Below are 52,696 nucleotides of genomic sequence, written 5' to 3'. Positions count from 1 at the left end.
ACCCACGACTCAGGCTTTTTCGGCGCCGCTGGTGAGGCCCTCGGTCAGGAACCGTTGCGCGGCGTAGAACAGGATCACGATCGGGACGGTCGGGACGACGGAGCCCGCCATGAGAATCGTCTTCGACACCTCGACCCCGTTGGACAGCTGCGCCAGCCCGAGTGACACCGTCCACTTGGAACGGTCCTCGACCAGGAACAGCAGTGCGAACAGGAATTCGTTCCAGGCGATCATGAACACGTACAGCGCGGTGGCCACGATCGCCGGCGCCGCCAGCGGGATCGTCACCCGTGTGATGATCTGCCGCCGGGAACAGCCGTCGATCATCGCCGCTTCTTCGATCGCCGCCGGAATCGTCACCAGGTAGTTGCGCAGCCTGTAGATCGACACCGGCAGCGTCTGCGCGATGTAGACGATCATCAGGCCGACCAGCGAGTCCCGCAGCCCGAGTTTCGTGAACAGCACGAACAGGGGCACGGCCAGCAGCACCGCCGGGAACAGGTACACCGCGAGGAACAGGAAGTGGATCTGCTTGTGCCCGAAGAACCGCAACCTGCTGATCGCGTACGCCCCGGGGATCGAGATCACCAGGGTCAGCAGCATCGTGCCGAGCGACACGATCGCCGAATTCCCCAGCAGGCTCAGCATGCCCTGGCCGTCGGAATCTGTGGACTTCAGGACGTCTTCGTAGGTCGACGTGGTCCATTCCGGGAAGCTCACCCAGAGCTTCCCGGGGTTCTGCAACAGGTCTTCGATCGGCCGGATGGACAGCAGGATCATGTAGTAGAAGGGGAACAGCGTCGCCAGCGCGAGCCCGGCGAGGACCACCCACCGCAGCACGCCGAAAAGCTTGGTCTCGAAGGTGTCCCGGTTCATCATGACCGCTTGTCCTCCGGTTCGGGAGCGAAGAATTTCAGGTACACGGCGAGAAAGAGCATCAGGACGGCGGCGAGCACCAGTGCCTGCGCCGCGGCGGCGCCGACGTCGAAGCGGGCGGTGATGAAGTTGTAGACCCGCACGCTCGCCACGTCGGTGCCCGAAGCGCCACCGGTGAGCAGGTAGACGTCGTCGAACTTGGTGAAGTTCATGACGAACCGCAGTATCGCCAGCAGCGCGATCACCGGCGCCAGCTGCGGCAGGATGATGTGCCGGAACCGCTGCGTCGGCGTGGCGCCGTCGACCAGCGCGGCCTCCTCGAACTCGGCGGGCACGGCCTGCAGTCTGGCCAGCAGGAACAGGAACGCGAACGGGAAGTACCGCCAGCCCTCGAACGCGATCACCGTCAGCAGCGCCACCGGGATCGGGATGTCCAGGCCCAGCAACGAAACCGTGGTCTCGCGCTGGGTGAGGAAGGCGATCGGGCGGTCCCAGCCGAGCAGGCCGGCCCCCCATTCGTTGATGATCCCGTACTGCGGGCTGAGCATGACCTCCCAGACGAACGCGACGGCCACCACCGGTGCCACATATGGCAACAGCATCGCGCTGCGCAGGAAACCCCGGCCGCGGAACGGTTTTCGCAAGGCCAGCGCGGCGGCGAGGCCGAGCGCGATGGACAGGACCGTGCCGCCGATGGCGTAGGTCAAGGTCGTCCCGATCGAGCTCCAGAACCCCGGTGAGCCGAACACGGTGACGAAGTTGCGCAGGGTGTAGCTCTCGAAGAGCCCGGTGCTGCGGACGTTGAGCAGCCGGATCCGCTGGAAGGCGAGGATCACCGTCCACAGCAGCGGCAGGACGACGACGGCCAGCACGATCAGCAACGTCGGCGAGATCAACGCCAGTCCGGCACGATTTTCCCGCTGTCGCAAGGTTTTCACGCGGCTCACCTCAGCGAGGTCTGGATCGAGCGGACGTCGTCCGCGGCGTTCTCGGCGGCCTCGTCCGGTTCGGTGCCACTGAGCATCGACGCGACGGCCTTGGGCACCGGCTGTTCTCCCAGCGTCGCGCCCATCAGCGTGCCTTGCCCCTGTGCGAAACCCCAGCGGTGGAAGCGATCCAGGCTTTGACTCAGTGCGCTGATCGTCTCCAGCGGGTAGATCTCGCCGAGCGGCCGGCGGTTGTCCACCCCGGCCGGGAGCTTTTCCCAGGCTCTGCTGAACAACTGTGGGTCGGCGGCCGTTCCCCGGCGCGCCGGGATCTTGCCTTCCGGCGCCATCCCGAGCCACTCGGGGTAGACCTGTTCGCCCATCATGTATTCGACGAACCGCTTGGCCTGCTCGCGTTTCGACCCGACCGGGACCGTCCACGACGTGAGTTCGCCGTACTGCGCGGGTTCGTGGCCGGGCCCGCTGATCGCGCTCACCACCCCGCTGTTCCTGGCCAGGAAGCCGGGATCGCTCGCACACTCGGGGCAGGACGGCGAAACGTCGTCGCGCAGGCCACCGAGCTCGTCCAGCAGATAGGAAGACCAGACGATCATCGCCGACTGCCCGGCGAAATACGTCGCCCGGGTGCTGTCGATGTCCTGGGTGCCCGGTGGGGAGTACTTGCCAACGAGGTCGCCGACGAACCGGAAGGTGTCCTTGCACCGGGGATCTGCCAGCGAGATGGCGCCGTCGTCGCCGACGAGTTCGCAGCCGCCCGCGACGGCGAGTCCCTCGAAGGCCTGGCCGGTGCCGGCGTCGGCGGCTGAAGTCGTCATCGAGATGCCGGACATGCTGCCGCGGTGCAGTGCCTGGGCGGCTTGGCGGATCTTGTCGTAGGTGTCCGGCACACCGAGGCCGGCGGCGGCGAAGAGATCCTTGCGGTAGACGAGGATCTGCGCCCAGCCGTCGGAGGGCACCGCCAGTTGCCGATCACCGTCGCGGGTGAGCGCGAGCGCGCCGGGTGAGAAGGTGGACGCCCCCAGCGTGTCGACGATTTCTTTTCCGGCCTGGGTGTCGAGCAGTTCGTTGCCCGCCATCTGCCAGGTCGCGGTGAGCGGCAGGGCACCGATGACGTCGGGCAGTTTGCCCGCCGCGGCCGAGGACATGATCAGCTGGCTGAACTGGTTCTCGTCGACGGCGACGAGCTTGACCGGGATCCCGGTCTCCTGGGTGAACCGGCCGGTGATCCGCTCGGTCGCGCGGACCCGGTCCGTCTGGTTCTCCAGGCTCCACACCACCAGGGTTCTGGCGTCTTCGGCGCTTTCGCCGGCACAACCGGCCAAGAGGCCCGAGCCGAGCAGGGCCACCAACGCGGCCGCCCACCTTCGTCTTCCGGAATCGGGGAATCGCATCATCAACAGCACCCACCCTTTCCTGTTGTGATGATGCGATTACTGCACGCGAGCGCCCCGGCGCAAGGGTGACCCGCGTTCTTAACTTCGACGCGACTTGGATTTGACACGGCGCGGATGTCGAGAACCCGGATGCGGCTCCGACCAGAGGTGTGATGAGGTTCCCGGACGGGACCCCTACTGCCTCGAGGAGTGACGAGATGAAGTACCTGCTGATCATGCACACCAACCCCGTGATCTGGGATTCCTTGAGCGAAGAGGAGAAGAACGGGGTCATGGAGGGCCACGGCCCGTTCATGGACGCGATCAAGGCTTCGGGGGAGATGATCAGCACCGCAGCCCTTCAGGCCCCCTCCGAAAGCGCGACGGTCCGCGTCCGCGGTGGTGTTCCCGTGGTCACCGACGGCCCGTACCTGGAGGCCAAGGAATACCTGGCCGGGTACTACCTGGTCGAGTGCGCGAGCAAGGAACGCGCGTACGAGCTCGCCGCGATGATCCCCGACGCGAGCATCGAGGGACTCGGTGTCGAGGTGCGCCCGATCATCTTCTCGGAAGGCGTGGGGGGCTGAGCTACTTCGACGGGAAAGGCGCTGGTCGCCGATGGCCTGCTGGAACGGCGGCCGTACCAGGTACTCGGGCTAGGTCGTGTCACTCCCAGACGAGACAGAAGGGATGGCCCGCGGGGTCGGCGTAAACCCGCCAGCTGCGGTCTTCGTCGCCGCGCTCGAGCGGCTTCGCGCCGAGCCCGAGGACGTCCGCATGAGCCTGCTCGAGGTCGGTCACGGCGAAGTCGAGATGGGACTGCTGCGGGTGCGCGGGATCCGGCCACCGCGGCGGGCGATGGTCGTGGGCGCGCTGGAACGCGAGGATGAAGCCCATGCCGGTGTGCAGCGTCGCGTGAAGCGTTTGCTGGGGCGCGAGCAGCTCACGGCAGCGTTGTCAGAGCTTTGACTTGGCGGCTTCGACAGCTTCCTGCAGCCCCCGGGCGGCCAGGCGGTCGGCGCGCTCGTTGTCGGGGTGCCCGGCGTGGCCCTTGACCCAGTGCCATTCCACCTCGTGCCTGCTGACCGCGGCTTCGAGCTGCTTCCAGAGGTCGACATTCTTGACCGGCTGCTTCGCCGACGTCATCCAGCCGTTCTTCGACCAGCCCGCGACCCACTTCGTGATGCCGTTGCGGACGTAGGTGCTGTCCGTGTACAGCATCACCGTGACCGGCCGCTTCAGGCTTTCGAGCGCCATGATCGGCGCGGTGAGTTCCATCCGGTTGTTGGTCGTCTCGCCCGCTTCACCGCCGCACATGTCCTTCTCGCGGTCGCCGTACTTCAGCACCGCGCCCCAGCCGCCCGGGCCGGGATTGCCCAAACACGCACCATCGGTGTAGATGACCACGGCCTGCTCAGCTTCGTTCACCCCCGCAACATACCGAGGCCTGGATCGCCATCTGTCGACAGATGGCGGTACTTCAGCGGCCCAGGGAATCGCGGTCGCGGGCGACGGCGTAGATGGCCGGGCTTTCCAGCACCCGTGCCTCGGAACCGTGTTCGGCCAGCTGCACCATGGACCGCCCGAGCTGTTCGGTGGTGATCAGGTACTTCGGCAGCACGCGCTTCAGCAGGTGGTAGAGCGGGGTCGCGACGGTGTAGATCACCGAGTACAGCCGGGTTTTCGACCGGACGCCGTGCACCGGATGGATGTATCCGGGCCGCAGCATGTACGCCCGCAGCGGCAGCGCGAGCAACGCGTTCTCGGTCTCGCCCTTGATCCGCGCCCACCGCACGCGCCCCTTTTCGCTGCTGTCGGTACCCGCGCCGGAGACGTAGACGAACACCATGCCCGGGTTGAGCCGAGCCAGCGTTTCGGCGACCGACAGCGTCAGGTCGTAGGTGATCTTCCGGTACGCCTCTTCGCTCATCCCGGCGGAACTGGTGCCGAGCGGAAAGAAACACGCGTCCTGCCCGCTCAGTTCCGCCTCGATCGAGGACAGCTCCGTAAGGTCCGGCAGCAGGATTTCCCGCAGTTTTCCGTGGTCCACCCCGGTCGACGACCGGCCGACGACGAGCACGCTCTCGACCACCGGATCGTGCAGGCATTCCAGTAGCACGCCTTGTCCGACCATGCCGGTGGCACCGAACAGGATCACCTTCATGTCGCGACTCCGTCGAGCTATGTAACTAACTAGAAAGATAGGCTCCGGCCAGGTTAGCGTACCAGTGGTCTCTTATCGGCGGGTCGTTTCGGAAAAGCACCTTCGGGTGGTCGGTTAGGGTCGGGTCATGGTCAGAGACGCTGAAGAAACCCGGCAACGCCTGCTGAAGGCCGCCATTGCCGAGTTCTCCGTCTACGGCATCGCGGGCGCGCGGATCGATCGGATCGCCGCGACGGCCCCCGCCAACAAGGCTCTGATCTACACGTACTTCGGCAACAAGGAGCAGCTGTTCGACGCCGCGTACGACCTGGTGACGAACCGCACGGTCGACGAGGTGCCGATCGACGTCGGTGACCTGCCCGCTTATGCCGGGCGGTTGTTCGACCGGTTCTGGCAGTCGCAGGAAATCGTCCGCATGTCCGCATGGCACCGGCTCGAACGCGGGGAGGAGCAGGCGATCCCGGCGCTGGTGCTGCAGGCGCATCGCGACAAGATCGCACTTCTCACCCAGGCACAGGAGGACGGAAAAATTCCCAGACATATCCCGGCGGGCGGACTGCTGTCGCTGATCATGGTGATCGCGACCGTGTGGACCGACGCCAATCCGGACTTCGCCTCGGTCAAGTTCGTCACCACCAAGAAGGCCCGCCGTCTCGTCGTCACCGAGGCAGTGCGTCAGCTGGTGCGACCGTGAAACTGTTCCGTCGCGTCCTGATCGGCGTACTGATCGTCGCCGTGCTCGTCCTGCTGTTCGCGCTGCCGTGGTGGGCGCTCGTGTTCTCGCCCATGGATTGGCCGTTCCCCATGGTGCTGGCGGGCACGATCGTGTTCGCGGCCGCGCTCGTCGCGTTGCCGGTGATGATGTATCTCGGACATCGGCGCCACGGGCGTGATTGGGCCGCGCGCACCGGCGACACCATCCTCGGCGTGATCTGGGTGCTGTTCGTCTGGACCCTGCTGGGTGACATCCTGCGGCTGGCGCTGGCCATCGCCGGCGTCGAAAACCCGAACCGCGCGCGGATCGTGGCCGTGTTCGTCGCGGTGGTGGCGGTGACCCTGGTGATCTGGGGCTACACCGAAGCCATGCGCCTGCCGCGCGCCAAAGCCCTCGACGTCGTCATCCCGCGCCTGGGCAAGGGGCTCGACGGGACGCGGGTCGTCATCGTGACCGACACCCATCTCGGCCCGATCAACCGGACCAAGTGGACGGAGAAGCTGGCCGCGGCCGTCAACGACCTGGACGCCGACATCGCGATCCACGCCGGGGACATCGCCGACGGCACGGTGGCTCAACGCCGTGGGCAGGCCGCGCCGCTCGGCACGGTACGGGCGCGACTGTCCAAAGTGTACGTAACCGGGAACCACGAGTACTTCGGTGAGGCGCAGGGCTGGCTCGACCACATGGGCGAGCTCGGCTGGGAGCCGTTGCACAACAAGCATGTCGTCGTGGAGCGCGGGGGAGACCGGCTGGTCGTCGCGGGCGTCGACGACGCCACCGCGGAGGCGTCGCACCTCCCCGGGCACGGCGCGAACCTGAGCAAGGCGCTGGCCGGGACCGATCCGGACGCGCCGGTGCTGCTCGTCGCGCATCAGCCCAAGCAGATCGCCGCCGCCGTGAGCGCGGGCGTCGACCTGCAGATCTCCGGGCACACCCACGGCGGCCAGATCTGGCCGTTCCACTATCTCGTGCGGCTCGACCAGCCGTCGGTGCACGGGCTGAGCCGCCACGGTGAGCGGACACAGCTGTACACGAGCCGGGGGAGCGGGTTCTGGGGTCCGCCGCTGCGGGTCTTCGCGCCGAGCGAGATCACCGTGCTGACGCTGCGTTCGGCGGCTCCGTAGCCAGAGTCGCGAGCCGGTCGAGGCCGACACCGCTGATGATCAGGCGTTCCTTGCGATTGGTGAGCAGCTTCTGCGTCCAGTCCACGAAACCGCCGTCCGCGACGTCGAACCACTCGTCCCCGTCCGCGCAGTACAGCTTGAAACAGAACCCCGAGTAGTAGCCACGGCCGGATTCCCTGCCCGGATCGTCGACGACGTCGACCCCGGGCAGGGCGTCCCGGATCGCTTCCACCACCGGCGAGAAGCGCGGGTCCAGAACGGTGAGCCGGAGTTCGAGCCGCCCCGCGCCGCACGCACGGACCGCGTCGGCCGTGGCCCGCACGTGTTCGACGGCGTGCTGCCGCTCGAACGCGAGGTTTCCGGTGTCGCGTCCTGCGGAGACCAGTCCGAGCAGCGCGAAATGCGCGAAGCTTGCCCGGCCGCCGAACCGCTGTGCGCGCACCACGCGCTGAAGTGCGGCGAGCCGGACCACTTCGGCCGACCGCGGATCGCTGAGCCCGCCGCGCCGGTGCGCCGCTTCGAGTGCCATGGCGTTGGTGGGATCGGCGGCCACTTCGCTGCCGCGGATCGTCGACACCACCTTGTTCTGGTCGACCGTGGCGAGTACTGAGTGCGTCCCGAGCGGCGCCACCGGCGCCAAGGTCAGCACCTCGAATTCGGGTGGCAACGCGGCCAGCGCGTTGTCTTCGGTCCGCCGCAACCGGCCGAACGGCACACTCGCCGGGGTCGCGAACCTGTCGTCGCGGTACCGGCGCAGCACGTCCGGCGCGGACAGCTTGCCGGCGCGCAGCCGCATCGCCTCCAGCAACAAGGTGGTCAGGTCGGCACCGGGCAGACCGGCGAGCAGATCCAGCACCTCGTCGTCGGCCTGCCTCAGCACCCTGGCCAGCGCGCCACGATCGTCCATGCCTCATTTTCGCCGTCTTGCCTGTTCAGCGGCCACCGGTTTTCTCCCGCCCGGGCAGGGGGACAAGTGACGCTGGCGCGGCGGCCGCCACAGCCGTCCTGGCAGAATCGGGTAATAAGGACATGGACCAACGAAAGAAGGAGACCCGGTGGCTGCTGGCAACCAGGTGAAGCGCGTAACCCTGGCGATAGTCGGCGGGCTGCTCGTGCTGATCGGCATCGCCCTGCTCGTCCTGCCCGGACCGGGGCTCCTGGTGGTGCTCGCGGGGTTACTCGTGCTCGCCTCGGAATTCCCCGCGCTGGAACGCTACGTCGACCCGGTACGCGACAAGGCGATGAAAGGGGCCGAGGACAGTGTCGCGACGCCCTTCCGCATCGTCATGTCCGGCCTCGCCGGACTGGGACTCGTGGCGATCGGAGTAGTGCTGGGCCTCAAGATCTTTCCGCAGCTGCCGTTCAAGGGCTGGAGCGTGGGCTCGAGTTTCATCCTTTCGGGGCTCATTGTCTGGGGGCTGCTGATCTGGAGCTACCGCCGGGTCAAGGCCCGGCGGCTGGCGGCGTGAGTGGCGGCAAGCGTTTTGAGCACTCGTAAACACTCACATTCCACGACACACGGTTCGTAACACGCTGGGTGCGTTCCCAGCCACCTGTGGTTTCGTGGCCTGACAGCGCGCTAGGGTGATCTCGGTTGAGTCCACAGCCATTGCAGATCGCGCGCCGTGCACCGTGCTGCAGCCCATCCTGTAACGCCGTCCCCGTCCCTGGGACAGGGCGCAGGAGTTGCTGGACCGCGCGGCGTTCCTTTTTTGGTCATGAACACGCGTGATGGAGTTGCGGTGGCGGGGACGACGGCAAAAGACGGTGGAGCGCCGGTGATGGCACCTGGAATGACCAGGATGGCCCCGGGGCACCAACTGCGGGTGCTGCTCATCGAGGACGATGACGGCGACGCCTTGCTCGTGGAGGAAATGCTCGCCGATAGTGACCATCCGGTGTCACTGGATCGGGTGGAAACCATGGCGGCCGCGGTGAGCGGGCAGATCCACGCCGACTGCGTCCTGCTCGACCTCCAGCTTTCCGACGTGATCGGTCTCGACGGGCTGGCCCGGCTACGGGAGCACGCGCCGAACACCGCGGTCGTGGTGCTGACGGGGCAGCGCGACGAGCTGACCGGGGTGGCCGCGGTCGCCTCCGGCGCCCAGGACTATCTGGTCAAGGACCAGGTGGACGGGCCGCTCCTGGTCAAAGCGGTGCGCTACGCGTGGGAACGTAAGCGTGCGGAGAAAGTCGAACAGCAGCTGCTGCAGCAGCAGCTCATGGCCAGTGAGAACAGCCGGCTGGAACGTGGCCTCCTGCCCACACCGCTGCTGGCCGATCCGAGCCTCGCCTTCGCGACGCGTTACCGGCCCGGCCGTGACGGAACACTGCTCGGCGGGGACTTCTACGACGCTGTGGAGCTGCCCGATGGCACCGTCCAGATGATGATCGGCGACGTTTGCGGGCACGGCCCGGACGAGGCCGCGCTCGGCGTGGCACTGCGGATCGCCTGGCGGGCGTGTGTCTTCGCGGGCCTGCCGAAAGCCGAGGTCCTCGCGACGGTCGACAGGGTGCTGGTGCACGAACGCATCGAACCCATCTTCGCCACCGCGTGCATGGTCAGCATCGCCGCGGACCGGCGCTCGCTGCGGATGTGCCTCGCCGGTCATCCGCCACCCGTGCTGATCACCGCCGACGGCGAAGCCCAGCTGCTGCCCAGCGACCGGCTCGGGGTCCCGCTCGGCCTGATCGCGGACGCCACCTGGCAACGGCGGGAGGTCCAGCTCGAACCGGGCTGGTCGCTGCTGCTGTACACCGACGGCGTGTTCGAGGGCCGGATCGACGGCGGACCCGAGCGCCTCGGCCACGAGGACATGGCGGCGCTCCTGCCCGCGCTGCTCCGCGGCGTTCCTGGCTGGCGGCGCGATCCTCGTCCCGCGCTCGACCAGCTGATCGCCGACGTCGAACAGCTCAACCAGGGCCCGCTCGACGACGATCTGGCCGTCGTCATGCTGGCCCACAACCCCACGGACCGGACCTGATGAACGAGATGGACACCGGCACCGATCGGCATTGGTCGGTGCGGCGATGGGCGGCCACGCTCGGGTGGGTGGTGGCCGCGCTGCTGATCGCCGCTGTTGCCGGCGGGGCCATCGCGCTGGACAACCTCGGTGACGCGCGCGGCAAGCTGGTCGACCGGACCGATCCCCAGCTGATCCAGGCGAGCACGCTGACCACCGCGTTGCTCAACCAGGAGACCGGCGTGCGGGGCTACCTGCTCACCGGGCAGCGCGACTTCCTCGCGCCCTACGAACAGGGCAAGCAACAGCAGACCCAGGCCGCCGCCGAGCTACGCGATCTGGGTGCCGAGCCCGGTACCCAGGAGGGCACCGACCTCGACGACGTGCTGGCCAAGGCGGGCGAGTGGCAGCGGCTGGCCGACGTGTGGACCTCGCCCGGCCGTCTTCCCGATGTCAGGGACGCCGACCAGGGCAAGGCGCAGTTCGACGCGGTGCGGGCGGCGCTCGGCACCCAGCGGACCGATCTCGCCCAGGCCCGTGCCGACGCGCGCAGCAGCTTGAACGGCGCGAGCCTGTTCCTGACCGTGATGCTGGCCATCATCGGCGGACTCGTGATGATCCTGTTCGTCATCCTTTACGTGGGCTTCCGCCGGGCCATCGCGCGGCCGATCTTCGCTCTCGCCGCCGAGGTCAGGGCCGTGTCCGAGCACGACATCCACCGGCGCGTCCACGCCACCGGGCCGCGGGAGCTCGTCGAGCTGGGGGCCGACATCGAGGCCATGCGCCAGCGCATCGTCGAGGAGGTCAGCCAGCTGCACCGGGCGCACACGCTGCTCGACACGCGCACCCAGGAGCTGCAACGGTCCAACTCCGACCTCGAGCAGTTCGCGTACGTCGCTTCGCACGACCTGCAGGAGCCGCTGCGCAAGGTGGCGAGCTTCTGTCAGCTGTTGCAACGCCGCTACCAGGGCCAGCTCGACGAGCGCGGGGATCAGTACATCCAGTTCGCCGTCGACGGCGCCAAGCGGATGCAGGCATTGATCAACGACCTGCTGTCGTTCTCGCGCGTCGGAAGGCGGTCCGGGGAACACGTCGTCGTCGACACGGGCGACCTGTTCGACACCGCGATCGGCAACCTGGAACCGGTCATCGAAGAGACCGGCGCCCGCGTCACGCACGGCGAACTTCCCCAGGTCCGGGGGGAGGCCACCCTGCTGACGGCGGTGTTCCAGAACCTGGTCAACAACGCGATCAAGTTCCGGGGCGAAGCGATACCAGAGGTCCATGTCGACGCGCGCCGCGAAGGCGACGAATGGATCTTCTCGGTGACGGACAACGGGATCGGCATCGATCCCGAGTACTCCGAGCGGATCTTCGTGATCTTCCAGCGGCTGCATGCCAAGAGCGCCTACCCGGGCACTGGGATCGGGCTGGCGATGAGCCGGAAGATCATCGAGTACCACGGCGGCCGGATCTGGCTCGACGCCGAAGCCGAAGAGGGGCACACCCGGTTCTTCTTCATCTTGCCGGCGCCGCCCGCGCCGCCAGAAGCCGTGCTCGTCCCGGTTCCCGGTGGCACGCCCAGCGACATTCCCAGTGACAGCAACGAGAACGAGGAAGCATGACCGACGCGCTGATGACCCCGATCGACATCCTCCTCGTCGAGGACGACCCGGGCGACGTGCTGATGACGCAGGAAGCCTTCGAGCATCACAAGATCCGCAACTCGCTGCACGTCGTCAGCGACGGTGTCGAAGCGCTTCAGTTCCTGCGCGGCGAAGCGCCCTTCGAGGGAAGACCGAGGCCAGGGCTGATTTTACTGGACCTCAACCTGCCCAAAAAGGACGGTCGTCAGGTGCTCGCCGAGATCAAGGTGGAGCCGGCGCTCCGGTCGATCCCGGTGGTCGTCCTCACCACTTCCGAGGCGGAGGAGGACATCCTGCGCAGCTACGACCTCCACGCGAACGCCTACGTCACCAAGCCGGTGGACTTCGAGCGCTTTGTCGAGGTCGTCCGGCAGATCGACGAGTTCTTCGTGACCGTGGTCAAACTGCCGCATTGAGCGGAGTCGCCATGCCGGCGGCGTCGAGTGCCCGCGTCGCCGCGCGGGACGCCCCGGCCGCGACCCGCAGCGCCACTCCTCGCTGCTGGGCCAGCAAACTTGCCCGCGTCAACACGCCGGCCGCGGCGGAACTCAGCGAGCTCACGCCGGAAAGATCGAGGATCAGCAGGGTCACCGCACTGCGCAGCCGGCTCGTCAGCAGCTCTTCCAGCCGTGGCGCCGTCGCCGAGTCCATCGCACCACTCACTTCGACGACAACCGTGCGGGCACGCGGTCTTCGCACGCTCACGCGCAAAGGTTCGGTTGCTACCGGGGTTGAGCTGGTGACGGTCACGACGCTGGGCCTCCATGCTGTGCTGATTCACCGGCGCTGATCCACTGATGGACCTCGACGGCGACCAGCGACGAAACGCGGGAACGAGCGCAGTTGTTCGTCGGGTACGCCCCCGGGAAACGCGCGGGCTGCGGACGACGGCTACTGGTTGAACCGAACCTCAACGCTATCCCGGCGTTACGCACAGCGCAACTGTTGTATCGCCTTATGAAGCAACAAGAAGACGTGCATCGCTGGTGTCCGCGTTCCCTCCCCGCGCGAATTGCTCGGAAAAAGTGGTCTCCCCCAAGGCTTTACTCGCGGCCGCGGTAATCCTGTCGACGTCACCGCGTTCGGCTTCCGGCAATGGGGCGCCGATGGATTCCCGGGTCGCCCTCGCCGTGCCCAGTAGCCGCGCGGCGCTGTCATGACGGCCCGCTAGTGCTTGCGCGCCCGCAAGTCCTTCCAGTGCAAGGGCGATCGTCCGCGGGTCGCCGGTGTTCCGTGCCGCCGCAAGGCCTTCCAGATGCCGGGCAAGAGCGCTCTCCGCGTCACCGCGCTGTTCGGCGACGAAACCGAGTTCCGCCATGATCAACGCGACCCCCAGATCGCCGTCCATCCGGCGGCACCAATCAAGCCACTTCAGCAGATGCCGTTCGGCGTCGTCGAGCCTGCCCTGACGCCTCGCGCCCAGGCCGAGGCCGACTTCGGCGAACTGCTCACCGCGTTTGTGCGACCGCTCCGCGGCGATCCGCAGCGCGCGGCGGTGGTACTCGTCGGCTTCCGCGAACTCGCCCCTCAGTAGTGCTATCCGGCCCAGCCCGGACAACTCGTAGGAGACCTCTATCCACAGCCCGAGTTCTTCGGCGCCGCGCAGAGCCTCTTCGTGCAACCGGGCGGCCGCGGGGTAGTCGCCCATGATCTCGCTCAACGAACTCAGCACGTCCGTGGCCTTGAGCTGTCCCCAGCGATCACCGAGTTCGCGAAAGAGTTTCGCGCTTTGGCGCGCGTCCCGCATCGCCGCTTCGAGCTCACCTCGCGGCCGCGCTTGGCCGGCGCGGGTGTTCAGTGCCGCGGCGAGGCCCCAGCGGTCCCCGATCGCCACGAACCCGGCGAGCGCGCTGTCCAGCCGCTCCCGCAGGATGATCAGGTCGCCGGAACCGGCCAGGGTCATGCTCAGGAACCACTCCGCCCGTGCCCGGCCGCCAGGGTCGTCCACGTCGTCGAACAGTTTCAGCGCCTGGGTGGCCTGTTCCACCAGGTCGGCTTCCTCACCGAGCAGGGTCGCCATCCCGGCCTGCCAGCAGGCTGCCCGCGCTTTCGCTATCGCGGGTGCGTCCCCCTCGATCGCCAGTGCGTCTGTCAGCGACCGGTGGGCTTCACCGAGTTTGCCGCGCAGGTACCAGTACCAAGACAGGGCGTTGACCAGCCGTAACGCCGGTTCCGCGGCGTTACGCCGACGCAGGCCGTCGAGTGCGCTTCGCAGGTTCGCCGTTTCGGCGTCGAGGCGTTCCAGCCACTGCCGCTGGTCGGGCCCGCGCAGCCGGGTTTCCGCGCGTTCGGCCAGCGCGAGGTAGTAGCCGTAATGACGAGTGTGCAGCTCCTCGAACTCGCCGGCCTCCTTCAGCCGTTCGATGCAGTAGAGGGCGACGGACTCGAGTAGCCGGTACCGCGTGCCGTCCACGACGACCAGGGAGCGGTCGACCAGCCTGGCCAGGATCTCCAGCACATCCTCGGCCGCCACGCCATCCCCGGCGCACACCGCTTCGGCGGCCTCCAGCGCGCAGCTTTCGCCGTGCACCGCCAGCCGGCGAAGCACGATGCGCTCCGAGTCGGTGAGCAGTTCCCAGCTCCAGTCGATCATCGCCCGCAGGGTCCGCTGGCGGGGTGGTGCGCCACGATTGCCGGAGGACAGCAGCCGGAACCGGTCGCGGAGGCGGCTGAGCAACTCGGGCACGCCCAGCACGCGAACCTTGGTGGCGGCCAGTTCCAGCGCGAGCGGGATACCGTCCAGGCGACGGCAGATCGCGGCGACGGCGGCCGCGTTGCCCGTGTCGAGCGTGAATCCGGGGACCTTGTCGGCGGCGCGGGCGACGAACAGCCGCACGGCACTGAAATCCCGCACGTCCGTGACGGCTTCACCGGGGACGTCGAGCGGCGGTACGGGCCACAGTGCTTCTCCCGTGAGACCCAGCGGATCCTGGCTGGTGGCGAGGATCCGCAACCCGGGCGCGGCCCGCAACCACCGCGCGGCCAGCTCCGCCATCGGCGCCACCAGCTGCTCGCAGTTGTCCAGGACGAGCAGGATCTCCTTGGTGCGCAAGGCATCGACGAGCCGCTCGGCGAGCGGGCCCGCGGTGTGGTCCTCATGGATGCCGAGCGCGGCCGCGGCGGCCTCCACGGCCCAATCGGCGAGCGACGATTCCGGGGAGGCCTGCCTGTCGAGCCCCGCGAGTTCGACCAGCCAGGCACCGTCGCGGAAACCCGGGGCCAGCCGGGTCGCCGTTTCCACCGCCAGCCTGGTCTTGCCGACACCCCCTGGCCCGATGAGCGTCACCAGCCGCGCCTCGCCGACACGCGCGCCGACGGAACGGACCGCGGCGTCCCGGCCCACGAGCTCGGTGAGAGGAGCGGGCAAGTTCGTGCGCGGGCGTGCCGGGGGAGCGGGCCCGTCGAGCGCCGGGTCCTGTTTCAGGATCGCCTGGTGCAGCGCGGTCAGCTCGGGGCCGGGTTCCAGGCCGAGCTCCTCGGCCAGCCGCGCCCGGAGTTCGCTGTAGCTTTCCAGGGCTTCCGTCTGCCGGCCCGCTCGGTAGAGCGCGCGCAACTGGAGGCCGCGAAGCCGCTCCCGCAGCGGATCACGGCCGACGAGATCACCGAGTTCGCCGACCAGCCCACTGTGTTCACCGAGGGCGAGCCGCGCTTCGGCCCGTTCCTCCAGTGCGACCAGCCGTTCCTCTTCGAGTCGCTGGATCGCCGGGGCGGCGAACGACTCGTCGGCGAACTCGGCCAGCGCCGGGCCACGCCACAGCGCCAGTGCGTCCGACAGCAGGGAAATCTTCGCTTGCGAATCCTCGGTTTCCTTCGCCTGCCTGGCGAGGGCGCGGAACCGCAAGGCGTCCACGGCGTCGGTACGGAGCAGGTACCCCGGCGCCTGGTGGACCACCAGTTCTCGGCTGCCGGGCTCGGCCTTTTCGAGGGTTCTGCGGAGCTGCGAAACCTTGGTCTGCAGCGTGTTCACCGGGTTCCCGGGCGGCCGATCGCCCCAGAGGTCCTCGGCCAGCTTGTCCGCGGAGATCGCCCGGCCCTCCTGGACGAGGAGGTTCGCCAGCAGTGCCCGCACCTTGACCTCGGGCACGCCGACGGCACGCCCGTCCGTGGTCCACACGGCGAGCGGTCCCAGCAGTCCGAATCGCACATCAAGGACGGTAGCGGGTGCCCCCGACAGTTTCAGTTCGCTTCCGCTGGCTTGCGGTCCGGCCGTGCGCGGACCCGCAGCGAACCGTGCGCGGGGTGCCGCAAGGTGGGGTTCGTCAGCGGAAACGACTTGGGAGACGAAATGCCGGACGACAGCAAGACCGGGGTGACGGTGCTCGGCCTCGGGGCGATGGGCACGGCACTGGCCGAGGCCTTCCTCGCGGGCGGTCATCCGACGACGGTGTGGAACCGCTCGGCGGGCAAGGCCGGGGGACTGGCCGCCAAGGGCGCGGTGGTGGCCGGGACGCCCGCCGAAGCGATCGCGGCCAACGGTGTCGTGGTCGTGTGTTTGTTCGACGCGCGATCCGTGCGCGAGGTGCTGGAGACGGGTGCGGAGTCCCTGCCGGGACGAGTTCTGGTCAACCTCACCAACGGCACGCCGGGCGAGGCGCGCGAGCTGGCGGCTTGGGTGGCCGAGCATGACGTCGAGTTCCTCGACGGCGGGATCATGGCCGTCCCGCCGATGATCGGCTCGCCCGCCGCGTTCGTGCTCTACAGCGGGTCGCGAACAGCTTTCGACACGCACAAGGAACTGTTCGACAGCCTCGGGGAAAGCCTTTACTACGGCACGGATCCCGGGTTGGCGGCGTTGCACGATCTCGCCCTGCTCAGCGGGATGTACGGCATGTTCATGGGGGTGATCCAGGCGTTCGCCCTGATCGGCAGCGAGGGTTCCGAAGCGAGGTCGTTCGCACCACTGCTGAAGCGCTGGATCACCGGTATGACGGGGTTCATCGACGGCGCCGCCGAGCAGATCGACAAACGCGATTACACCATCGGCGTCGTCTCGAACCTCGCCATGCAGGCCGGAGCCGGGGACGCGTTCGCCAAGGTCGGCGAGGAACAAGCCATCAGTGCCGAGTTGCTGGCGCCCCTGCGTCCGCTGATGCTGCGGCGAGTCGCCGACGGCCACGGTCACGAGGACCTCACCGGAATCATCGAACTATTGAAGATCAAGAAGTAATGCGTTGGGAGACAAGGAAATCATGACTGACAAGACCTCGGTGACGGTCATCGGACTGGGCCCGATGGGGCAGGCGATGGTCCACGCATTCCTGGAACAGGGCCATCCCACCACCGTGTGGAACCGGACCGCGGCCAGGGCCGATGGCGTGGTGGCCGCGGGCGCCGTGCGCGCCGAGACGGTCAAGGACGCGCTGGCGGCGAACGAGCTGGTCATGCTCAGCCTGACGGATTACCAGGCCATGTACGACATCCTGGGCCCGGCGGAGGCCGCACTGACCGGCCGGATCGTCGTCAACCTCAGCTCGGACACGCCGGGCCGCACCCGCGAAGCCGCCGCCTGGCTGGCGGAACGCGGCGCCGAACTCCTCGTCGGCGGGATCATGGTCCCGGCGCCGCTCGTCGGCAAGGAACCGTCGTACGTGTTCTACAGCGGCTCGCGCGCGACCTTCGACGCGCACGAGCCGACGCTGCGGGTCCTCGGGAGAACCGAGTACCAGGGCGAGGACTTCGCCTTGGCACAGCTGTATTACCAGGCGCAGCTGACCGTCTTCCTGACGTCGTTGTCCGCGTTCCTGCACGCGGCCGCGCTGATCAAATCGGCAGGCGTGAGCGCGGAGGCGTTCGTGCCCTTCGCGGCCGACAACTTCACCAGCATCGGCATGTACCTGGCCGACGCCGCCCGCAACATCGACGAAGGCAACCACCCCGGCGACCTCGCCAGCGTCGCCATGATGGGTGCCACCGCCGATCACATCGTCGGCGCCAGCACCGACGCGGGCCTCGACCTCACCCTGCCCAACGCGGTCAAGGCCCACTACGACAGGGCCATCGCGGCCGGTCACAGCACCGACAGCTGGACCAGCCTGTACGAGGTGATCAAAGTGCACCAACGCTGACGGCGGCTTTGCCCGCCAGGAGCTGGGCGGTCACCTAGGCGACGCGGATGCCCAGTTGGCGGCAGGTGAGCAGGTCGGCCCGTGCACCTGGTCGGCGCTGGCGTCGTCGAGGACGGCCCAGGGGGCTTCGGTCAGGGCATCGACAGCCAGGACGGTGGCCGTCGCGCCGGACTGGCGGGCGCCGTCGGCGACGGCCTCGGCGAGGGTGGTGGTGTGGCCCCAGCCCGAATGGTAGGCGATGGCGATGCCGGGACCTGCGGTCATCGGGGGCCTCCGGCGACTTCCTGGTAGCGCTGGGCCCAGTCGGGCAGGGGCGTTCCCGCGAGGTGCGCTTCGAGCCGGTCGAGGAAGGCGTGGGTACCGGGGACGAACCCGTTCGCGTTGCGGACGCCGAGGCCGCGGTGGCTGAACTTGAGCACGGTGCCGTCACCGTCGTGCGCCAGTTCGTACCGGACGACGCTGTCCTCGACGATGGCCTGTTTCCACTCGTGCTCGAGGACATTCGGCGGATCCCAGACGAGGATCCGGCCGGTCATCCGCTTGGCCCGTTCCGGCACGGGCGGGTCCGTGGGCAGCATGTCGATGACGCCGCCCACACGGCCGTCGAGGAGGGTTTCGCCGAACCAGGCCGCTCGCTGTTCCGGGTCGGCGATGGCGGACCACACCGCTTCTATCGGGAAAGGAAGGTGGCGGACGAAGGAGATGACGGCGTGCTCGCCGTCGATCACCAGCTCTCCGTAGCGGTCGTTCACGAGGTTTCCTCCGGTTTCGGGTGGGTCTTCTCCAGGTGCTGGTGCAGGGCGTCGAGATGGCCGGCCCAGTAGTGGCGGTAGCGGCCGACCCACTGGTCGATCTCGACCAGCCCGTCCGCGCGCAGGGCGTAGATCCGGCGCTGCGCGTCGGGGCGGACTTCGACAAGGCCGACTTCGCGCAGGATCCGCAGATGCCGCGACACCGCGGGCTGGGTCAGGCCCGGCAGCGTCGCGACCAGTTCGCCCGCGGATCGTTCGCCGCCGGCGAGTACGTCGAGCAACGCCCGCCGGCTGGGCTCGGCGACAGCTTCGAACACGTCCATGATCCGAGTATCACATCAAGCGCATATACGCGCAAGCTGATATACAACTCATCCCGGGAGCTGAGGTCCCGGCGCCCACGACCCTCTCCGGGCTGAGGGCGAAGTGTCCACTGTGGTCCGATCCCACCGTGGCCGTGGCGTGGAACCGTCCTCTCATGACACGCGACTACTGGTTCCCCGGCCGCTGGATCGGCGGCGCCGCAATGATTCTCGGCCCACTCCTACTACTCGCGGGCACTTTGCTCCGACTACCGTTCCACTTCTTCTTCCCCCAGCAGCTGGAGGCGGTGGCCACCCATCACGATCAGATGGTCGCCGCGTACACCGCCTTCGTCGCCGGGAACGTGGTGCTGTGGCCGGCGGTGGTGTCGCTCGCCAGGACGATCGGACTGACCAAGCCCGGCTGGGCCGCGTGGGGCGGCACCCTGGTCGTGTTCGGCTTGTTCGAGCGCACGTTTCACGCCGGAATCGACCAGCTGGCGTTCCAGCTGGTCGAGCGGCGCGGCCTGGAAACGGCGACGGCTTTCGTCAGCGACTCGTACCAGGGCATGCATCTGTTCCAGTACCTGTCGTTCGCGATCCTGTTCGGCTGGCTCGTGCTGGCCATCGGCGCCTACCGCAGCGGCGCGATGGGACTGGTCCGGTCGATCGCGCTCGCGTCGATGGCGTTGCTGCCGCTCGGAGTGCTCAAAGGAGCCGAGCCGCTGTCGGTCGTCGGTACGGCCGGGCTCTGCGTCGCGTTCCTGCCGATGGGGTTCCGGCTGCTGCGCGCCGGGCCCAAGCCGAGCCGGCGCACGATGCTGATCGCGGCGATCGTGGCACCGGCGATCGTGGGCGTCGGCTACCTGAGTTCGTTCGGCTGAGGCCCAGTGACCTCAGGCGTCGAAGAGCGCGCTGACGGACTCACCGTTGTGGATGCGGCGCATGGCTTCGGCCAGTGCCGGCGCCACGGAAAGCACGGTGAGCTTGGGCGTGCGCTCCTCGGCCGGGACGGGAACGGTGTTGGTGCAGACGATCTCGAGCACGTCGGGCTGGTCGCCGATGCGCTTGAGGGCGCCGTTGGAGAACAGGCCGTGGGTGCAGGCGACCCGGATCGACCGGACACCGATCTCCCGCAGGCGGGCCAGCAGTTCGATCACGGTGCTGCCCTTCGCGATCTCGTCGTCGAGCACGATGATGTCGCGCCCGGCGACCTCGCCGATGACCGAGCTGATGCTGACCTTGTCGTCGGCGAACCGCTGCTTCGCCCCGGCGGCGACCTTCACGCCCAGCAACCGGGCGAAGTGCGAGGCTTCCTTGGCGTTGCCGAGGTCCGGCGAGACGACCGTGGTGTTGGACAGGTCGTACTGCCGGAAATGTCCGGCGAGCTCCCGGAGCGCGTGCAGGTGGTCCACGGGAACGCTGAAGAAGCCGTGCACCTGCGGCGAGTGCAGCGTCATCGCCAGGACGCGGTCGGCTCCGGCTGTCGCCATCAGGTCGGCGACCAGGCGGCCGCCGATGGAGATCCGCGGCGCGTCCTTCTTGTCCGACCTGGCGTACGAGTAGTGCGGCAGCACCACGGTGGTCCGCGCGGCGGAAGCGCCACGCGCGGCGTCGAGCATCAGCAGCAGTTCGACGAGGTTCTCCTGTACCGGCCGGACCAGCGGCTGGATCAGGAAGACGTCCCGCTCGCGGCAGTTGGCCTGCAGCTGCACTTCCAGGCAGTCGTTGGCGAACCTCGAAACCCGGACCGGGTCGAGCGGCACTTCCAGGTTGGCGCAGATCTCGGCCGCCAGTTGCGGGTGGGCACTACCGCTGAAGACCGCGATATCTCGCACGAAAAGCTCCTAGCAGATTCTCGGGGGCGACACGGCGAATCTACTGGCTGTGCCCGGCGGGTCAGGCCTTGAGGTAGTTGTAGACCGTGGCCCGCGAGATGCCGAGGTGTTCGGTGATGATCTGAACGGCTTTCTTCCGTTCCAGGAAACCGCGCACCTGAAGGGATTTCACCAGTGTTCGCTTCGTCGCGGCGTCGAGCCCGCGGGGAGTCTGGTGGTACTCCGCGGCGAATTCGTCGATGACGTCGCGAATTTCGTCGACTGTTCGGTTCCGGAGGTTTTCGGCCGGGTCTTCGGCGAAGGGTTCCGTGGCGATGAGCCTGGTGAGATTCCGGGTGACCGTCGCGAAGATCGAGATGTCGAGATTCAGGCACAATGCCGCCACATAACGACCTTGGCTGTTCTTGATACCGATCGAGGTGCTCTTGGCGGGACGGCCGTCGGGGAACTTGTTCGGATAGTTCTGGATGACACTCGGGTATTCCGGGTCGCGGATCCTGGCGATCCCGAGTTCGGTGACCGAGTCGCCGATCGCGCGGCCGGAGAGATTGTTCTCGATGGCCCGGATCGCGTGCTCGGGCCGAGTGAGGTCGTGCAGCACCACTTCACACAATCCGGCGAACATCCGGCCGACGGCCGTGGCGATCTTCTCGGCTTCACGCAGGAGATGCGCGTCCTCCGCCGAAGGCTCGGGCATCACGTCACGCACCCGCGAAGACGTCGGCCATCTTGTCCGCGGACTTCAGGCCGGACCCGGTGAGCACCACGACGGTCGTCTGCCCGGGGGAGATGAGTCCCTTCGCGGCGAACCGCTCGATCGCGGCCGCGGCCGACGCGCTGGTGGGTTCGGCGTAGAGGCCCATCGCGGCCAGTTTCCGGGTGGCGGCGTAGATCTCGCCCTCGGGGATCGCGACGACATCGCCCTCGGACCGGCGAATGGCCCGCAGGACTTCGGGCAGCCGCACCGGGGAAGCGATGGCCGTGCCCTCCGCGATGGTCGGGGACCATTCGGCGTCGCCGAGTTCCTCGGTGCCCGCGTGGAAGGCCTGGTGGATCGGCGCACAGTTCTCGGGTTGCGCCACAAGCAGCTTGGGACGCCGGTCTATCTGCCCGGCCTGGAGCAGCTCGGAGAACGCGAGGTCACAGCCCAGCACCTGGCTTCCGGCGCCGGCGACGAGCACGACGTTGTCGGGTGCGCTGAAGCCGAGGTCCTCCCACATCTCGTAGGCCACCGTCTTGACGCCCTGAAGGAAGAACGGATGCCAGTTGTGGCTGGCGTAGAAGAGATGTTCCGACTGGCGTTCGGCTTCGTCCGACGTCGCCTGCCGGGTACCCGGCACCAGTTCGACCTCGGCGCCGTACGCGCGGCTCTGCAGGATCTTGGCCTGCGAAGTGCTGGCCGGAGCCAGGATCTTGGCCTGCATCCCGGCGGCCGCGCAGTACGCGGAAACCGACGAGCCACCGTTGCCGGAACTGTCCTCCAGCAGCGCTTCCACGCCCAGCCGCGCGAGCGACGACACCATGACCGAGACACCGCGGTCCTTGAAACTCCCCGACGGGTTGAACCACTCCAGCTTGAATAGCACTTCGTGGTTGTTCCAGCGCCGCGGCAGCATCGGTGTGCAGCCCTCTCCCAAGCTGACCGGGGCCATGTCGATCGGAAACGCGGCCCGATAGCGCCAGAGTGACCGCTCGGACGTGTCGATCTCGCCCGGGGTGATCCCCGGAAGCGGCGAGATCATCAGCGGGCTGCCGTCTTCGCCGCGCCAGCGGAGCTGGTCCAGGTCGTAGCGCTGCCCGGAGCGGTCTTCTGCGTAGGTCACGCCAAATTTGTACAGTGCGTCCATGCTTAGACGCAACGTCTAACCTGAACCTCGATGCCGTCCAGGATCCGCGTGAGCCCGAACTCGACGTCGGCCTCAGGCAGTTCGTCGTCGTCCTCGTACTGTCCGCCGCTCATCATCGACGCGAGGATCGGATATCCCCGCTCCACGAGCAGCGGCTGCAGAAAGCTCGCCACCGCCGCGGACTGGATCGGTGGGGTGGTGGTTTCGTGGAGATCCCGCGCCAGCTTGGCGACGCTTCGCGCGTAACCGTCCAGCAGGACCGCGCAGCCGAGGATGTCCGGCATCGGAAGTCCGGTCTTGGCCATGGATTCCAGGAGCTTTTCCAGCCAGTCCAACAGGTTCGGCGTCGCCGGAGCCCCATGGACCGGCAGGTCGAGCAACCACGGATGGACTCGGCACCGGTCGAGTGCCGCGTGCACCCAGCCGGTGGCCGCGTCGCGCCAGTCGTCGCGCGACAACGACTCCGGCGCCGGGCCCCAGGCGGCGTCGGCGAGCAGTACCAGCAGTTCCTCTTTGGAGCTCACGTAGCGGTAGAGCGCGTTCGTGGTGACCCCGACGCGGCTGGCGATTTTCGGCAGCGACAGCGCGGAGAACCCGTCTTCGTCCGCGAGTGTCAGGGCCGCTTCGACGATTCGCTCGACGCTGTGCGCGGGTTTGGGTCCGCGCCGGGCGGCGGGTGCAAGGCCCCAGGCGAGCGCGAGGCCGGGTGGGAGCGGTGGTTCCCCGGTCGTCACGGGCCGCTCGCAACGCGATTGACAGAAACTGTGCATGGCATACACTAATTGTACCGGTGAACGGTCGATCGGGGAGAGGGTGGCTTCACGTGGGGGAAAATTCGATGCTGGCGCGCTGGCTGTGGCCGGAGTTGAAGGACAGTCAGGCGGGTTCGGTGCCGCCGGGGTTCTTCATCGCCCGCAGTGTCGCCATCGCGTTGTGGCTGACCCTGAGCGTGGTCAACCTCGTCGTCTGGCTGATGATCTGCCTGATCAGCGGGGGCTGGGACGACCCGTGGTGGCTGTGGTCCGCGCTGATCGGCGCGCTCGCGGTCGCTGGGGTCTGCCGCGTGACCAGAGTGCGGGAGTAGTGCGCATTCGTCCTGTTCACTCCGGAAGATCTCGCCGGGTACCGCGATCGACGCCGCCCGGCGACTACTGTCCGATTAGCTCCGGTTGACCGATTGACAGCACGTCCTGCACCTGGTGTGATCCTGGCCATAGTTAGGAAACTTTCCTATCTATTTCCGAAGAGCCGCCGCCCCTCACCATGCAGGAGTTCTTCAGTGGCACGTTCCAGATGGCTTGTCGCCCTGACCGGAGGCGCCGCGGTCGCGGCGACCCTCGTCCTCGCCCCGACCACCGCAACCGCCGCACCCGTCCGCTACGAATCCGAGAACGCCGTGCTCAGTCAGGGCGTCGTCGAGTCCAATCACGCGGGCTTCACCGGTTCCGGCTTCGTCAACTACAACAACGTCTCCGGTGGTTACGTCGAATACACCGTGACCGCGGCGCAGGCGGGGACGCACTCGCTCGCGTTCCGCTATGCCAATGGCACCACGGCAAACCGGCCGGTGAGCGTCACCGTCAACGGCGCGTCGGCCGTCAGCGCGCTCGCGTTCCCGGTCACCGGGGCATGGACCACGTGGCAGACGGTCACGACCAGTGCCACACTTACCGCCGGTACCAACAAGATCCGCGTCACCGCGACCGGCGCGGAGGGCGGCCCGAACGCCGACTCGCTGACCGTCGACCCGGGTAGCGCGCCGGTGGCGAACACCCCGGTCGGGATCAACGGCCAGCTGCACGTCTGCGGCGTGAAACTGTGCAACCAGTACAACAAGCCGATCCAGCTGCGTGGCATGAGCACCCACGGACTGCAGTGGTACGCCCAGTGCGTCAAGACGGCCTCGCTCGACGCGCTCGCCAATGACTGGGGCGCCGACATCCTGCGGATCTCCATGTATATCCAGGAAGGCGGCTACGAAACCGATCCTCGCAAGTACACCGACATGGTGCACAACTACATCGAGGAAGCCACCAAACGTGGTATGTACGCGCTCGTCGACTGGCACCAGCTGACCCCGGGCGACCCGAACCACAACCTTGCCCGCGCGAAGACGTTCTTCACCGAGATCGCCCAGCGCCACAAGGACAAGGTCAACATCATCTACGACATCGCCAACGAGCCCAACGAAACCCCGTGGTCGGCGATCAAGAGCTACGCCGAGCAGCTCATCCCGGTGATCCGCGCGCAGGACGCGAACGGGGTCGTCTTCCTCGGCACGCACGGCTGGGCGTCGTTCGGCGTCTCCGACGGCCGGTCCGAGCAGGACATCCTCAACGCGCCGGTGAACGCCACGAACATCATGTACACCTTCCACTTCTACGCGGCGTCGCACCACGACGAGTACTTCAACGCGTTGTCCAGGACGGTGGATCGCATCCCGGTGTTCATCACGGAATTCGGCACGCAGACCTCCAGCGGTGACGGCACGAACGACTTCGCCTACTCCCAGAAGTACCTGGATTTCCTCGCCGGCAAGAAGATCGGCTGGACGAACTGGAACTTCTCTGACGACTTCCGGTCGGGCGCGGTCTTCAAGACCGGCACCTGCGCCGGGAACAACTTCAGTGGCACTTCGGTGCTGAAGCCCGCCGGTGTCTGGATCCGCGATCGGATCAAGTCCCCGGACGATTTCCCCACGTCCTAACTCTCTGGTGATCGGCGAGAAGGCCTCTTTCCACTCGGAAGGAGGCCTTCTCGACGTCGGCGGCGGTGTACGCTGAGTGTCTGGATCGCTGCGTCGAGTAGTCGCCGAGGAGCGGGCATGGCAGCACCGCGCGGGCAGGCCACTTTCGCCGACGTCTTCGCGGTCGCCGAATTCCGCGCGCTTTTCCTGGCACAGCTGGTTTCCGTCGCCGGTGACCAGCTCGCGCGCGTCGCGTTGTCGATCCTCGTCTTCGAACGCACCGCTTCGGCGGGCTGGGCCGCGGCCACCTACGCGTTGACGTTCCTGCCGGATCTGCTCGGCGGACCGCTGCTGTCCGGTTTGGCCGATCGGTTTCCCCGTCGCCGCGTGCTCGTGTGCGCGGATCTGGCGCGCGTGGTGCTCGTCGGCGCGATGGCGGTGCCGGGAATGTCGCTGCCGCTCGTGGCGGCCCTGCTGGTGTGCGTGCAGATGCTCAACTCCCCGTGGGGCGCGGCGCGGGCGGCACTGCTGCCGCAAGTGCTTGCGGGGGAACGGTTCGTCGTGGGCACGGCGGTGTTCTCGATGGTCACCCAGACCGCGCAGGTGCTGGGGTTCGCGCTCGGCGGGCTGATCGTGGCGTGGCTCGGGCCGGGTGGTGCGCTCGCCGTCGACGCGGCGACGTTCGCGGTTTCGGCGGTGGTGGTGCGCTTCGGCGTCAGGAGCCGACCGGTGCCGGGATGCGCTGAATCCTCTGGGTCTCCGAAAAAACCGGGCTGGGCAAGGGAACTGCGCGCGGGAACGGCCTTGGTGGTGTGCGACAGGGAACTGCGTGCGCTGGTCGCGCTGGCCTGTGTGTCCGGGTTCTACATCGCGGGGGAGGCCGTCGCGGCGCCTTACGCGGCCGCGATCGGGGGCGGCGCGGCTTCGGTGGGGCTGCTGTTCGCGTCCTATGCGGTCGGCAACGTCACCGGGATGGCCTTACTGGCCAGGGTTCCGCACGCTCAGCGCACGCAGCTGCTCAGGCCGCTGGCGGTACTGGCGTGCGCACCGCTCATGGGCTGCGCGCTGAATCCTGGCCTCGGCGTGACACTGGCGTTGTGGTTTTGTTCCGGCGCGGCCGGTGCCTACAACCTGACAGCGTCGACCCTTTTCGTCCAGGCCGTGCCGGATGCCCGGCGTGGCCAGGCTTTCGGGCTCGCGGTGACGGCGTTGCGCGTCGCGCAGGGGACCGGAGTGGTGCTGGCCGGGATCACCGCGGAACACCTTCCGCCGCATCAGGTGGTCGCCATTGCCGGTGCGCTTGGCGTACTCGCGGCTATCGGAGCCGGTTTGTCGTGGAACAAGGCGAATTCGGCTTCGCGTGGCCTCGCCCGGGCGAGTGACATGATTTGACCCCTTGAGGTGAATTTCCCAAGGGGTCAAATCAGGCCCTGTTAAAAGCGGGTCCAGTCCGTCGGACGCTGGGTCTTCCGGGTCCAGTCGGTGGGCCGGCCGGTACGCGGCGAGGTGGTGACGGTCATGAGGGGCCTCCTTGGTTTGGCGATTCGAGAACCGTGAGTGACCACGGTCCCAACCTTCTGGACTAGTGACACACAGCGTGCGTCCGATTACAATTACGGACCCCATCTGGGGAGAAGAAGGGTGATGTCCGTGTTGCGATTTTCTCGCGTTCATGGTCATTTTCCCAGCACCGATGAGCGGCTAGACGGTCTCGATCCGCGCCGCTGGGCACTGTGGGCGCTTTCCCGGCCGGTGCTCGTCTACCTGGCAGTGGTGGAAATCGCGGCCGTCACGGTGGTCTGCGCGACGCTGGACCTGGTGCCGATCACGAGTCAATCCCTCGTCTGGTGCGGGCTTCTCCTGCTCGCCGAGGTCCTCCATCTCGAAGCCTCACGAAGAATCGAAAGAATCCGGGAGCTGGGCGCGGACGGCAGTCCGCATATGCATCTGCAGTCGATCTGGATTTTCGCCGCCCTTTTGCTGCTGCCACCGCCGCTGGTGGCTTTCGTCATCGTCATCAGTTACGCGCATTCGTGGGTGCGGGTCTATCGCCGCCGCTCGGTTCTGCATCGGAAGGTTTTCTCCGCGGCCACGGTGATATTGGCCGCCACCGCGGCTGCGACGATATTGCATGTGGGTACCGGTGGCCGCGTGGCCCCGTTCATGCCGTACCTCGACGGCTTCGTCGGCATGACGACCCTGATCGTCGCCGGCGTCGCGTATTTCGGCGTCAACTACGCGATGGTGGTCGCGGTCATCATCGTGACCAATCCCGGCAACCCGGGCCGCAAAGCGCTCGGCAACGTCTCCGACGTCCTGATCGTCGGTGCCGCCGTCGGCGTCGGTTGCGGTATCGCGCTGGTGATGACCGTGCGGCCGTGGCTGCTGCCGGTTCTCATGATCACCCCGCTCGCGTTGCAGCTGGGTTTGCTGCTGCCCCAGCTGCAGGCCGCGTCCCGCACGGACTCGAAGACCGGGCTGATCAACGTCGGATTCTGGGGCGAGGTCGCCGGGCGGGAACTGTTGCGTGCCCGCAGGCTCGCGTCCAGCGTCGGCGTGCTGATGATCGACATCGATCATTTCAAGCTCATCAACGACCGCAAAGGACACCTGGCAGGCGACGAGGTGCTTCGCGCGGTCGCCACCACGATCCGCGACCAGGTCCGCGCCGAGGACTTCGTCGGGCGCTTCGGTGGCGAGGAGTTCGTGGTGCTCTTGCCGGGTGTGAGCACTGTCGAAGCCACGAGAATCGCGGACCGGGTCCGGCTCAGTATCTCCGCTCTGGCCGTGGAATTACCGGTGCGGGACGGCGACATCGAGCCCGACGTCCTGCGCGGGCTCGCGGCGTCGGTCGGCATCGCGACCTATCCGGAGCACGCCCGTGAACTCGGGGATCTCTTGCAAGCGGCCGATGTCGCGCTGTACGAAGCGAAGGAAACCGGCCGTAACAAGGTGGTCCTGAGTTCACGGACCTGCACCGCCCGGATCAAGCTGTCCTGATGTGACTGCCCGCTCGCCCCGCCGGATAGTGTGGAGGGCTCAGAGTCACTTGAGGGACGAGGGAAAATGCGGCGAGGACGCGAGCCGAAGAAGGGCCGCACGGCCCAGGCGGCGGGACCGACGCCAGGTCGGCATCAGGTGCGCTTCGGCATGGCCGAGCTGCTGCGGGATCTCGACCGGCCCAACGGCTGGCTGCTGACCGTCGACGGCGTCGCGCAGTCCTATGTCGACCTCGACGACCCGACCCATCTCGACTTCGATTACGTCCGCCGCATCGGCGACATCATCGACTGCCTGCCGGAGGCCGGCGCGGCCATGGACGTGCTGCACGTCGGCGGGGGAGCCTGCACCCTGCCCCGGTACGTCGCCGCCACCCGGCCGGGCTCGCGCCAGCTCGTGTTCGACGCCGACGCCGAGCTCATCGACCTCGTCCGGGAGCAGCTCGACCTGCGCAGCGTTCCGTCGCTGAAAGTGCGGATCTCCGACGGCAGGGTCGGTGTCGCGAGCCGTCACGACGCGACGGCGGACCTCGTGGTGCTCGACGCGTTCGAGCGCGCCGCGATGCCGAGCGCGATGGCCACCCTGGAGTTCATCACCGACGTCGCCCGGGTGCTGCGGCCAGCGGGGACGCTCCTGGTCAACATCTCCGACGGGCCGGGTCTCAAGTTCGCGCGGCGGGTCATCGCGACCCTGTCGGCGGTGTTCCCGCACCTGGTCCTGCTGGCCGAGCCCGCCGTTCTGCGTGGTCGCCGGTTCGGCAACCTCGTGCTCGCGGGTTCGGCCGTCGAGCTGCCGTCGGACGCGCTGAGCAGGCGCGCGTCGTCCGCGGTGTTCCCGGCGCGGGTCGTCACCACCGGGGAACTGCGCAAGCTGGCGGGGGTGCTCGAGCCGCTCACCGATGCCGCGCCCATGGCCTCGCCGACGCCGCCCGAGCACGCGTTCGGCCTTCCGTCGCGCGACTGACGTCGATACTTACCTTGGGGGACAACGAAAGGCCGCCGTAGCGCTGAGGTCGGCCACTCGCCAGTCATCACCGGGCTGAGTAGGGTGGTCCGAAGCGAACGGGGAGTGCGGATGCCGGACGACGTCGACAACGGGCTCAAGGTCGAACTGCTGGGCCCGGTCCGCGCGGGTTACGGGCCGGAGTGGCTTTCCCTCGGCCCGGCTCGGCAGCGTGCGGTGTTCGCCGTGCTCGCGCTGCGGGCCAACACGAAGGTTTCCTCGCGGGAGCTGCTGCTCGGCGTCTGGGGCGAGTCGGCCCCGGCGAGTGCGACGGGCAGCATCCACACCTACATCTCCGGTCTGCGCCGCTGCCTGGATTCAGCCGGTCGGTCCGGCCGGGACATCCTGACCTCGGTCGACGGCGGCTACGTGCTGAAGCTCGCGCCGGACGCTGTCGACGTCGTGACGTTCGACAAGCTGCGCGCGCAGGCCACGGAAGCCAACGAGCACCACGACGCGCGCGTGGCGCTCGACGCGGCGCTGAGCCTGTGGCACGGCGAGGCGTTGTCCGGCGTGCCGGGCCCGTTCGCGGAGGTCGAGCGCCGGCGGCTCGCCGAAGCACGGCTCGAGGCGGCCGAGGAGCGCGCCGCCGCGGTGCTCGCCCTGGGCGGCCACAACGAACTGGCCGCGGAACTCGCCGCGCTCGTGCGAGACAACCCGCTGCGCGAGTCGGCGCGTGAACTGCTGATGCTCGCGCTCTACCGGAGCGGGCGACCGGCCGAAGCACTCGAAGTCTTCCGCGACACCAGAAGCACTTTTGTCACCGAACTCGGCATCGAGCCGAGCGCCAAGCTCCGGCGGGTGCATCAGCAGATGCTCTCCGGCGACCCCGCGCTCGATCTGGCGCCGGTCGTCGAGCCGCTGCTGTCGATCGTGCCGGCCAAGGTGAGCCGCGCGATCCGCGCGGAGGAGGACGGCGATCCGTTCGTCGGCCGCACCGCCGAGGTCGCGCGCCTGCGGACGCTGGTGTCGGAGACGGCGGCCGGGCGTGGGCGTTCGGTGTGGATCGAGGGCGCGCCGGGTGTCGGCAAGTCCGAGCTGCTCACCTACGCACTCGCCGACGCCGGACGCCGCGGCTGTCAGATCAACTGGGTCGCCGCCGACGAGATGGCGCGGCGTATCCCGTTGCACGTCATGTTCGAATGCCTTGGCATCGACCCGCGTTCGCCCGACAGCCGCCGCGCGAAACTGGCGCGGGAGCTGCAAAGCGGGGACTCGTCGAGTGACCCGATCCGGGTGGCCGTGGACAGGTTGCTGGCGCTGGTCGACGAGCTGTGCGCGCGGTCGCCGGTGGTGCTGGTCATCGACGATCTCCAGTGGGCGGACGAAGCGAGTGTGCAGGTGTGGCGGCGGCTTTCGGCCGCGACCCGGCAGTTGCCGCTGTTGCTGGTGGCGATTTCACGGCCACTGGTCGACCGGCCGGAACTGACCCAGCTGCGCCAAGGCGTCGAAACCGGTGGCGGTGAGGTCGTGCTCGTCGAGCCGCTCGGTGACCCGGACATCACCGCACTCGTGACAGCGCTCGCCGGGGCGAATCCGGGGCCGGGACTGCAAAAGCTCGTCGCGCGCGCGGCCGGGAACCCGTTGTACCTCTGCGAGATGCTGGGCGGGCTGACCCGTTCGGGCGCGGTCGAGGTGTCCGGCGGCGTCGCCGATATCGACGACTCGCTGACAGCCGACGCGCCGCAGTCACTTGTCGCGGCCGTGCGGCGGACGCTGGACTCGTTGTCGGAGACCACCCGCGAAGTGCTGCGGATGGCCGCGATGCTGGGCCGGGAGTTCGCGCTCGACGAAATCCGCGCGATGCTCGGCCGACCGCTGCCCGCGTTGCACGCCGCTGTCCAGGAAGCCGTTGCCGCGCACGTGCTTTTCGACGAGGGTGGCCGGCTCGCGTTCCGGCATCCGTTGCTGCGTCAGGCTTTGCACGACGGTATCCCGGCGCCGATGCGCGGGGTGCTGCACCGGCAGTCCGCGAAGGCGCTGGCGGATTCACACGCCTCGGTGACGCGGGTCGCCGAGCAGCTGGTCGCCGCGCCCGCCGACGTCGATCCGTGGGTTTTCGGCTGGCTGGCCGAAAACAGCGCCGAGCTGGCGAACCGGGCACCGCTGATCGCCGTCGACCTCCTGGAGCAGGTGCTCGAAGCCTGCCCTCTCGGTGACCCGAACCGCGAAGAACTCCTGGCAGCACTGGTTCGCGTGGCTTTCCGGCTGGGCCGGAACCCGGAAGCCGAGGCGCGGCAAGTACTTTCGCTGTCGACCGACCAGGTGTGCTCGGCGGAGATGAGCCAGCTGCTGGCGGCGATCCTTTACCGCCAAGGGCAATCGGAGTGGGCGCTGCGGGCGTTGGAAGGCTCGGCGGACGACCCGGTGGTGCCGGAGATCTGGCGGGTCAGGCACCGGACCCTGCTGGCGCATTTCCGGCGCGGGGACATGACCGACATCGACGCGGCGGCCGTCCGATCCGTTGGGGTGTATGCGGAAGCCGTCGAATCGGGGGGCCCGTACGCGATCGCGCACGCGTTGCAGACCAAGTGGCAGGTGGCGACCGTCCGGCGGGACCACCGCAGTGCGATCGAATACGTGGACCGCGCGCTCGACGTCGTGCGGGATTCCCCGGACCTCGCGGGCATGTGCTTCGACCTGCTGGACAACAAGGTCTTCACCCTGCACAACCTCGACCGCCTCGACGAAGCCGAGAAAACCCTGCGCCTGGCGGACGAACTGACCGCGCGCCACGCGCTGCCGAGCGGGCTGCAGGTGTCCGCGGCCGTGCACTACTACTGGGCCGGCCGGTGGGAGGACGCGCTCGTCGAGCTGGACACGGTGACCGAGGACGGTCCGGCGATCACCTACCACGGTCTCGTCGACCCCGGCCCGGCCGCGCTGCTCCTGCACGGGCTCGCCGCGTTGATCGCGGGCCGCCGCGACGACCGTGATACCCAGGCCGTCCATCTCGCCGCGGCCACCCAGCATGTCCCGTCGACCGCGGCGGAACGGGAAAGCTGCGACTTTCTCCTGGTGGCACAAGGACTCGACGCGCTGCGCCGGGACGATCTGGCGGGCGCGTTGACGCTGCTCGAACCGATCGTGCGGCCCGAGTACGCGGAGATGATGCTGCGGCACCAGTGGTTGCCGGAGCTGGTGCGGATGGTCCAGATGCAGGGCGACGCCGACCGCGCCCACGAACTGCTCGCGATGGCGGCGGACGAGGCGGGGAAGGAAACCGTGCCGGCTCGGGCCCACGCGGCGCATCTCCGCTGTCAGGCGCTGGTGACCGGCGACCCCGAACCCGCGCTGGCCGCGGCGGAGCATTACCGCCAGGTCAGCCGTCCGGTGGAACTCGCGCAGGCCCTCGAAGAAGCCGCGGCCCTGCTCGCCGAGTCGGGCCGTCTCGTCGACGCCGAGGCCGCGCTCACCGAAGCTGTCGAGCTGTACTCGACGTTGAAGGCCCAGTGGGACATCCGGCGTGCGGAGTCGCGGCTGGAGATCTTCGGTGTCCGGCGTGGACGGGCCGCCCGCGACACGCGCTCGGTGCTGGGCTGGCAGTCGCTTTCGCCGGTGGAGAAGCGGATCGCGAGGCTCGTCGCGTCCGGGAAGTCCAATCCGGACATCGCGGCCGAAATGCCGCTTCCCCGCCGGACGGTCCAGGCGCACGTCACGCGGGTACTCGGCAAACTGCAGACCGACTCGCGCCTCGGCATCGCCGAGCACGTCTCGCACCACCTGCGCGGCAAGACTTTGAGGTCGTGAGTGCGTAACAGTGTTAGAACACTGTTACGCACTCACGACTCCCCTTAGATGACGCCCGACCTCAAGGCGTAGGCCACGGCTTGGGCGCGGTTCCGCAGGTTGAGCCGGTTGGTCAGGGCGTAGAGGACGTTCTTCACCGTGCGCTCGGAGTAGCTGAGCTTGCCGGCGATCTCGCTGGTGTCCCAGCCTTCGGCGAGCAGCCGCAGCACGTCGATCTCCCGCGGATCGAGACCGGCGGCGTTGAGCCCACGCGGGGCGAGCACCTCGCGCTGAAGGTTCCGGACCGACTTGAGCAGCTTGCCGAGCAGGTCCGGCGACATGATGCCGTTGCCGGCCGTGGCGGCGAGCACGGCGGCGACCAGCCGCTCGCCGGTGGCCGCGGCGCGGGGGAGGACCGCCACCACGTGGCAGTCGATCACGGTCAGCAGCGTCGACTCGTTGAGCTCGTTGGTCACCAGCACCGTGGGAGCGTTCAGCGTCGCGGCGGATTGCCGCAGGTCGAAGAGCATGTCGGTGGACATCCGGTCGGTCACGAAGACGACGACGTCAGCGTCGGTCACCGGTTCCGGCAGGACGGTCAGTTCGGCTCGGGCCTCCACGTAGCTGCTGATCCCGGCCCGGGTCATCGGGTCGGAAGCCTGGACGGCCACTCGCACTTGTTTCATCCGTACCTCCAACGAACATTGCCGTTACGGTGAGTGTGCTGGTGAACACCTTCATTAACTCTTCAAGGCAACTGAATGCGGCGGTATGGGATGACTGCTGAACCCCTGCGGGTCCAGTTGCTGGGCCCGGTGCGGGCTTGGCGTGGGGAGACCGAGCTCGATCTGGGTTCCGCGCGGCGGCGCGCCGTGTTCGCCGTGCTCGCGATGCGGGCCAACCAGGTCGTTTCCCGCGAGGAGATCGTCGACGCCGTCTGGGGCGAGTCGCCGCCGTCCAGCGTCGAGGGCAGTCTTTACACCTATGTGTCCGGTTTGCGCCGGGCACTGGAGCCCGACCGGTCCCGGTGGTCGACCGGCCAGGTGCTGGTGTCCGCGGGCTCGGGCTACTCGTTGCGGCTTGGGCCCGACGAGAGCGACGCGAGCGGGTTCGGCCAACTCCGCACGCGGGCGCAGGAGTGGGCCGCTCGCGGGGACACCCCGGGCGCGCTGGCCGCACTCGACGCCGCGCTCGGGCTGTGGCACGGCGACGCGTTGTCCGGCATCAGCGGCCCGTTCGCGGAGCTGCACCGCGCGCGGCTGGCCGAACTGCGGCTGACCACCCTCGAACGGCGGGCCGAGACCGTCCTGGAGTCGGGCGGGCACGCGGAGGTCGTCGCCGAGCTTTCCGGGCTCGCCAGCGAGTACCCGTCCAGGGAAGCGCCGCGCGGCCTGCTGATGCTCGCGCTCTACCGGTCCGGGAGGCCTGGCGAAGCGCTCGAAGTGTTCCGCGAGACCCGGGCGACCCTGATCGACGAGCTCGGCATCGAACCCAGCCCGGCACTGCGGATCCTGCACGACCAGATCCTGGCCGACGACCCCGCGCTCGGCGTCCCTGTCGCGCCGCCGGTGTCCCCGGCCCATCCGCACCGGCCTGAGTTGTTCGTCGGCCGGGACGAGGAGGTGCACGCGTTGCGCACCTACGTCGAGAAGCTGGCCGCGGGCCAGGGCGCGGTGGTCTGGCTCGAAGGCGAGCCGGGCATCGGCAAGTCGTCGCTGCTCGCCGCCGGGCTGGCCGGCGCCGTCAGCGCCGGTTGTGTGGTGCATTGGGGCGCCGCCGACGAGGCGGGCACGGGCGGTCCGCTCGCGCTCGTGCTCGACTGCCTGGAGGCGGGGCCCGAGTCGGAATTCGCCCGCACCCTGCGTGAGGACACGCCACCGGCGTACGCCTGGCAGGTCAGCGATCCCGTGCTCGCCGCGACGGACCGGCTGCTGGCGTACGTCGACGCGCTGTGCGCGGACACGCCGCTCGTGCTGGTGATGGAGGACCTGCACTGGGCCGACGACGCGAGCCTGCTGGTCTGGCAACGGCTGGTGCGGACCGCCCGCCGGTGGCCGCTGCTGCTGATCGGCACCTGTCGTCCGGTGCCGCGGCGGGTCGAACTCGGCCAGCTCCGCACGACCGCCGCCGGGGCGAGCGGCGAGTTGATCCGCCTGCGGCCACTGACCGGCCCGGACGTGGCGGAGCTGGTGGAACGGCTGGCTGGCGGGAAACCGGGCTCGACGCTGCTGGGGTTGGCCGACCGCGCGGCCGGAAATCCGCTCTATGTAACGGAAACAGTGACCACCTTGGTCATGGACGGCTTGGTGGACGTCGAAGACGGCGTCGCCGAAGTCTTGGAGGACGCCGAGATCTCGGCCACGCTCGCTCCGGCGATCACCCGGCGGCTGGGATTCCTCTCCGAGGAAACCAAGGAAATGCTGCGGTGGGCGGCTTTGCTGGGGGTCGAGTTCGATCTCGGCGATGTCGCCGTCGTCATGCGCAAGCAGGCGTCCGAGTTGGTTTCCGCGGTCGAGGAAGCGATGGCGGCGGGGATTCTCGGCGAAGCGGGGCAGCGGTTCGTGTTCACGCACGCGGTCGTGCGCAACGCGCTGTACGACGAGCGGCCCGCGGCGCTCCTCATCGGACTGCACCGGCAGGCCGCCGAAATGCTCGACGAGGCCGGCGCGCCCGCGGAGCGTGTCGCCGAACAGCTTGCCGCCGCGCCGATCGCGGTGGACGCCTGGATCACCCGGTGGCTGCTGTCGACCACCACGACGATCGCCGCCGGTTCGCCGTCGATCGTGGTGGAACTGCTGCAACGCGCGATGGCCAGTTCCGGCGTGCGGGGTGAGCTGCGCATGACCTTCGGCGCGCGGCTCACGCGGCTGCTGTTCTGGCTGGGCGGATATCCCGAAACCGAGGCGAGGGCCGTGGTGGCGATGACCACCGACGTCGACCTCGCCGCCGAGATGCGGCTCATCCTCGCCTTCATCGACTACAACCGGGGCGAATCCGAGCGCGCTATCGAAGCGCTCAAGGAAACCGCGGTCGACCCGGCCGTGCCGCAGCTGTGGCAGGTCCGGCATCGGGTGCTCCGGGCCATGCTCGAACGGCTCCTGCACGACGACCAGGCCGAAGCCGAAGCCGACGCCCTGAGCGCGCTGGCCGCGGCGACCGCGGACGGGGACGTGCTCGCCATCGCCCAGTCGCTGCAGGATCTCTGGCGGTTCGAATCGGTGAACCGGCGGCACGAACGGGCGCTCGTGCATATCGACAGGGCACTCGAAGTGGTCAGGGACAACCTGGATCTCGTCGACTTCCAGCTCGCCCTGCTCGACAACAAGGTGTTCACGCAGCACAACCTCGACCGGCTCGAAGACGCCGGCCGGACGCTCATCGAGGCCGACGACCTCGCCACCCGCCGGGGCCTGCCCGGTGGCCTGCGGCTGCCCGCGGCCACCCACTGGTTCTGGCTCGGCCGCTGGGACGACGCCCTCGTCCAGCTCGACGCGGTGGTGCGGGACGGCCCGGAGATCACCCTCTACGGATTGCGTCAACGCTGGGGAATCCTTTTGCTGCACGGGGTTTCCGCGCTCATCGCCGCGCACCGGGACGACTCGGCCGGTTTGGAAACCCATCTCAAGGCCGCCGAGAAGTACGCACGGTCCACAATGGAGCAGAAGGAGTACTGCGACTTCCTCCTTGCGGCGTCGGCCATCGCGGCCGAACAGGGTGGTCGGCTGGACGAGGCGCTGGAGGAGCTGGCGCCGGTGCTGGACCTGCGGTACGCGCAGATGATGCTGCGCCACCAATGGTTGCCGACCATCGTGCGCCTGGCGATCGACGCCGGCCGTCCCGAGGTCGCGAGGAAGGCGCTCGACGTCTGCGAAACCGAAGCGGCGGCCGAAGCCGAACCGGCCAGGGCGACCGCCGCCGCGGCTTGGTGCCGTGGCCTGATCGACGGTGACCCGGAACTGGTGCTGCCGGTCGTCGCGCGGTACCGGGAACTGGGCCGCAAGTTCGAGGCCGCGATGGCCGCCGAAGACGTGGCCGTCCTGCTCGCCGCGTCGGGAAGACTCGACGAAGCCCGGCGCAGTTTCCTGGAAGCCGTTGCGGTGTATGCCGAAGTGGGCGCCATGTGGGACGTCGGCCGGGCCGAGTCGCGGCTGCGGCCGTTCGGGATCCGGCGCACGAGCCGCGTTCCGGCGTCGGGCGGGGAACGGCTTTCGCCGCTGGAAATGCGGATCGCGGAGCTCGTCGCGGCGGGCTGGCCGAACCCGGACATCGCCACGCAGCTGACCCTGCCGCGCAGCGCCGTCCAGGTGCACGTGACGCGGATCCTGCAAAAGCTGGCCGTCGGCTCGCGCCTGGGCGTCACCCCCACCACCCTCACCCACTACAGCTCGTAAGAGATCGCCACCTGTCGACAGATGGCGATCTCGTGGCGCGCACCTACTATCAGGACCATGCACTTACCCGTGATGCCGCCGGTCAAGCCGATGTTGGCGAAGGCCGTGCATGAGGTGCCGCGTGCGCCGGGGCTTACTTACGAGCCGAAGTGGGACGGTTTCCGTTGCATCGTGTTCCGTGACGGCGACGAGCTGGAGCTGGGTTCCCGCAACGACCGTCCGTTGACGCGGTACTTCCCCGAGCTCGTCGAGCTCCTTCGCGCCGCGTTGCCCGACCGGTGTGTGGTGGACGGCGAGATCGTGGTCGTCACCGACGACGGCCTGGACTTCGACACGTTGCAGAACCGGCTGCATCCGGCCGCGTCGCGGGTGAAGAAGCTGGCGGAGGAGACCCCGGCGAGTTTCGTGGCGTTCGACCTGCTCGCGCTCGGGGACCGCGACCTCATGGGCGAGTCCTTCAGGGAGCGCCGGCGCCTGCTGGAGGGCATCCTCTCGGGCGCGTTGTCGCGAGTCCATCTGACGCCGGTGACCGAGGACCCGGACCTCGCGCAGGACTGGTTCACCCGGTTCGAGGGCGCGGGCTTCGACGGCGTGATGGCCAAGCCGGGCGACGAGCCGTACGAGCAGGACAAGCGGGTCATGTGGAAGGTGAAGCACGAGCGCACCGCGGACTGCGTGGTCGCCGGGTACCGGATGCACAAGGACGGCGTCGGTATCGGCTCGCTGCTGCTGGGCCTGTTCGACGACGAGGGCAGGCTGCACCACGTCGGGGTGGCGAGCAGTTTCACCGCCGCCCGCCGCAAGGAGCTCGTGACCGAGTTGGCGCCGCTGCGCGAACGCGCGCTCGAAAACCATCCGTGGCGGGACTGGGCCGAGGCGCAGACCGAAGCGGGCGGCCGCATGCCAGGGGGAGTGAGCCGCTGGACCGGCACCAAGGATCTGTCGTGGGAGCCGCTGCGGACCGAGCTCGTCGCTGAGGTCCGCTACGAGCACGTCCTTTCCGGACGGTTCCGCCACGGCGGCAGGCTGGTGCGGTTCCGCGCCGACCGGACGCCGGAGTCGTGCACCTATGGCCAGCTCGAAGAGGTCGCGCCGGCCGAGCTGGCGGCGTTGTTCCCCGAGGTCACTCCTTGAAGAACGCCGTGAGCATCGGGGCGAGGGCCTTCGGTTTCACGATGTGCGTCTGACCCGGCAGCGTGCGGTGCTCCGCGTTGGGCAGCACCTCGGCGAGGGCCTTCACGCCGTTGCGCATCCAGGCGGGGCTTTTGCCGCCGTCCACCACGAGCGTTTTCGTGGTGGTGCCCCAACGATCGGTGGGCAACGGCTCGCCCCGCTGATACGGGCCGACGAAACTCAGGTCGTAGGGCAGCGTGTGCGCGACGGCCTTGAGCTTCGACCACGCGGGCATGAGCGGCATGATCGCCACGAAGATCGACGGCACCCGGACGCCCTTGGTCATGAAGAGCCGGATCGCCTGGGCCCGGCGGTTCGACAGCACCAGTTTGGACAGTTGCCCCGGGAAGTCCGCGGGCACCGGCGGCCGGGTGTGGTCGACGACGAGCGGCGGTTCGTACAGCGCGAGCTTCGTGACGGAGAGTCCCCGCTCCACCGCTTCGAGGGCCAGCATCGCACCGGAGGAGATGCCGTAGACGTGCGCGGAGCCACCGGCTTCGGTGATGAGCGCTTCGATGTCCTCGATCTCGCGATCCACTTCGTACAGGTCGGCGTCGCCACTGCTCCCGCGGCCGCGCCGGTCGTAGACGTACACGGTGAAATCCTTCGCCAGCTCCGCGGCCAGCGGGCGGCTCGGCCCGGACTCGCGATGGCAGAGCGCCCCGTCCACCAGAATCAGCGGAGGCCCGCCGCCCGACTTCTCGAACGCGATCGTGGTGCCGTCCTTCGAGAACACCGTGCCCATGCGAGTCTCCGATCGGTAGACGATCACAGCGGGCCGAAATAGACCCAGGTGCCATCATTGCGGACGAAACGGCTGTCCTCGTGAAGAAAGTCCGTACCGTGCCCACGTTCGCGGTAGTGCGCACGGAACTCGACGGTGCCTTCGGCGTGGAGCAGGCCTCCGCCTGTCTTACCCAGGATTTCGAGCCGCGTCCAGCGGGTATTCGGCTCAACAGTGAGCTCGGCGGGCCGGGTCTCGGGATGCCACGACCGCAGCAGATACGCCTCGTCCCCGAGCGCGAACGCGCTGTAGCGGGAGCGCATCAGCGCCTCCGCGGTCGGGGCGGTGATCTCTCCACTGTGGATGCGGCCGCAGCATTCGGCGTACGGCTTGTCGAGTCCGCAGGGACAGTGACGGTTGTTCTTGGCCATACCGATCAGTGTGGCCGACAACTTTTTCGCGGGTCCGCCCGTACTAGGGGGAGTGAGATCTGCTTCGGCCCCACGGGAGACGTCCATGCGAAAAGCGGTTCCGGCGTTGATGATCGGCGTGTTCGTGCTGGTCACCGCCTGCTCGGCGGCGGCAGGCGAAGGTCCGCGGCGGGTCGCCGAGACTTCGAGCCTCGCCTCCGCGCCGCCGGTGCCGACAATGTCATCGGTGTCAGCGCCACCGAGCACGACGACGACCCCGCCACCGCCCACGGCCCCCTGTGCGGCGGCGGTGGCTTGCGTGAGTTTGTCCACGAAGCAGGCGTGGCTGGTGCGCGGTGGCGAGGTCGTTTTCGGCCCGGTGCCGATCATGTCCGGGAAACCGGGGCATGAGACCCCGGTCGGGAAGTTCCGGGTGGCCTGGAAGGACCAGGAGCACTACAGCAGCGAGTTCGCCGGGATGCCGATGCCGAACTCGGTGTTCTTCGCCGCGGGCGGCATCGCCTTCCACGCCGGAAGCCTCGACGAGGGTTCACACGGTTGTGTCCACCTCTCCGATGCGGCCTCGCTGACGTTCTTCGAGTCGCTCAAGGTCGGCGACTCCGTCGAGGTGCAGGCCCTCAGCGCTCCGGCCGGTCGATGATCCGGAGCCAGCTTCCGTCCGGCTGGCGCCGGGCGACCTGCGTCCGGCCGCCCGTGCCGTCGGCGGGGCGGGTCGAGGTGAGGGCGAGGTCGCCGTGGTGCAGGGTCGGCAGCGGATCCTCCACCTTGAACTCGATCGGGCTCGCGATCATCTGCTTGAACACTTCGAGGATGGCTTCGCGGCCGATCGTGGTGCTGCCGGGCGGATAGGCGAGCACCGCGTCGGGCTCGTAGAGGTCGGCGAGTCCGTTTGCGTCACCGGCGTTAGCCCGTTCGACGAACATCCGGGCCATATCTTCCGGTTCGGCGGCCTTGGTTTGGTTGCTCTGCGTCATATCTCAATCGTGCAACGGCTCCAGTGAGAAGTCCAAGAGCTGGTTTGACTGACAACTAGAATTATTTGTTATGGAACTTCGGCAGCTTGAGTACTTCGTGGCGGTTGTGGAGGAAGCGAACTTCACTCGCGCGGCGGAAAGAGTGCATGTGGCGCAACCGGGGGTGAGTGCGCAGATCCGCCGGTTGGAGCGAGAGCTCGGTCAGCCCCTGCTGGACCGTTCGGGTCGCACGGTTCGGCTGACCGAGGTCGGCGCCGCCGTGCTCCCGTTCGCGAAGGCCGCGCTCGCCGCTGTCGACGGAGCGCGGCTCGTTGTCGACGAACTCGCCGGTCTGACGCGGGGCCGCGTCGCCGCCGGAATGGTGACCTCGGGCTTCGCCGCGGCCATGTCGGACCTGCTGGCCGACTTTCATCGCGACTACCCGGCCGTGGAAATCACGCTGATCGAAGCGAATTCCGACAATTTACTCAGTGGGTTGCAAAACGGGGAATTGGACCTGGCGCTGGTGGGTTTGGCGACGCCGCCGCCCGCGGGGATCGAAACCCAGGTCCTCCTCGACGAACGGCTCGTCGCCGCCGTCGGACGCGAAGATCCACTGTATGGCACCAAAAGTGTCACGCTGGAGGGACTGCGTGAGCGCGACCTGATCTGTCTTCCGCAGGGTACGGGCCTGCGCGCGAGCATCGACGGCGCGTTCGCCGCGACGGGGTTCAGTCCCAAGATCGCTTTCGAGGCAGGGGATCCGAGCGTGCTCGCGCAGCTGGCCGTGCGCGGGCTGGGTGTCGCCATCCTGCCGGAGTCGCTGGGGAGTTCGTACCCGGAGCTGCACGCGCTCGCCATCACGAAACCGCGGCTGCGCTCACGGATCGAACTGGCTTGGCGAGCGGACGGACCGGTCAGTCCGGCGGCACGGGCGTTGATCGACTACGCCCGAGCAGCGCTGGCCAAAGAAGCTGGCCAAAGAAGGCTGACGGTATAAGGCTTACGAGGCAGCCTGAAGCAGTTCGACCTCGGCGGTCACGGTGCACTCGCAGCCGCCGTCGACCAGCTCGCAGTCGATGGTCAGCGAGTGACGTTCGGTCTCGAGGTCGAAGCAGCGGATCTCCGTGCATTCGACCAGGCCGTCCGGGTGTATCACCAGCGTTCCGTGACAGTGGTCGAGATCGGCGATGCAGCTCGCGCACTCCATGATCACGCCTTCCGCGGTCGTCTTTCGAGTTCCCACAGGTCTTACTACCACCGGGGACCGACAGATCCTGGCATACGCGCGGCGTGTCGCCGGGGACCCCGCCCACAATTCCGCAACTCCTGGCGTGCTATTTGTCCGGGGAATGTGTCGACACATTCCCCAGGAGGTCAGGCGCTCTTGGTGGGACGGCGTTTCGTGGCGGGCTTGACCTCGGGCTCCGCGGCCTTCTTGGTCCGCCGCGCGGGCGTCTTCGCGGCCGGGGCACGGGTCTTCTTCGCGGCGGAAACACTGGCCTGCAACGCCGACATGAGGTCGACGACTTCGGCCTTCCCACCTGCGACGACCGGCCTGGTGGTGTCCTTGCCGTCGATCTTCGCCTGGATCAACGCATCGAGGGCTTCGCGGTAGCTGTCCTCGTACTTGTCCGGCTCGAACACGGGCTCGGCGAGCGAGTCGATCAGCGAACCCGCCATGGTCAGCTCCTGCGGCCGGACCTGTGGCGGATCCTCTTGCAGGAACGCGAAGTCCGGCACACGGACCTCGTCCGGCCAGAGCATCGTCGTCATCACCAGCACGTCGGAGACCACGCGCAGCACGGCGAGCGCCTCCCGCTGGCGCAGCGCGACCTTGGCGATCGCGACCTGCCCCGACTTGTGGAGCGCGTCCCTGAGCAGCACATACGGCTTGGTGGCCGCCTTCTGTGGCTCCAGGTAGTACGACTTGTCGAAGTTGATCGGGTCGATCGACTCCAGCGGCACGAACTCGAGGACGTCGATCGTGCGGGAGCTGGACAGCGGCAGCTCGGCGAGGTCGGCGTCGGTGATGACCACCATTTCGCCGTCGGAAAGCTCGTAGCCCTTGGCTATCTCGGCATACGGGACTTCCTTGCCGTCGACCGTGCAGAACCGCTTGTACTGGATCCGGCCACCGTCGGCCTCATGGACCTGGCGCAGCGACACGTTCTTGTTCTCCGTCGCCGCGTACAGGTGGATCGGGATGGTGACCAGCCCAAAGGAGACAGAACCCTTCCACATCGCCCGCATGGTGATCGACCTCCGTCGTCCCCGTCAGATGGCACTGTCTGTGACGGTACCTTGCTCAGGCGGTGTGCGACACTCCTCGACCAGCGCAAACAGGTCGCGAACGGTCCAGCCGGGTCAGTGGTCGACGGTGACGAGCAGTGATCCGTCCTCGGTCCGGACCTCGAACCGCTCGATCTCGTTCGGGGTGAGGGCCGTCCCGCCGGAGACGCGCAGCGGAGCCGGCGATTCGGGGACGCCGTAGCCCTTGACCGGCACGGACCAGCTGGTCATGACCTGCGACTCGCCGCCGTAGGTGACGGCGAGCAGCCGGCACGTCAGTGGCCCGGTGATCCCGCCCAGCTCGAGGTCGGCCTGCGTGCCCCACTCCTTCGGGGTCAGCGAGACTTTCGCGTTGATCGTGTCGAGATGGGCGATTTCGGACTGAGCCTTGTTGATGCCGTCGTTCGGGCTCGCGGCGGAACCGGTGTGCACCTCGGGCAGCGTCGTGGACGCCGCCGCGAGCGGTGCGGCCGGTTCGTCCCCGCCGGAGGTGAAAGTCAAGGTCAGCACGGGGCCCGCGACGATGAGCAGCGCCGCGGCGGCGACCAGTAGCCGCGACCGCGAGCGCTGTTTCCGCCTGCTGGAGGCGGCTTCGTCGAGCAGGGTGGCGAGCGGCTGCCCAGCTTCCGCCGCCGCGTGGCGGACGGGAGCCGGGACAGGCCGCATCTCCTGGCTGTCGGTGCTGGAGGGCACGGGAGGACCAGGCCAGCGCTTCTTGACCTTGGCGAGCAGATCAGGCAGGTCGTGCAGCTCAAGCAGGTCGAGCTGGCAGTGAGGGCAGCCTTGCAGGTGCTCCTCGAACGCGGCGTGGTCTGAAGCGTCCAAGATGCCGAGAACGTAGGCGGCCATATCCGTATGGGCCGTCCCGGTCATCCGTGCCTCACCCCCGATCCCGCAGCGCCCGGCGTAGTGCTCGGACGGCATGGTGCACTCTCGATTTGACCGTACCCGGAGGTACGCCGAGAGACGCCGCGACGTCGTTCACGGTTCGATCACGCATGTACGTCTGCATGATCGCTTCGCGTTGTTCGGGGGAAAGGCCGCGAAGAGCCTCGTAAATCACCATGGACGCGAGAGTCCGCTCTGACTCGTCGGGCACGTAGACAGAATCGACGTCGGCTTCCTCAACCTCCTCGGGACGGGCACGGCGGCTGCGCCAGCCGTCGATGACGATGCGCCTGGCGACGGTGTAGAGCCAGGCCTGCAGCATCTCGGGCTGCCGGTCGAGCTTGTCGGCGTTGCGCCAGGCCCTGATGAGGGTTTCCTGCACTACGTCTTCAGCCCATTGCCGATCGTGTCCGTTCAGTTTCAGTACATGCGCCATCAAAGGACGGCCGAATTCCTGGTACAGCGCTGTCACCAGCTCATCACGGCCATGCGTATCGGCTCGTTGATCAACTGGGGGGCGAAGTGTTCGACTGTGGCGACCCACGGGGGACATCTTTGTGCGAGAACTCCCTCCCCGTCTAGTAGCAACATCGAAATCACGGTGCGTGATTCTTTTTCTTTTTCGTAACTTTCTTTGAACCGTGCCCGGGTGGGCGCCGTATCCCACTGTGAAGGCCCCTTGTAAGCGTCGTTCCCCCGCGACGAAACCGATCCACTCACGACACAGACGTGTCCAAAGTGGATCTTTCACGCCCTTTTTCAGTCGTCCGTGGCGATGGCACGTGCACTGCCTGCCCACGACGGAAAGGAAGTCATGACCGCAGTACGCCGTTCGTTCTTACCCGTCGCTCTCGCCGGCACCGCGGTTCTCCTGCTCGCCACTGGTTGCGTCGAGGACGGCTCGGCCGCTTCGTCCTCCGGCCAGCCCCAACCCTCGCAGCAGCAACAACATCCCCCAGGTCACAGTGCCGCGGGTGCCGCAGGACAGGCCGAGGACGATGAGCCCGGACTGTCCGCCATCCGCGCGTTCGACATCGGGAAACTCGTTGTGGACGGTGGGGGATTCACTCTCTACCGCTCCGACAAGGACACCGCGAAGCCCCCGAAATCCAACTGTGCGGGCAAATGTGCCGAGGATTGGCCGCCGATGGTGTCGGTCGCGGAGCTCAAGCTCCACAACATCGACCAAGCTCTCGTCGGTTCGGTGATCCGGGCGGACGGTGTCGAGCAGGTGACGCTGGCCGGCTGGCCGCTCTACCGGCACGCCGCCGACGAAATGCCTGGTGAAACGTCCGGGCAGAGCGTGAACGGAACCTGGTTCGCCGTCGCCCCGGACGGCAGCAAGGTCACGGTGACCGACGGTGGGCTGTCCGGTGAGTTCGGCCTCTGACCGGACAAGGCGCCACATCCAGCGGGCATTGGTCCTAATGGTCGCCTTGTTCTTAAGCCAAATAGCCCTGTCCGGACCGGCTTCGGCCCAGCAGCCCGCCGACGGGCCGCTCGGTGCGGCCGACATCGAATTGCTGACGAAGGTGCGCTTGGCCGGTTTGTGGGAGATGCCCGCCGGTGAATGGGCCGAGAAACGGTCCGAGAACGCGCGGGTCAAAGAAGTCGGAATGACGATCATGGTCGACCACGGCCGGCTCGACTCGATGACGCGCGCGCTCGCCGGGCAACTCGGGGTGCCACTGCCGTCGCAGCCGAACTCCGACCAGCAGAGCTGGTTGAACGAGATGCAGAACGCCCGCACCGCCGCGGAGTTCGACCAGGTCTTCGGCAACCGGCTGCGCGCGGCACACGGCGCGATCTTCTCGGTCATCGCGGCGGTCCGCGCCGGTACGCGCAACGACCGCATGCGGGAGTTCGCGACGACGGCCAACCAGGCCGTGATGCGGCACATCACGCTGCTCGAGAGCACCGGCCTGGTCGACTACAACCGGCTCCCCGAAGCGTCGACCGCGCCGAAGCCGCCGCAGATCGTCGACATCGACCCCGTCGACGTGGCCACTGTCGTCGGTGTCGCCATGATCGAGATCCTGGCCACCGTCTTCCTCATCGGGCTGCTCCGTAAACCCTCGCGACGAGGGACCCGCCGGCGCGTGGAGGACACCTCCGCCCACTCGCTGCCCGCGGATCCGTTCGTCACCTCCAGAAGCTGATCACAGGAGAAGCCTTGTCCCTGTTCGGAAAATCCCATGTACGCCGTATTCGCTGAGGCTTCGGTGTCGGTGGTCGCCCAGGCCGCACCCGACGCCGGACTCAAGTCCATCGCCCAGTTGTCCGCGCGGGTGGCCTACACCTTCATGTGCCTGACCCTCTGCTGGGGCGTGCTCACCGCGACGGGCTGGATCCGCCGTCTCGGCGAGCGCAAGGCCTTGCGCAGCGGGCACATGTCATTGGCCATGCTGACGCTGTCGTTCGCGGTCGTCCACGCGTTGTGCTTCCTTTTCCTGTCCAGCAACGCGTGGAAGTTCACCCAGCTCGTCATTCCTCTCATGCCGGGAACGTTTGCCCGCCACACGATGGGCATCGTCGCCCTCGAGCTGATGCTGGCGATCGCGATCACCGCCAGCCTGCACCGGTGGACGGCGTATCGGCGCTGGTTGTGGCTGCACCGGATGGCGTACCCGGCCGTCGGGCTCGGCGCGGTGCACTCGTTCTTCGGCGCGATCGCCAACGGTCACCTTTCGGTGCTGTGGCTGGCGGGGATCACGCTGTTCGTGCCCGTGGTGACGCTGACGACGCTTCGCTTCCTGCCCGGCCGGGTCCTCGAACGCATCGGCCTTGTAGAGGAGCGCGTATGAACATCGGACGATCCCGCAAAGGCGCGAGGGTCAACGTCGACAACGACAAATGCGAGCTGTACGGCATCTGCGAAGCCGAAGCTCCGACGCTTTTCGAACTCGGACCCGACGGGCGCCTGCGGTACCGGCGCTCGCCCGCGGACGAAGACATGGTCCTGGCCGCCGCGGCCGCCAGGTCCTGCCCGATGCAAGCGATAAAGCTCGAAAGTGGGAACAATGGCCGGAGATGAACGCATTGTCATCGTCGGTGCGGGTGTAGGTGGCCTGCGCGCCGCGGAACGGCTCCGCGAACTGAACTTCGACGGCGAGCTGGTGATCATCGGCGACGAGTTACGCCGCCCGTATCACCGCCCGGCGATTTCCAAGCACATGGTGGCGGGCACGACCCGCCCGGCGGACTTGGCGCTGAAGGCCAACATCGAGCTCGATGCCCGCTGGCGCCTTGGCACCCGGGCGACGCACCTCGAGACCGACCGGCGTCTCGTCCACCTCCCCGGTGGCGAGGAGATGCGCTACGACGGCTTGATCATCGCGACCGGCGTGATGCCGCGTCACCTGATCGGCGCGCCCCGGCACGACCCCCGCGTCCGCGTGCTGCGCACCGTGGAAGACGCGCTCGCCGTCCGTGCGGCCCTCGCCGCGAGCGACCGGCCCGCGGTCGTCATCGGTGGCGGGCTCATCGGCAGCGAGTTCGCCGCGACCATGCGGCAGATCGGCCGGGACGTCACGCTCGTCGGGCACAGCCTCGCGCCGCTGCACCGGTTCGGGCCGAGGGTGTCCAAGGCGGTCACCGAGCAGCATCAGCGTCACCGCGCGGGCATCGCGATGAGCACGCTGGTGCGGCACTGGATCACCACGAAGCACGCCGTCGGCCTGCACCTGACCACCGACCAGCTGCTGGTCGCGAGTGTCGTGGTGCTCGCCATCGGCAGTGTGCCCGCGGTGGAATGGCTGCGCGGGTCCGGGCTGAACATCGACGACGGGATCCTCTGCGACGCCTCGCTCTACGCCGAGGGCGCCGACGACGTCGTCGTGGTCGGCGACACCGCGCGCTGGCCGAACCTGCGCTTCGACGAGGTTCCCCGCCGCGTCGAGCACTGGCTCAACGCGGTCGAATCCGGTCGCGCGGCGGCGGAGAACCTGATGGCCGGGCGGTCTCGCTCGGAGCCGTATATGCCGATGCCGCGGGCGTGGTCCACGCAGTACGGCGTGCGGATGCAGATGGCGGGCATCCCCTCGCTGGGTGACGACACCGTCGCCCTCGACGACGGCATCACCGGTTACGTCCGCAAGGGCCAGCTCGTCGGGATCTGCAGCTGGGATCGCCCGAAGGCGATGATGCAGTGGACCGCCGAACTGGAACGCCGCCTGCCCATCCCGCTCACGCTCCCGGTCCCCGAACCGGAGGAGGTGATGCAGCCGTTCCCCATGAACTCGTCGATCCCGTCGATCTCCGCATTGGCCGCGGAGTTGTCCAACTGATCGCCGGTCTCGTTCGACCGCTGAGTGGCGTGTTCCGGTGATCCAAGCATCCGAACACGCCACTCAGTGTTTATCGGGATCGCGCGCGTCGTAGCGGGCGAGGGCCGGTACGGCCAGCCTGAGCAGCCCGGCGCCGAGCACGGTGGCGATGCCGCCGCTGATCGCGCTGACGGCCGGTGTCACGAGTGAACCGACCACGCCCGCCCGGAAATTCCCCAGTTCAGGCGCGCCCGAGCCGACGACGAAGTCCACGCTGGTCACCCGGCCACGCAGCCGATCAGGCGTGGCGGCCTGGACGATCGTCCCGCGGAAGATGACGCTGATCGTGTCCGCCGCCCCGGCGACCGCGAGCAGAACCAAGCCCAGCCACAGGGTGTGGGTGAAACCGAACCCGGCGAGTGCGGCGCCCCAGACCGCCCCGGCGATCAACATGGCCCGCCCGTGCCGTGAGACCTGCCCGACCGGACCGGACAACGCGGAGCCGAGCAGCCCGCCGATCGCCGGTGCCGCGGTGAGCAACCCCAGTGTCTGCGCCGAACCGCCGAAGTTCTGGTCGTTCAGCGCGGGGAACAGCGCGAACGGCATGCCGAGCACCGTCGCGTTGACATCGGCGAGGAAAACGCCCAGCAGCACCGGTTTGTGACGGATGAACCGGAGTCCTTCGGCGACGGCTTTCAGTCCCGGCCGCGCGGCGTCGCCCAACGGCGGCATCGGTGGCAGGCGCGCCAACCCGTAGAGCGCGGCGGCGAAGCTGACGACGTCGACGAGATAACACAGCTGGAATCCGCCGGTGGCGACCAGCATTCCGGCGAGCAGCGGGCCGACGGTCAGGCTGGCGTGGAAGGAAAGCATGTCGAGCGCCAGCGCGCCGGGCAGCTGGTCGGCGGGAAGCAGGCGCGGCAGGAAGGTACGCCGCGCGGGGGCGTTGACCGCGCCGAGCAACGCCTGGATCCCGGCGAGGACGTAGAGCAACCAGACCTGGCGAAGATCCAGGAAAGCCTGCACGGCGAACAAAATCGACATGACCGCGAGGCAGCTGCTGGTGAGCAGTACGAGCCGACGCCTGTCGACGGCGTCGGCGAACGAGCCACCGAGCAGGCCGACGACGATGGTCGGGACGCCGAGGACGAGTGCCAGCGCGCCGACCGCCGCCGAGGAGTGGGTGAGCTCGTAGATCTGCAACGCGGTCGCGAAACTCGTCATCCGGCTGCCGATGCTCGACAGCGAACTGCCGATCCACAGTCGCCGGAACGCGGGGGACTCCCGCAGCGGGCGCGTGTCCGCGAAGAGGCGCCGGCCCGTCACTTTTCGAGCGCGCGGGCGGCGTCGGCGATGCGTTCGCGGAACGACCGTCGTTCGAGAACGTGGGTGGCTTCGGCCAGCAGCTCACTCAGCGAGTAGGGGAGTTCGGCTTCGAACTCTTCGGCGGCGGCCGTGGTCGCCGCCCATTCGGCGTCGAGTTTCGGGAGCAGGGCGCGGCTCTTGTCAGTCAGCTGCACGATCCGCTGCCGGGCGTCGGCGCCGGGTTCGAGCGTGACGAGACCGTACTTTTCCATCTGGGTCACCGTTTGGCTCGCCGCGGAATGGGTGACCGAGACGGCTTTCGCGAGGTCGCGGATGGGCAGCGGCCCCTGCGCGACGAGCGTGCGCACGACCGGGGTGAACCGTGGCCGGAACCCGTCGAGACCCAGCTCGACGTAGACCTGCGCGACATCGCCGTCGAGGAGTTCGAGGAGATGGCGCAGACGTGTCCCCAGACCGGGAGGTTCACTCATGGCCACAACTGTAACAGCGCTGTTAGGTGTCTCGTTTCAGGGTGTTGAGACGCTCGATCAGTTGCTGCGCCGCCGGGTCCGTGACCGGATCGGTGAATTCCAGCGTGTACGTGTCGGCGCCGGAGCCGACCTCGATCCGATAGGACCGCTGATCGGCTCCGGCGGGTGTCGACATGCTCGGCTTCGCTTGCCGGACGAGGGCTTCCAGCTCCGCGGCGATTTCCGCGGGGAGCTCGGCGGTGTCGACGGCGAACGGCTTTCGCAGTCCGGGCATGAACGCGAAGCCGCCGTCTGTGGAGAAGGAGATGCGCATCAGGCGCTGGTCGACTCGGCAGCCACGCTGATCCCGTTGCCCGCGGCGTCGACCGCGCCCGGTTCGGCCACCGACAGGATGCCCTCCCGGATACCGACCGTGCCGGCCTTCGTCAGGTACCACGCGCCGTCGTTCCCGGCGAATGTCGTCATGGCACCGGAACCTACGCTCCCGTCGACCGTGCCGCAGTACTTCGCGGGCCCGGTGTCGAAGCTCAGCAGTACCGTGCCGTCCTGCTGATGCCACTTGCCCGTCAATGAACCGCTGAAGGTTCCGTTGCCGTTGAAGGAAAGCGGGACCTGCGCGTAGTTCGGTGTCGCACCCCAGCTGAAGTGCAGCACCCAGTTCCCCGAGATCTTCGGCGTCGCGAACGTGACGCGGACACCGACCTGCTCCCAGGCGTCGATGACCGCGCGGGTCTCGTCGGAGCCGTAAAGCAGGCTCGCGTTGGCGGCGGTCAGGTTGGCGAAGTCGAGGAACTGCGCGGTCGAGGAGAGCCGCGGATCGCACAGCGTGGAGTACCAGATGTGGCCGGCCTTGCCCCACGCGTGGGAGCCGAGCGCGCTGGCGAGGAGGTAGAAGGCCCTGTTGGGGATGCCCGAGTTGATGTGCACGCCACCGTTGTCGGCGGTCGTGTTCACGTACCGGTCCATGTGGTCGGGCTGCGGGTCCTTGCCGAGCTGCGGATCGTCGTAGGCGGTGCCGGGCGCCTTCATCGACCGCAGCGCGACTCCGTTGACCTTGTCGGTCAGCAGGCCCTCGCCGATGAGCCAGTCGGCCTGGTCCGCGGTCTGGTTCAGCGCGTATTGCTTGACCAGCGAACCGAAGACGTCCGACATCGACTCGTTCAGCGCGCCGGGCTGGTCGTGGTAAACGAGATTCGCCTGATGCCCGGTGACGCCGTGGGTCAGCTCGTGGCCGATGACGTCGATCGAGATGGTGAACCGGTTGAAGTAGACGCCGTCGCCGTCACCGAACACCATCTGGGTGCCGTTCCAGAAGGCGTTGTCGTACTTCACGCCGAAATGCACGGTGCCCTTGAGATCCAGGCCCGCGTTGTCGATCGAGTTGCGGCCGTAGATGTCCCAGAACAGCTTGAAGGTCGCGCCGAGTCCGTCGTAGGCCTCGTCGACTTCGAGGTCACCGGTGGCGGCCTGGCCTTCGGAACGCTTGAGCGTGCCCGGCAGGTTCTGGCTTTGGTTCGCCGAATAGAGGTAGCGCTGCAGATGCGGCGTCAGCGAAGGGATGGCCATCACGCGGGTGAGCTGCTCGGTGATCCGCTCACTGCGGACCGTGGTGTCGATCGACAGCAGTTCGAGCGCCGCTCGCCGCGTCCGCTGGTCTTCCGCGTTCTCGGCGATCGACTCGACCATATGCGGCGGGAGGATGCAGTGGATCGAATGACGGTGTGTCATCAGGACTCACCGCCCGCGGCGTTGGGGAAGGACTGCGTGGCCTGGGCGACGCTGTCACCGGTCTGCTTGAGCATGTACCAGGAACCGGCGAGCCCGCTGAACGTCGTCATCGCCCCGGACGCCACGTTCGCGTCGACGCGGCCGCCGTACTTGGCGGGCCCGCCGTCGAAACTCAGCAGGATCGTGCCGTCCTGCTGCCGCCACGCCCCCGGTTCCGGGCCGGTGAAGGAACCGTTGCTCTTCAAGCTGACCGGTGTCAGCGCGAAGTTCGTCGAATTGCCCCAGCTGTAGTGCAGGGTCCATTCTCCTGTCGCACTCATGATCGCCCCTCTCTTGCCTGTTTTCGTCGATCAGGCATAAAGAGGGAGCGCGGAATGCGCAGATACCAACGGTGGCCAAGCACTGCCGGGTATTCGTTATCGGTGATTCTTTGACCAGACTGTCCAAACAGGACTGTTCCTGGGAACACCGGGGTGTCCCCAGGAACAGAATTCGGCTACTGGCAGATCAGAACCAGTGCGCCCGGCCGCCGATCTTCCGGCCCGTACCGCCGACCAGGGCGAGCACCGCGCCGATCACGACGAGTGCGATACCGATCGTCCACAGGATCGAAATGTTAGCGAGAAACCCAATGATGAGAAGGATAACGCCAAGAACAATCATCGAAGAACTTCTCCTCTCTCGGCGGTGGCACTTACCGTCCACCAGCATCGAGGTGAGGTTGCCCGAACGAGGAAACCCTCAAACTGGACCATTTGGAGTAGTCTTCGGTCTTTTCTTCTTCGGTCGCGCGCTGTATGGCAGCCGTTGACGGATGGTGATCGCTTCCGTGGCATCCTGTCTCGGGTTGAGTGCTCGGCTTTGGGTGGGTGGTCTGTGGTTGGGTTTCCGGCGCGCCGGATGGATATTTTCGCTCCACGGGGTGCTTTGGGGAGATGTGCGGCAGCGAAAACACCCACCCGGATCGAAACCCCGCTCACCTCGCCGAGGCCGGGACTTGTTGTTGCGTAGCGTCTGTAACTC

55 protein-coding genes are annotated in these 52,696 nt (G+C 67.8%); 25 read left to right on the top strand and 30 right to left on the bottom strand.

The features are described from left to right. Positions 1-9 precede the first annotated feature (9 nt). From VGP60_RS34720 to VGP60_RS34710, 3 genes are read right to left on the bottom strand one after another with little or no spacing between them, the layout of a single operon-like run. On the bottom strand, positions 10-879 hold the full coding sequence (locus VGP60_RS34720) for a carbohydrate ABC transporter permease (RefSeq protein ID WP_327552411.1): 870 nt from the start codon (positions 877-879) through the stop codon (positions 10-12). Then, on the bottom strand, positions 876-1,814 hold the full coding sequence (locus VGP60_RS34715) for a sugar ABC transporter permease (protein ID WP_327552410.1): 939 nt from the start codon (positions 1,812-1,814) through the stop codon (positions 876-878). Before VGP60_RS34715 ends, VGP60_RS34720 begins: the two co-directional genes overlap by 4 nt. Positions 1,815-1,819: 5 nt before the next feature. Continuing rightward, on the bottom strand, positions 1,820-3,217 hold the full coding sequence (locus VGP60_RS34710) for an ABC transporter substrate-binding protein (protein ID WP_327552409.1): 1,398 nt from the start codon (positions 3,215-3,217) through the stop codon (positions 1,820-1,822). A 197-nt stretch (positions 3,218-3,414) separates the two neighbouring features. On the opposite strand from VGP60_RS34710, the gene VGP60_RS34705 reads away from it, so the two are divergent. After that, positions 3,415-3,783 (top strand): YciI family protein, encoded by a 369-nt coding sequence (locus tag VGP60_RS34705; RefSeq protein WP_327552408.1) that lies wholly within the window; start codon positions 3,415-3,417, stop codon positions 3,781-3,783. Positions 3,784-3,862: 79 nt separating this feature from the next. Here VGP60_RS34705 and VGP60_RS34700 read toward each other — a convergent pair whose 3' ends face one another. Genes VGP60_RS34700 through VGP60_RS34690 form a run of 3 tightly spaced genes read right to left on the bottom strand, consistent with a single transcriptional unit; the run spans position 3,863 to position 5,360 of the window. Next, complete coding sequence (locus tag VGP60_RS34700; RefSeq protein ID WP_327552416.1) at positions 3,863-4,105, bottom strand: VOC family protein; 243 nt, start codon at positions 4,103-4,105, stop codon at positions 3,863-3,865. A gap of 48 nt (positions 4,106-4,153) precedes the next feature. Next, the gene (gene rnhA, locus VGP60_RS34695; protein ID WP_327552407.1) at positions 4,154-4,624 is read right to left on the bottom strand and encodes a ribonuclease HI; all 471 of its coding nucleotides are present in this window, start codon (positions 4,622-4,624) and stop codon (positions 4,154-4,156) included. Positions 4,625-4,676: 52 nt separating this feature from the next. After that, positions 4,677-5,360 carry an epimerase gene (locus VGP60_RS34690; protein ID WP_327552406.1) on the bottom strand — a complete coding sequence of 228 codons (684 nt, stop codon included), beginning with the start codon at positions 5,358-5,360 and terminating at the stop codon, positions 4,677-4,679. A 127-nt stretch (positions 5,361-5,487) separates the two neighbouring features. Between VGP60_RS34690 and VGP60_RS34685 the strand changes: the two genes are divergently transcribed. Both VGP60_RS34685 and VGP60_RS34680 read left to right on the top strand, forming a co-directional pair. Beyond that, positions 5,488-6,054, top strand: a complete 567-nt coding sequence (locus VGP60_RS34685; protein WP_327552405.1) for a TetR family transcriptional regulator — start codon at positions 5,488-5,490, stop codon at positions 6,052-6,054. Continuing rightward, positions 6,051-7,202 (top strand): metallophosphoesterase, encoded by a 1,152-nt coding sequence (locus VGP60_RS34680; protein WP_327552404.1) that lies wholly within the window; start codon positions 6,051-6,053, stop codon positions 7,200-7,202. The genes VGP60_RS34685 and VGP60_RS34680 overlap by 4 nt, the downstream gene beginning before the upstream one ends. Here the strand turns inward: VGP60_RS34680 and VGP60_RS34675 are convergent. After that, complete coding sequence (locus VGP60_RS34675; RefSeq protein ID WP_327552403.1) at positions 7,168-8,109, bottom strand: hypothetical protein; 942 nt, start codon at positions 8,107-8,109, stop codon at positions 7,168-7,170. The genes VGP60_RS34680 and VGP60_RS34675 overlap by 35 nt on opposite strands. 148 nt (positions 8,110-8,257) lie before the next feature. On the opposite strand from VGP60_RS34675, the gene VGP60_RS34670 reads away from it, so the two are divergent. From VGP60_RS34670 to VGP60_RS34655, 4 genes are all read left to right on the top strand, one after another. Beyond that, positions 8,258-8,671, top strand: coding sequence for a PGPGW domain-containing protein (locus VGP60_RS34670; RefSeq protein ID WP_327552402.1), 414 nt, complete (start codon positions 8,258-8,260; stop codon positions 8,669-8,671). Positions 8,672-8,983: 312 nt separating this feature from the next. After that, entirely contained in the window at positions 8,984-10,186 is a 1,203-nt protein-coding gene (locus tag VGP60_RS34665; protein ID WP_327552415.1) for a fused response regulator/phosphatase, read from the top strand. Further along, positions 10,186-11,790 carry a sensor histidine kinase gene (locus tag VGP60_RS34660; RefSeq protein WP_327552401.1) on the top strand — a complete coding sequence of 535 codons (1,605 nt, stop codon included), beginning with the start codon at positions 10,186-10,188 and terminating at the stop codon, positions 11,788-11,790. The genes VGP60_RS34665 and VGP60_RS34660 overlap by 1 nt, the downstream gene beginning before the upstream one ends. Then, positions 11,787-12,227: a response regulator gene (locus tag VGP60_RS34655; RefSeq protein WP_327552400.1), complete on the top strand. Its 441-nt coding sequence runs from the start codon at positions 11,787-11,789 to the stop codon at positions 12,225-12,227. Before VGP60_RS34660 ends, VGP60_RS34655 begins: the two co-directional genes overlap by 4 nt. Here VGP60_RS34655 and VGP60_RS34650 read toward each other — a convergent pair. Both VGP60_RS34650 and VGP60_RS34645 read right to left on the bottom strand, forming a co-directional pair. After that, positions 12,211-12,516: an STAS domain-containing protein gene (locus VGP60_RS34650; protein ID WP_327552399.1), complete on the bottom strand. Its 306-nt coding sequence runs from the start codon at positions 12,514-12,516 to the stop codon at positions 12,211-12,213. The two genes, VGP60_RS34655 and VGP60_RS34650, sit on opposite strands and share 17 nt — an antisense overlap. Positions 12,517-12,766: 250 nt before the next feature. Continuing rightward, a complete protein-coding gene (locus VGP60_RS34645) occupies positions 12,767-15,955 on the bottom strand; it encodes a BTAD domain-containing putative transcriptional regulator (RefSeq protein ID WP_327552398.1) in 3,189 nt (1,062 codons plus the stop codon). 141 nt (positions 15,956-16,096) lie between these two features. On the opposite strand from VGP60_RS34645, the gene VGP60_RS34640 reads away from it, so the two are divergent. After that, complete coding sequence (locus tag VGP60_RS34640; protein ID WP_327552397.1) at positions 16,097-16,978, top strand: NAD(P)-dependent oxidoreductase; 882 nt, start codon at positions 16,097-16,099, stop codon at positions 16,976-16,978. A 22-nt stretch (positions 16,979-17,000) separates the two neighbouring features. Continuing rightward, positions 17,001-17,876, top strand: a complete 876-nt coding sequence (locus VGP60_RS34635) for an NAD(P)-dependent oxidoreductase (RefSeq protein WP_327552396.1) — start codon at positions 17,001-17,003, stop codon at positions 17,874-17,876. A gap of 30 nt (positions 17,877-17,906) precedes the next feature. On the opposite strand, the gene VGP60_RS34630 is transcribed toward VGP60_RS34635, so the two are convergent. From VGP60_RS34630 to VGP60_RS34620, 3 genes are read right to left on the bottom strand one after another with little or no spacing between them, the layout of a single operon-like run. Continuing rightward, complete coding sequence (locus VGP60_RS34630) at positions 17,907-18,140, bottom strand: flavodoxin domain-containing protein (RefSeq protein WP_327552395.1); 234 nt, start codon at positions 18,138-18,140, stop codon at positions 17,907-17,909. Beyond that, positions 18,137-18,628, bottom strand: a complete 492-nt coding sequence (locus VGP60_RS34625) for an SRPBCC family protein (protein WP_327552394.1) — start codon at positions 18,626-18,628, stop codon at positions 18,137-18,139. The genes VGP60_RS34630 and VGP60_RS34625 overlap by 4 nt, the downstream gene beginning before the upstream one ends. Further along, a complete protein-coding gene (locus VGP60_RS34620; RefSeq protein WP_327552393.1) occupies positions 18,625-18,951 on the bottom strand; it encodes a metalloregulator ArsR/SmtB family transcription factor in 327 nt (108 codons plus the stop codon). Before VGP60_RS34620 ends, VGP60_RS34625 begins: the two co-directional genes overlap by 4 nt. A gap of 155 nt (positions 18,952-19,106) precedes the next feature. Between VGP60_RS34620 and VGP60_RS34615 the strand changes: the two genes are divergently transcribed. Beyond that, on the top strand, positions 19,107-19,814 hold the full coding sequence (locus VGP60_RS34615; RefSeq protein ID WP_327552392.1) for a hypothetical protein: 708 nt from the start codon (positions 19,107-19,109) through the stop codon (positions 19,812-19,814). A gap of 12 nt (positions 19,815-19,826) precedes the next feature. Here VGP60_RS34615 and VGP60_RS34610 read toward each other — a convergent pair whose 3' ends face one another. The 4 genes from VGP60_RS34610 to VGP60_RS34595 all read right to left on the bottom strand — a co-directional run bounded on the left by VGP60_RS34610 (position 19,827) and on the right by VGP60_RS34595 (position 23,349). After that, a complete protein-coding gene (locus VGP60_RS34610; RefSeq protein WP_327552391.1) occupies positions 19,827-20,768 on the bottom strand; it encodes a ribose-phosphate diphosphokinase in 942 nt (313 codons plus the stop codon). A gap of 61 nt (positions 20,769-20,829) precedes the next feature. Continuing rightward, positions 20,830-21,465 (bottom strand): helix-turn-helix transcriptional regulator, encoded by a 636-nt coding sequence (locus VGP60_RS34605; RefSeq protein WP_327552390.1) that lies wholly within the window; start codon positions 21,463-21,465, stop codon positions 20,830-20,832. A 4-nt stretch (positions 21,466-21,469) separates the two neighbouring features. After that, the gene (locus tag VGP60_RS34600) at positions 21,470-22,591 is read right to left on the bottom strand and encodes a pyridoxal-phosphate dependent enzyme (protein ID WP_327552389.1); all 1,122 of its coding nucleotides are present in this window, start codon (positions 22,589-22,591) and stop codon (positions 21,470-21,472) included. 26 nt (positions 22,592-22,617) lie between these two features. Beyond that, positions 22,618-23,349: a TetR/AcrR family transcriptional regulator gene (locus VGP60_RS34595; RefSeq protein WP_327552388.1), complete on the bottom strand. Its 732-nt coding sequence runs from the start codon at positions 23,347-23,349 to the stop codon at positions 22,618-22,620. An 89-nt stretch (positions 23,350-23,438) separates the two neighbouring features. On the opposite strand from VGP60_RS34595, the gene VGP60_RS34590 reads away from it, so the two are divergent. From VGP60_RS34590 to VGP60_RS34560, 6 genes are all read left to right on the top strand, one after another. Beyond that, positions 23,439-23,699, top strand: a complete 261-nt coding sequence (locus VGP60_RS34590; RefSeq protein ID WP_327552387.1) for a hypothetical protein — start codon at positions 23,439-23,441, stop codon at positions 23,697-23,699. Positions 23,700-23,894: 195 nt separating this feature from the next. Next, entirely contained in the window at positions 23,895-25,322 is a 1,428-nt protein-coding gene (locus VGP60_RS34580; RefSeq protein ID WP_414640451.1) for a cellulase family glycosylhydrolase, read from the top strand. 117 nt (positions 25,323-25,439) lie between these two features. Then, positions 25,440-26,693, top strand: a complete 1,254-nt coding sequence (locus VGP60_RS34575) for an MFS transporter (protein WP_327552386.1) — start codon at positions 25,440-25,442, stop codon at positions 26,691-26,693. A gap of 258 nt (positions 26,694-26,951) precedes the next feature. Further along, positions 26,952-28,301, top strand: coding sequence for a GGDEF domain-containing protein (locus VGP60_RS34570; RefSeq protein WP_327552385.1), 1,350 nt, complete (start codon positions 26,952-26,954; stop codon positions 28,299-28,301). A gap of 66 nt (positions 28,302-28,367) precedes the next feature. After that, positions 28,368-29,264 (top strand): fused MFS/spermidine synthase, encoded by an 897-nt coding sequence (locus tag VGP60_RS34565; protein WP_327552384.1) that lies wholly within the window; start codon positions 28,368-28,370, stop codon positions 29,262-29,264. 111 nt (positions 29,265-29,375) lie between these two features. Beyond that, positions 29,376-33,053, top strand: a complete 3,678-nt coding sequence (locus VGP60_RS34560; RefSeq protein ID WP_327552383.1) for a BTAD domain-containing putative transcriptional regulator — start codon at positions 29,376-29,378, stop codon at positions 33,051-33,053. Positions 33,054-33,097: 44 nt separating this feature from the next. On the opposite strand, the gene VGP60_RS34555 is transcribed toward VGP60_RS34560, so the two are convergent. Beyond that, complete coding sequence (locus tag VGP60_RS34555; RefSeq protein WP_327552382.1) at positions 33,098-33,718, bottom strand: helix-turn-helix transcriptional regulator; 621 nt, start codon at positions 33,716-33,718, stop codon at positions 33,098-33,100. A 90-nt stretch (positions 33,719-33,808) separates the two neighbouring features. Between VGP60_RS34555 and VGP60_RS34550 the strand changes: the two genes are divergently transcribed. Both VGP60_RS34550 and VGP60_RS34545 read left to right on the top strand, forming a co-directional pair. After that, positions 33,809-37,423, top strand: coding sequence for a BTAD domain-containing putative transcriptional regulator (locus VGP60_RS34550; RefSeq protein ID WP_327552381.1), 3,615 nt, complete (start codon positions 33,809-33,811; stop codon positions 37,421-37,423). 57 nt (positions 37,424-37,480) lie between these two features. Beyond that, positions 37,481-38,557: an ATP-dependent DNA ligase gene (locus VGP60_RS34545; protein WP_327552380.1), complete on the top strand. Its 1,077-nt coding sequence runs from the start codon at positions 37,481-37,483 to the stop codon at positions 38,555-38,557. Here the strand turns inward: VGP60_RS34545 and VGP60_RS34540 are convergent. Next, positions 38,547-39,341, bottom strand: a complete 795-nt coding sequence (locus VGP60_RS34540; protein ID WP_327552379.1) for an alpha/beta hydrolase — start codon at positions 39,339-39,341, stop codon at positions 38,547-38,549. The genes VGP60_RS34545 and VGP60_RS34540 overlap by 11 nt on opposite strands. Positions 39,342-39,364: 23 nt before the next feature. Beyond that, positions 39,365-39,751 (bottom strand): YchJ family protein, encoded by a 387-nt coding sequence (locus VGP60_RS34535; protein WP_327552413.1) that lies wholly within the window; start codon positions 39,749-39,751, stop codon positions 39,365-39,367. A gap of 298 nt (positions 39,752-40,049) precedes the next feature. Between VGP60_RS34535 and VGP60_RS34530 the strand changes: the two genes are divergently transcribed. Then, positions 40,050-40,391 (top strand): L,D-transpeptidase, encoded by a 342-nt coding sequence (locus tag VGP60_RS34530; RefSeq protein WP_327552378.1) that lies wholly within the window; start codon positions 40,050-40,052, stop codon positions 40,389-40,391. Here the strand turns inward: VGP60_RS34530 and VGP60_RS34525 are convergent. Beyond that, positions 40,369-40,725 carry a YybH family protein gene (locus VGP60_RS34525; RefSeq protein ID WP_327552377.1) on the bottom strand — a complete coding sequence of 119 codons (357 nt, stop codon included), beginning with the start codon at positions 40,723-40,725 and terminating at the stop codon, positions 40,369-40,371. The genes VGP60_RS34530 and VGP60_RS34525 overlap by 23 nt on opposite strands. A 70-nt stretch (positions 40,726-40,795) precedes the next feature. Between VGP60_RS34525 and VGP60_RS34520 the strand changes: the two genes are divergently transcribed. Continuing rightward, on the top strand, positions 40,796-41,704 hold the full coding sequence (locus tag VGP60_RS34520) for a LysR family transcriptional regulator (RefSeq protein ID WP_327552376.1): 909 nt from the start codon (positions 40,796-40,798) through the stop codon (positions 41,702-41,704). Between the two features lie 3 nt (positions 41,705-41,707). Here VGP60_RS34520 and VGP60_RS34515 read toward each other — a convergent pair whose 3' ends face one another. The 4 genes from VGP60_RS34515 to VGP60_RS34500 form a co-directional block, all read right to left on the bottom strand. Continuing rightward, positions 41,708-41,914 (bottom strand): hypothetical protein, encoded by a 207-nt coding sequence (locus tag VGP60_RS34515; protein ID WP_327552412.1) that lies wholly within the window; start codon positions 41,912-41,914, stop codon positions 41,708-41,710. Positions 41,915-42,081: 167 nt separating this feature from the next. Beyond that, positions 42,082-42,957, bottom strand: a complete 876-nt coding sequence (locus VGP60_RS34510) for a Ku protein (RefSeq protein ID WP_327552375.1) — start codon at positions 42,955-42,957, stop codon at positions 42,082-42,084. Positions 42,958-43,071: 114 nt separating this feature from the next. Further along, a complete protein-coding gene (locus VGP60_RS34505; protein WP_327552374.1) occupies positions 43,072-43,920 on the bottom strand; it encodes a zf-HC2 domain-containing protein in 849 nt (282 codons plus the stop codon). Then, positions 43,877-44,428 (bottom strand): sigma-70 family RNA polymerase sigma factor, encoded by a 552-nt coding sequence (locus VGP60_RS34500; RefSeq protein WP_414640450.1) that lies wholly within the window; start codon positions 44,426-44,428, stop codon positions 43,877-43,879. The genes VGP60_RS34505 and VGP60_RS34500 overlap by 44 nt, the downstream gene beginning before the upstream one ends. 270 nt (positions 44,429-44,698) lie before the next feature. Here VGP60_RS34500 and VGP60_RS34495 point away from each other — a divergent pair, with 270 nt between their 5' ends. From VGP60_RS34495 to VGP60_RS34475, 5 genes are read left to right on the top strand one after another with little or no spacing between them, the layout of a single operon-like run. Next, positions 44,699-45,274 (top strand): hypothetical protein, encoded by a 576-nt coding sequence (locus VGP60_RS34495; RefSeq protein ID WP_327552372.1) that lies wholly within the window; start codon positions 44,699-44,701, stop codon positions 45,272-45,274. Between the two features lie 37 nt (positions 45,275-45,311). Continuing rightward, on the top strand, positions 45,312-46,043 hold the full coding sequence (locus tag VGP60_RS34490; protein WP_414640452.1) for a DUF4142 domain-containing protein: 732 nt from the start codon (positions 45,312-45,314) through the stop codon (positions 46,041-46,043). A 36-nt stretch (positions 46,044-46,079) separates the two neighbouring features. Next, positions 46,080-46,688 carry a ferric reductase-like transmembrane domain-containing protein gene (locus VGP60_RS34485; RefSeq protein WP_327552370.1) on the top strand — a complete coding sequence of 203 codons (609 nt, stop codon included), beginning with the start codon at positions 46,080-46,082 and terminating at the stop codon, positions 46,686-46,688. Beyond that, positions 46,685-46,918, top strand: a complete 234-nt coding sequence (locus tag VGP60_RS34480; protein WP_327552369.1) for a ferredoxin — start codon at positions 46,685-46,687, stop codon at positions 46,916-46,918. Before VGP60_RS34485 ends, VGP60_RS34480 begins: the two co-directional genes overlap by 4 nt. Continuing rightward, positions 46,905-48,170 (top strand): FAD/NAD(P)-binding oxidoreductase, encoded by a 1,266-nt coding sequence (locus tag VGP60_RS34475; protein WP_327552368.1) that lies wholly within the window; start codon positions 46,905-46,907, stop codon positions 48,168-48,170. Before VGP60_RS34480 ends, VGP60_RS34475 begins: the two co-directional genes overlap by 14 nt. 63 nt (positions 48,171-48,233) lie before the next feature. Here VGP60_RS34475 and VGP60_RS34470 read toward each other — a convergent pair whose 3' ends face one another. The 6 genes from VGP60_RS34470 to VGP60_RS34445 form a co-directional block, all read right to left on the bottom strand. Further along, complete coding sequence (locus VGP60_RS34470; protein WP_327552367.1) at positions 48,234-49,475, bottom strand: MFS transporter; 1,242 nt, start codon at positions 49,473-49,475, stop codon at positions 48,234-48,236. Further along, the gene (locus tag VGP60_RS34465) at positions 49,472-49,945 is read right to left on the bottom strand and encodes a MarR family winged helix-turn-helix transcriptional regulator (protein WP_327552366.1); all 474 of its coding nucleotides are present in this window, start codon (positions 49,943-49,945) and stop codon (positions 49,472-49,474) included. The genes VGP60_RS34470 and VGP60_RS34465 overlap by 4 nt, the downstream gene beginning before the upstream one ends. 22 nt (positions 49,946-49,967) lie before the next feature. After that, positions 49,968-50,258 carry a protealysin inhibitor emfourin gene (locus tag VGP60_RS34460; RefSeq protein ID WP_327552365.1) on the bottom strand — a complete coding sequence of 97 codons (291 nt, stop codon included), beginning with the start codon at positions 50,256-50,258 and terminating at the stop codon, positions 49,968-49,970. Then, a complete protein-coding gene (locus VGP60_RS34455) occupies positions 50,258-51,673 on the bottom strand; it encodes a M4 family metallopeptidase (RefSeq protein WP_327552364.1) in 1,416 nt (471 codons plus the stop codon). Before VGP60_RS34455 ends, VGP60_RS34460 begins: the two co-directional genes overlap by 1 nt. Next, on the bottom strand, positions 51,673-51,993 hold the full coding sequence (locus VGP60_RS34450; protein WP_327552363.1) for a hypothetical protein: 321 nt from the start codon (positions 51,991-51,993) through the stop codon (positions 51,673-51,675). Before VGP60_RS34450 ends, VGP60_RS34455 begins: the two co-directional genes overlap by 1 nt. Positions 51,994-52,180: 187 nt before the next feature. Further along, positions 52,181-52,384 (bottom strand): hypothetical protein, encoded by a 204-nt coding sequence (locus tag VGP60_RS34445; RefSeq protein WP_327552417.1) that lies wholly within the window; start codon positions 52,382-52,384, stop codon positions 52,181-52,183. Between the last annotated feature and the right edge of the window lie 312 nt (positions 52,385-52,696).

This window comes from Amycolatopsis sp. (assembly GCF_036008905.1).
In the GTDB taxonomy this organism is placed as follows: domain Bacteria; phylum Actinomycetota; class Actinomycetes; order Mycobacteriales; family Pseudonocardiaceae; genus Amycolatopsis.
This window is presented reverse-complemented; position numbering and strand designations above follow the sequence as displayed.

Coding starts and splice junctions, on each gene's coding strand:
- VGP60_RS34480 (WP_327552369.1), top strand. CDS start 46,685: ATGAACATCGGACGATCCCGCAAAGGCGCGAGGGTCAACGTCGACAAC.
- VGP60_RS34450 (WP_327552363.1), bottom strand. CDS start 51,993: ATGAGTGCGACAGGAGAATGGACCCTGCACTACAGCTGGGGCAATTCG.
- VGP60_RS34505 (WP_327552374.1), bottom strand. CDS start 43,920: ATGCCGTCCGAGCACTACGCCGGGCGCTGCGGGATCGGGGGTGAGGCA.
- VGP60_RS34710 (WP_327552409.1), bottom strand. CDS start 3,217: ATGATGCGATTCCCCGATTCCGGAAGACGAAGGTGGGCGGCCGCGTTG.
- VGP60_RS34455 (WP_327552364.1), bottom strand. CDS start 51,673: ATGACACACCGTCATTCGATCCACTGCATCCTCCCGCCGCATATGGTC.
- VGP60_RS34665 (WP_327552415.1), top strand. CDS start 8,984: ATGGCACCTGGAATGACCAGGATGGCCCCGGGGCACCAACTGCGGGTG.
- VGP60_RS34660 (WP_327552401.1), top strand. CDS start 10,186: ATGAACGAGATGGACACCGGCACCGATCGGCATTGGTCGGTGCGGCGA.
- VGP60_RS34475 (WP_327552368.1), top strand. CDS start 46,905: ATGGCCGGAGATGAACGCATTGTCATCGTCGGTGCGGGTGTAGGTGGC.
- VGP60_RS34605 (WP_327552390.1), bottom strand. CDS start 21,465: ATGCCCGAGCCTTCGGCGGAGGACGCGCATCTCCTGCGTGAAGCCGAG.
- VGP60_RS34510 (WP_327552375.1), bottom strand. CDS start 42,957: ATGCGGGCGATGTGGAAGGGTTCTGTCTCCTTTGGGCTGGTCACCATC.
- VGP60_RS34460 (WP_327552365.1), bottom strand. CDS start 50,258: ATGCGCATCTCCTTCTCCACAGACGGCGGCTTCGCGTTCATGCCCGGA.
- VGP60_RS34620 (WP_327552393.1), bottom strand. CDS start 18,951: ATGGACGTGTTCGAAGCTGTCGCCGAGCCCAGCCGGCGGGCGTTGCTC.
- VGP60_RS34520 (WP_327552376.1), top strand. CDS start 40,796: ATGGAACTTCGGCAGCTTGAGTACTTCGTGGCGGTTGTGGAGGAAGCG.
- VGP60_RS34490 (WP_414640452.1), top strand. CDS start 45,312: ATGGTCGCCTTGTTCTTAAGCCAAATAGCCCTGTCCGGACCGGCTTCG.
- VGP60_RS34465 (WP_327552366.1), bottom strand. CDS start 49,945: ATGAGTGAACCTCCCGGTCTGGGGACACGTCTGCGCCATCTCCTCGAA.
- VGP60_RS34535 (WP_327552413.1), bottom strand. CDS start 39,751: ATGGCCAAGAACAACCGTCACTGTCCCTGCGGACTCGACAAGCCGTAC.
- VGP60_RS34515 (WP_327552412.1), bottom strand. CDS start 41,914: ATGGAGTGCGCGAGCTGCATCGCCGATCTCGACCACTGTCACGGAACG.
- VGP60_RS34640 (WP_327552397.1), top strand. CDS start 16,097: ATGCCGGACGACAGCAAGACCGGGGTGACGGTGCTCGGCCTCGGGGCG.
- VGP60_RS34635 (WP_327552396.1), top strand. CDS start 17,001: ATGACTGACAAGACCTCGGTGACGGTCATCGGACTGGGCCCGATGGGG.
- VGP60_RS34685 (WP_327552405.1), top strand. CDS start 5,488: ATGGTCAGAGACGCTGAAGAAACCCGGCAACGCCTGCTGAAGGCCGCC.
- VGP60_RS34615 (WP_327552392.1), top strand. CDS start 19,107: ATGACACGCGACTACTGGTTCCCCGGCCGCTGGATCGGCGGCGCCGCA.
- VGP60_RS34560 (WP_327552383.1), top strand. CDS start 29,376: ATGCCGGACGACGTCGACAACGGGCTCAAGGTCGAACTGCTGGGCCCG.
- VGP60_RS34655 (WP_327552400.1), top strand. CDS start 11,787: ATGACCGACGCGCTGATGACCCCGATCGACATCCTCCTCGTCGAGGAC.
- VGP60_RS34485 (WP_327552370.1), top strand. CDS start 46,080: ATGTACGCCGTATTCGCTGAGGCTTCGGTGTCGGTGGTCGCCCAGGCC.
- VGP60_RS34555 (WP_327552382.1), bottom strand. CDS start 33,718: ATGAAACAAGTGCGAGTGGCCGTCCAGGCTTCCGACCCGATGACCCGG.
- VGP60_RS34705 (WP_327552408.1), top strand. CDS start 3,415: ATGAAGTACCTGCTGATCATGCACACCAACCCCGTGATCTGGGATTCC.
- VGP60_RS34550 (WP_327552381.1), top strand. CDS start 33,809: ATGACTGCTGAACCCCTGCGGGTCCAGTTGCTGGGCCCGGTGCGGGCT.
- VGP60_RS34690 (WP_327552406.1), bottom strand. CDS start 5,360: ATGAAGGTGATCCTGTTCGGTGCCACCGGCATGGTCGGACAAGGCGTG.
- VGP60_RS34720 (WP_327552411.1), bottom strand. CDS start 879: ATGATGAACCGGGACACCTTCGAGACCAAGCTTTTCGGCGTGCTGCGG.
- VGP60_RS34575 (WP_327552386.1), top strand. CDS start 25,440: ATGGCAGCACCGCGCGGGCAGGCCACTTTCGCCGACGTCTTCGCGGTC.
- VGP60_RS34565 (WP_327552384.1), top strand. CDS start 28,368: ATGCGGCGAGGACGCGAGCCGAAGAAGGGCCGCACGGCCCAGGCGGCG.
- VGP60_RS34525 (WP_327552377.1), bottom strand. CDS start 40,725: ATGACGCAGAGCAACCAAACCAAGGCCGCCGAACCGGAAGATATGGCC.
- VGP60_RS34445 (WP_327552417.1), bottom strand. CDS start 52,384: ATGCTGGTGGACGGTAAGTGCCACCGCCGAGAGAGGAGAAGTTCTTCG.
- VGP60_RS34540 (WP_327552379.1), bottom strand. CDS start 39,341: ATGGGCACGGTGTTCTCGAAGGACGGCACCACGATCGCGTTCGAGAAG.
- VGP60_RS34675 (WP_327552403.1), bottom strand. CDS start 8,109: ATGGACGATCGTGGCGCGCTGGCCAGGGTGCTGAGGCAGGCCGACGAC.
- VGP60_RS34545 (WP_327552380.1), top strand. CDS start 37,481: ATGCACTTACCCGTGATGCCGCCGGTCAAGCCGATGTTGGCGAAGGCC.
- VGP60_RS34495 (WP_327552372.1), top strand. CDS start 44,699: ATGACCGCAGTACGCCGTTCGTTCTTACCCGTCGCTCTCGCCGGCACC.
- VGP60_RS34630 (WP_327552395.1), bottom strand. CDS start 18,140: ATGACCGCAGGTCCCGGCATCGCCATCGCCTACCATTCGGGCTGGGGC.